The organism is Paenibacillus sp. RC73, from assembly GCF_044908085.1.
Lineage (GTDB): Bacteria > Bacillota > Bacilli > Paenibacillales > Paenibacillaceae > Paenibacillus > Paenibacillus terrae_A.
Map to the genome: position 1 here is coordinate 1 of NZ_JBIYCV010000016.1, position 57,142 is coordinate 57,142.

61 protein-coding genes, 1 rRNA gene, 1 pseudogene and 1 riboswitch (1 of these 64 cut by a window edge) are annotated in these 57,142 nt (G+C 48.4%); of the genes and pseudogenes, 52 read left to right on the plus strand and 11 right to left on the minus strand.

Features of this window, described 5'->3' with window-relative positions:
• From rrf to ABH897_RS24945, 4 genes are all read left to right on the plus strand, one after another.
• A 5S ribosomal RNA gene (gene rrf / locus ABH897_RS24930) occupies window positions 1-90 on the plus strand; the annotation flags it as partial.
• Between the two features lie 200 nt (window positions 91-290).
• Entirely contained in the window at window positions 291-1,283 is a 993-nt protein-coding gene (locus tag ABH897_RS24935; RefSeq protein ID WP_404521023.1) for a ketoacyl-ACP synthase III, read from the plus strand.
• 122 nt (window positions 1,284-1,405) lie between these two features.
• Window positions 1,406-3,538: a DNA topoisomerase III gene (locus tag ABH897_RS24940; protein ID WP_404521024.1), complete on the plus strand. Its 2,133-nt coding sequence runs from the start codon at window positions 1,406-1,408 to the stop codon at window positions 3,536-3,538.
• Between the two features lie 114 nt (window positions 3,539-3,652).
• A complete protein-coding gene (locus ABH897_RS24945) occupies window positions 3,653-3,790 on the plus strand; it encodes a hypothetical protein (RefSeq protein WP_167518699.1) in 138 nt (45 codons plus the stop codon).
• Between the two features lie 287 nt (window positions 3,791-4,077).
• Here ABH897_RS24945 and ABH897_RS24950 read toward each other — a convergent pair whose 3' ends face one another.
• Entirely contained in the window at window positions 4,078-5,238 is a 1,161-nt protein-coding gene (locus ABH897_RS24950; protein WP_404521025.1) for a type II asparaginase, read from the minus strand.
• A 303-nt stretch (window positions 5,239-5,541) separates the two neighbouring features.
• Here ABH897_RS24950 and ABH897_RS24955 point away from each other — a divergent pair, with 303 nt between their 5' ends.
• Both ABH897_RS24955 and ABH897_RS24960 read left to right on the plus strand, forming a co-directional pair.
• Entirely contained in the window at window positions 5,542-5,721 is a 180-nt protein-coding gene (locus ABH897_RS24955; RefSeq protein ID WP_404521026.1) for a glycoside hydrolase family 36 N-terminal domain-containing protein, read from the plus strand.
• Window positions 5,722-5,972: pseudogene (locus ABH897_RS24960) on the plus strand (alpha-galactosidase); the annotation flags it as partial.
• A 221-nt stretch (window positions 5,973-6,193) separates the two neighbouring features.
• Here the strand turns inward: ABH897_RS24960 and ABH897_RS24965 are convergent.
• Window positions 6,194-6,322 carry a DUF4023 family protein gene (locus ABH897_RS24965; protein WP_023987044.1) on the minus strand — a complete coding sequence of 43 codons (129 nt, stop codon included), beginning with the start codon at window positions 6,320-6,322 and terminating at the stop codon, window positions 6,194-6,196.
• 179 nt (window positions 6,323-6,501) lie between these two features.
• On the opposite strand from ABH897_RS24965, the gene ABH897_RS24970 reads away from it, so the two are divergent.
• The 5 genes from ABH897_RS24970 (at window position 6,502) to purB (ending at window position 10,905) form a co-directional block, all read left to right on the plus strand.
• Window positions 6,502-6,765, plus strand: a complete 264-nt coding sequence (locus ABH897_RS24970) for a DUF1294 domain-containing protein (protein WP_044647005.1) — start codon at window positions 6,502-6,504, stop codon at window positions 6,763-6,765.
• Window positions 6,766-6,911: 146 nt separating this feature from the next.
• Window positions 6,912-7,346, plus strand: coding sequence for a universal stress protein (locus ABH897_RS24975; protein ID WP_404521027.1), 435 nt, complete (start codon window positions 6,912-6,914; stop codon window positions 7,344-7,346).
• A gap of 351 nt (window positions 7,347-7,697) precedes the next feature.
• A riboswitch (purine riboswitch) is annotated at window positions 7,698-7,799 on the plus strand.
• Between the two features lie 147 nt (window positions 7,800-7,946).
• A complete protein-coding gene (purE, locus tag ABH897_RS24980; protein ID WP_404521028.1) occupies window positions 7,947-8,432 on the plus strand; it encodes a 5-(carboxyamino)imidazole ribonucleotide mutase in 486 nt (161 codons plus the stop codon).
• A complete protein-coding gene (gene purK / locus ABH897_RS24985; protein WP_404592849.1) occupies window positions 8,429-9,604 on the plus strand; it encodes a 5-(carboxyamino)imidazole ribonucleotide synthase in 1,176 nt (391 codons plus the stop codon). Before purE ends, purK begins: the two co-directional genes overlap by 4 nt.
• Before the next feature lie 2 nt (window positions 9,605-9,606).
• Window positions 9,607-10,905: an adenylosuccinate lyase gene (gene purB, locus ABH897_RS24990; protein ID WP_283654685.1), complete on the plus strand. Its 1,299-nt coding sequence runs from the start codon at window positions 9,607-9,609 to the stop codon at window positions 10,903-10,905.
• Here purB and ABH897_RS24995 read toward each other — a convergent pair.
• Both ABH897_RS24995 and ABH897_RS25000 read right to left on the minus strand, forming a co-directional pair.
• Window positions 10,880-11,125: a hypothetical protein gene (locus ABH897_RS24995; protein ID WP_283654686.1), complete on the minus strand. Its 246-nt coding sequence runs from the start codon at window positions 11,123-11,125 to the stop codon at window positions 10,880-10,882. The two genes, purB and ABH897_RS24995, sit on opposite strands and share 26 nt — an antisense overlap.
• A 196-nt stretch (window positions 11,126-11,321) precedes the next feature.
• Window positions 11,322-11,522 (minus strand): hypothetical protein, encoded by a 201-nt coding sequence (locus ABH897_RS25000; protein WP_404521030.1) that lies wholly within the window; start codon window positions 11,520-11,522, stop codon window positions 11,322-11,324.
• Window positions 11,523-11,729: 207 nt separating this feature from the next.
• On the opposite strand from ABH897_RS25000, the gene ABH897_RS25005 reads away from it, so the two are divergent.
• From ABH897_RS25005 to purF, 5 genes are read left to right on the plus strand one after another with little or no spacing between them, the layout of a single operon-like run.
• Entirely contained in the window at window positions 11,730-12,611 is an 882-nt protein-coding gene (locus tag ABH897_RS25005; RefSeq protein ID WP_404592850.1) for a phosphoribosylaminoimidazolesuccinocarboxamide synthase, read from the plus strand.
• A 58-nt stretch (window positions 12,612-12,669) separates the two neighbouring features.
• Complete coding sequence (gene purS, locus ABH897_RS25010; protein WP_014279841.1) at window positions 12,670-12,915, plus strand: phosphoribosylformylglycinamidine synthase subunit PurS; 246 nt, start codon at window positions 12,670-12,672, stop codon at window positions 12,913-12,915.
• Between the two features lie 4 nt (window positions 12,916-12,919).
• On the plus strand, window positions 12,920-13,609 hold the full coding sequence (purQ, locus tag ABH897_RS25015; RefSeq protein WP_404521032.1) for a phosphoribosylformylglycinamidine synthase subunit PurQ: 690 nt from the start codon (window positions 12,920-12,922) through the stop codon (window positions 13,607-13,609).
• Window positions 13,587-15,830, plus strand: a complete 2,244-nt coding sequence (purL, locus tag ABH897_RS25020) for a phosphoribosylformylglycinamidine synthase subunit PurL (RefSeq protein ID WP_404580658.1) — start codon at window positions 13,587-13,589, stop codon at window positions 15,828-15,830. The genes purQ and purL overlap by 23 nt, the downstream gene beginning before the upstream one ends.
• Window positions 15,815-17,296 carry an amidophosphoribosyltransferase gene (gene purF / locus ABH897_RS25025; protein WP_192512948.1) on the plus strand — a complete coding sequence of 494 codons (1,482 nt, stop codon included), beginning with the start codon at window positions 15,815-15,817 and terminating at the stop codon, window positions 17,294-17,296. Before purL ends, purF begins: the two co-directional genes overlap by 16 nt.
• Window positions 17,297-17,727: 431 nt before the next feature.
• Here purF and ABH897_RS25030 read toward each other — a convergent pair whose 3' ends face one another.
• Complete coding sequence (locus tag ABH897_RS25030) at window positions 17,728-17,901, minus strand: hypothetical protein (RefSeq protein ID WP_404521033.1); 174 nt, start codon at window positions 17,899-17,901, stop codon at window positions 17,728-17,730.
• A gap of 137 nt (window positions 17,902-18,038) precedes the next feature.
• On the opposite strand from ABH897_RS25030, the gene purM reads away from it, so the two are divergent.
• The 12 genes from purM (at window position 18,039) to ABH897_RS25090 (ending at window position 29,429) form a co-directional block, all read left to right on the plus strand.
• A complete protein-coding gene (purM, locus tag ABH897_RS25035; RefSeq protein ID WP_283654692.1) occupies window positions 18,039-19,079 on the plus strand; it encodes a phosphoribosylformylglycinamidine cyclo-ligase in 1,041 nt (346 codons plus the stop codon).
• Complete coding sequence (purN, locus tag ABH897_RS25040; protein ID WP_404592851.1) at window positions 19,079-19,693, plus strand: phosphoribosylglycinamide formyltransferase; 615 nt, start codon at window positions 19,079-19,081, stop codon at window positions 19,691-19,693. The genes purM and purN overlap by 1 nt, the downstream gene beginning before the upstream one ends.
• 129 nt (window positions 19,694-19,822) lie before the next feature.
• Entirely contained in the window at window positions 19,823-21,370 is a 1,548-nt protein-coding gene (gene purH / locus ABH897_RS25045; protein WP_404592852.1) for a bifunctional phosphoribosylaminoimidazolecarboxamide formyltransferase/IMP cyclohydrolase, read from the plus strand.
• Between the two features lie 89 nt (window positions 21,371-21,459).
• Window positions 21,460-22,725, plus strand: a complete 1,266-nt coding sequence (purD, locus tag ABH897_RS25050; protein WP_404592853.1) for a phosphoribosylamine--glycine ligase — start codon at window positions 21,460-21,462, stop codon at window positions 22,723-22,725.
• Window positions 22,726-22,853: 128 nt separating this feature from the next.
• Complete coding sequence (locus ABH897_RS25055; protein ID WP_404592854.1) at window positions 22,854-23,540, plus strand: TetR/AcrR family transcriptional regulator; 687 nt, start codon at window positions 22,854-22,856, stop codon at window positions 23,538-23,540.
• A gap of 106 nt (window positions 23,541-23,646) precedes the next feature.
• On the plus strand, window positions 23,647-24,507 hold the full coding sequence (locus ABH897_RS25060) for a substrate-binding periplasmic protein (RefSeq protein ID WP_283654696.1): 861 nt from the start codon (window positions 23,647-23,649) through the stop codon (window positions 24,505-24,507).
• An 85-nt stretch (window positions 24,508-24,592) separates the two neighbouring features.
• Window positions 24,593-25,240, plus strand: coding sequence for an amino acid ABC transporter permease (locus ABH897_RS25065; RefSeq protein ID WP_283654697.1), 648 nt, complete (start codon window positions 24,593-24,595; stop codon window positions 25,238-25,240).
• A gap of 17 nt (window positions 25,241-25,257) precedes the next feature.
• Window positions 25,258-26,004, plus strand: coding sequence for an amino acid ABC transporter ATP-binding protein (locus ABH897_RS25070; RefSeq protein ID WP_283654698.1), 747 nt, complete (start codon window positions 25,258-25,260; stop codon window positions 26,002-26,004).
• Between the two features lie 54 nt (window positions 26,005-26,058).
• Window positions 26,059-26,484 (plus strand): OsmC family protein, encoded by a 426-nt coding sequence (locus tag ABH897_RS25075; protein ID WP_134911173.1) that lies wholly within the window; start codon window positions 26,059-26,061, stop codon window positions 26,482-26,484.
• A gap of 186 nt (window positions 26,485-26,670) precedes the next feature.
• Window positions 26,671-27,906: a serine hydrolase gene (locus tag ABH897_RS25080; protein ID WP_404592855.1), complete on the plus strand. Its 1,236-nt coding sequence runs from the start codon at window positions 26,671-26,673 to the stop codon at window positions 27,904-27,906.
• 359 nt (window positions 27,907-28,265) lie between these two features.
• Window positions 28,266-28,559 (plus strand): putative quinol monooxygenase, encoded by a 294-nt coding sequence (locus ABH897_RS25085; protein WP_044647023.1) that lies wholly within the window; start codon window positions 28,266-28,268, stop codon window positions 28,557-28,559.
• 45 nt (window positions 28,560-28,604) lie between these two features.
• Window positions 28,605-29,429, plus strand: coding sequence for an aldo/keto reductase (locus ABH897_RS25090; protein ID WP_404592856.1), 825 nt, complete (start codon window positions 28,605-28,607; stop codon window positions 29,427-29,429).
• Between the two features lie 127 nt (window positions 29,430-29,556).
• On the opposite strand, the gene ABH897_RS25095 is transcribed toward ABH897_RS25090, so the two are convergent.
• Complete coding sequence (locus tag ABH897_RS25095) at window positions 29,557-30,213, minus strand: SdpI family protein (RefSeq protein WP_283654701.1); 657 nt, start codon at window positions 30,211-30,213, stop codon at window positions 29,557-29,559.
• Window positions 30,210-30,521, minus strand: a complete 312-nt coding sequence (locus ABH897_RS25100) for an autorepressor SdpR family transcription factor (RefSeq protein ID WP_283654702.1) — start codon at window positions 30,519-30,521, stop codon at window positions 30,210-30,212. Before ABH897_RS25100 ends, ABH897_RS25095 begins: the two co-directional genes overlap by 4 nt.
• Window positions 30,522-30,743: 222 nt before the next feature.
• On the opposite strand from ABH897_RS25100, the gene ABH897_RS25105 reads away from it, so the two are divergent.
• The 10 genes from ABH897_RS25105 to ABH897_RS25150 all read left to right on the plus strand — a co-directional run bounded on the left by ABH897_RS25105 (window position 30,744) and on the right by ABH897_RS25150 (window position 41,084).
• A complete protein-coding gene (locus ABH897_RS25105; RefSeq protein ID WP_283654703.1) occupies window positions 30,744-31,355 on the plus strand; it encodes an alpha/beta hydrolase in 612 nt (203 codons plus the stop codon).
• Between the two features lie 74 nt (window positions 31,356-31,429).
• Entirely contained in the window at window positions 31,430-31,654 is a 225-nt protein-coding gene (gene tlp, locus ABH897_RS25110; protein ID WP_044647028.1) for a small acid-soluble spore protein Tlp, read from the plus strand.
• A gap of 241 nt (window positions 31,655-31,895) precedes the next feature.
• Window positions 31,896-33,188 (plus strand): ABC transporter substrate-binding protein, encoded by a 1,293-nt coding sequence (locus ABH897_RS25115; protein WP_404592857.1) that lies wholly within the window; start codon window positions 31,896-31,898, stop codon window positions 33,186-33,188.
• 27 nt (window positions 33,189-33,215) lie between these two features.
• Window positions 33,216-34,178: a carbohydrate ABC transporter permease gene (locus ABH897_RS25120; RefSeq protein ID WP_283654705.1), complete on the plus strand. Its 963-nt coding sequence runs from the start codon at window positions 33,216-33,218 to the stop codon at window positions 34,176-34,178.
• A 3-nt stretch (window positions 34,179-34,181) separates the two neighbouring features.
• Complete coding sequence (locus ABH897_RS25125) at window positions 34,182-35,021, plus strand: carbohydrate ABC transporter permease (protein ID WP_342416658.1); 840 nt, start codon at window positions 34,182-34,184, stop codon at window positions 35,019-35,021.
• 214 nt (window positions 35,022-35,235) lie between these two features.
• The gene (ilvA, locus tag ABH897_RS25130; protein ID WP_283654707.1) at window positions 35,236-36,525 is read left to right on the plus strand and encodes a threonine ammonia-lyase IlvA; all 1,290 of its coding nucleotides are present in this window, start codon (window positions 35,236-35,238) and stop codon (window positions 36,523-36,525) included.
• 237 nt (window positions 36,526-36,762) lie between these two features.
• Window positions 36,763-37,737, plus strand: coding sequence for an arabinan endo-1,5-alpha-L-arabinosidase AbnA (gene abnA / locus ABH897_RS25135; RefSeq protein WP_283654708.1), 975 nt, complete (start codon window positions 36,763-36,765; stop codon window positions 37,735-37,737).
• A 200-nt stretch (window positions 37,738-37,937) separates the two neighbouring features.
• A complete protein-coding gene (locus ABH897_RS25140; RefSeq protein ID WP_283656192.1) occupies window positions 37,938-39,023 on the plus strand; it encodes a FecCD family ABC transporter permease in 1,086 nt (361 codons plus the stop codon).
• On the plus strand, window positions 39,023-40,048 hold the full coding sequence (locus tag ABH897_RS25145; RefSeq protein ID WP_283654709.1) for a FecCD family ABC transporter permease: 1,026 nt from the start codon (window positions 39,023-39,025) through the stop codon (window positions 40,046-40,048). Before ABH897_RS25140 ends, ABH897_RS25145 begins: the two co-directional genes overlap by 1 nt.
• A gap of 88 nt (window positions 40,049-40,136) precedes the next feature.
• On the plus strand, window positions 40,137-41,084 hold the full coding sequence (locus tag ABH897_RS25150; RefSeq protein WP_283654710.1) for an ABC transporter substrate-binding protein: 948 nt from the start codon (window positions 40,137-40,139) through the stop codon (window positions 41,082-41,084).
• Between the two features lie 227 nt (window positions 41,085-41,311).
• Here ABH897_RS25150 and ABH897_RS25155 read toward each other — a convergent pair whose 3' ends face one another.
• Window positions 41,312-41,740, minus strand: a complete 429-nt coding sequence (locus ABH897_RS25155) for a hypothetical protein (RefSeq protein ID WP_283654711.1) — start codon at window positions 41,738-41,740, stop codon at window positions 41,312-41,314.
• Window positions 41,741-41,937: 197 nt separating this feature from the next.
• Between ABH897_RS25155 and ABH897_RS25160 the strand changes: the two genes are divergently transcribed.
• The 3 genes from ABH897_RS25160 to ABH897_RS25170 all read left to right on the plus strand — a co-directional run bounded on the left by ABH897_RS25160 (window position 41,938) and on the right by ABH897_RS25170 (window position 44,292).
• Window positions 41,938-42,237, plus strand: coding sequence for a hypothetical protein (locus tag ABH897_RS25160; RefSeq protein WP_404521043.1), 300 nt, complete (start codon window positions 41,938-41,940; stop codon window positions 42,235-42,237).
• Between the two features lie 346 nt (window positions 42,238-42,583).
• Window positions 42,584-43,408 (plus strand): alpha/beta hydrolase, encoded by an 825-nt coding sequence (locus ABH897_RS25165; protein ID WP_283656193.1) that lies wholly within the window; start codon window positions 42,584-42,586, stop codon window positions 43,406-43,408.
• Window positions 43,409-43,500: 92 nt separating this feature from the next.
• Window positions 43,501-44,292 (plus strand): dioxygenase family protein, encoded by a 792-nt coding sequence (locus ABH897_RS25170; RefSeq protein ID WP_404521044.1) that lies wholly within the window; start codon window positions 43,501-43,503, stop codon window positions 44,290-44,292.
• 101 nt (window positions 44,293-44,393) lie between these two features.
• Here the strand turns inward: ABH897_RS25170 and ABH897_RS25175 are convergent, their stop codons facing one another.
• Together ABH897_RS25175 and ABH897_RS25180 are read right to left on the minus strand one after the other, a co-directional pair.
• On the minus strand, window positions 44,394-45,320 hold the full coding sequence (locus tag ABH897_RS25175) for a hypothetical protein (RefSeq protein ID WP_404592858.1): 927 nt from the start codon (window positions 45,318-45,320) through the stop codon (window positions 44,394-44,396).
• A 191-nt stretch (window positions 45,321-45,511) separates the two neighbouring features.
• Window positions 45,512-46,030, minus strand: a complete 519-nt coding sequence (locus ABH897_RS25180) for a DoxX family membrane protein (protein ID WP_044647040.1) — start codon at window positions 46,028-46,030, stop codon at window positions 45,512-45,514.
• A 243-nt stretch (window positions 46,031-46,273) separates the two neighbouring features.
• On the opposite strand from ABH897_RS25180, the gene ABH897_RS25185 reads away from it, so the two are divergent.
• The 7 genes from ABH897_RS25185 (at window position 46,274) to corA (ending at window position 53,674) form a co-directional block, all read left to right on the plus strand.
• A complete protein-coding gene (locus ABH897_RS25185) occupies window positions 46,274-47,374 on the plus strand; it encodes a DUF3048 domain-containing protein (protein ID WP_404580664.1) in 1,101 nt (366 codons plus the stop codon).
• Window positions 47,375-47,566: 192 nt separating this feature from the next.
• The gene (locus tag ABH897_RS25190) at window positions 47,567-48,181 is read left to right on the plus strand and encodes a DUF47 domain-containing protein (protein ID WP_014279877.1); all 615 of its coding nucleotides are present in this window, start codon (window positions 47,567-47,569) and stop codon (window positions 48,179-48,181) included.
• A 14-nt stretch (window positions 48,182-48,195) separates the two neighbouring features.
• A complete protein-coding gene (locus ABH897_RS25195) occupies window positions 48,196-49,185 on the plus strand; it encodes an inorganic phosphate transporter (protein WP_283654716.1) in 990 nt (329 codons plus the stop codon).
• Between the two features lie 243 nt (window positions 49,186-49,428).
• Window positions 49,429-50,877, plus strand: a complete 1,449-nt coding sequence (locus tag ABH897_RS25200) for an amino acid ABC transporter substrate-binding protein/permease (protein ID WP_404521048.1) — start codon at window positions 49,429-49,431, stop codon at window positions 50,875-50,877.
• A complete protein-coding gene (locus ABH897_RS25205) occupies window positions 50,870-51,598 on the plus strand; it encodes an amino acid ABC transporter ATP-binding protein (RefSeq protein WP_014279880.1) in 729 nt (242 codons plus the stop codon). Before ABH897_RS25200 ends, ABH897_RS25205 begins: the two co-directional genes overlap by 8 nt.
• 425 nt (window positions 51,599-52,023) lie before the next feature.
• A complete protein-coding gene (locus ABH897_RS25210; RefSeq protein WP_283654717.1) occupies window positions 52,024-52,458 on the plus strand; it encodes a GNAT family N-acetyltransferase in 435 nt (144 codons plus the stop codon).
• Between the two features lie 256 nt (window positions 52,459-52,714).
• A complete protein-coding gene (gene corA / locus ABH897_RS25215) occupies window positions 52,715-53,674 on the plus strand; it encodes a magnesium/cobalt transporter CorA (protein ID WP_044647044.1) in 960 nt (319 codons plus the stop codon).
• Between the two features lie 6 nt (window positions 53,675-53,680).
• On the opposite strand, the gene ABH897_RS25220 is transcribed toward corA, so the two are convergent.
• Window positions 53,681-54,208 carry a tyrosine protein kinase gene (locus ABH897_RS25220; RefSeq protein WP_283654718.1) on the minus strand — a complete coding sequence of 176 codons (528 nt, stop codon included), beginning with the start codon at window positions 54,206-54,208 and terminating at the stop codon, window positions 53,681-53,683.
• A 229-nt stretch (window positions 54,209-54,437) separates the two neighbouring features.
• Here ABH897_RS25220 and ABH897_RS25225 point away from each other — a divergent pair, with 229 nt between their 5' ends.
• The 4 genes from ABH897_RS25225 to rlmD form a co-directional block, all read left to right on the plus strand.
• Window positions 54,438-54,728: a YerC/YecD family TrpR-related protein gene (locus tag ABH897_RS25225; RefSeq protein WP_014279885.1), complete on the plus strand. Its 291-nt coding sequence runs from the start codon at window positions 54,438-54,440 to the stop codon at window positions 54,726-54,728.
• Window positions 54,728-55,501: a sirohydrochlorin chelatase gene (locus tag ABH897_RS25230; RefSeq protein ID WP_283654719.1), complete on the plus strand. Its 774-nt coding sequence runs from the start codon at window positions 54,728-54,730 to the stop codon at window positions 55,499-55,501. Before ABH897_RS25225 ends, ABH897_RS25230 begins: the two co-directional genes overlap by 1 nt.
• Window positions 55,502-55,686: 185 nt before the next feature.
• On the plus strand, window positions 55,687-56,568 hold the full coding sequence (locus tag ABH897_RS25235; RefSeq protein ID WP_043922646.1) for a diacylglycerol kinase: 882 nt from the start codon (window positions 55,687-55,689) through the stop codon (window positions 56,566-56,568).
• 241 nt (window positions 56,569-56,809) lie between these two features.
• A protein-coding gene (gene rlmD, locus ABH897_RS25240) for a 23S rRNA (uracil(1939)-C(5))-methyltransferase RlmD (protein ID WP_404592859.1) crosses the window boundary here: on the plus strand, window positions 56,810-57,142 show its start. Its footprint extends 1,338 nt past the window's final position; only the first 333 of its 1,671 coding nucleotides appear in the window; the start codon lies at window positions 56,810-56,812; the stop codon falls past the right edge of the window.

Below are 57,142 nucleotides of genomic sequence, written 5' to 3' on the forward strand. Positions count from 1 at the left end.
CACGTACCCATCCCGAACACGACCGTTAAGCCCTCCAGCGCCGATGGTACTTGGACCGCAGGGTCCTGGGAGAGTAGGACGTCGCCAAGCAAAAGTAAGAAGAACCATGATCCCTTGAGATTGTGGTTCTTTTTTTGTGTTGAAAAGGTAAGACATATATACTTAACTTAATGGAAAGGTACAAATTGAGACTAACTCATATCAATTGAAGCTAATTTGAAATAAATTAGTACCAGGTATTAGTATCAGGTGTTATAATAGGGCAAGGATTATAAAGGAGAGTGATCAGATTGTTGAATTCTAAAGCAAAGCTTACGGCCCTGGGTACTTATGTACCTGAACGGATTTTGACGAATGCTGACTTGGAGAAGCTTGTGGATACTAGTGACGAGTGGATTGTGCAACGAACGGGTATGCGTGAACGGCGAATTGCGGCTGAAGATCAATATGTATCTGATTTATGTATTCAGGCCGTTACACGTATGATTAACCTCTATAACGTAAATATAAACGAAGTTGATATGATCATTGTAGCAACAAGTACACCTGATTACTACTTTCCAAGTACAGCTTCACGGATTCAGGCGCATTTTAATATTCCAGATACGGGATCCATGGATGTAAGTGCAGCATGTGCAGGGTTCACCTATGGACTTCACCTGGCTAATGGCCTTATTACGGGTGGTCTACACCGTAAGGTGTTAGTGGTGGGAGCGGAAACGTTGTCTAAAATTACAGATTATACGGACCGGACGACTTGTATACTTTTTGGAGACGGCGCAGGGGCTGCTCTTGTTGAATATGACGAGGATGAAGGATCATTTTTAACCGCAGATATCGGAACTTATGGACAAGGGGGAGTACATCTATATCGTGCAGGTTTATCTGATTATTTAGATGGAGAAAAGCTGCAAACTAATGGATTTCTTGTTCAAAATGGACGTGAGGTTTATAAATGGGCTGTTCGCTCTGTCCCAGCGGGAGTAGAACGGTTATTGGAGCAGGCTGGAATGAAGAATGAGGATCTTGACTGGTTTGTACCGCATAGCGCCAATCTGAGAATGATCGAATCCATATGTGAACGAGGGACAATACCTTTGGAAAAGACGCTGACAAGTGTAGAGTTTTATGGCAATACATCGGCGGCATCTATTCCTTTGGCTTTACAGTGCGGTTTGGATGATGGGCGTTTACGGTATGGGCAGCGGGTATTGTTATATGGGTTCGGAGGGGGCCTGACTTATGCAGGTCTGCTGTTAAAATGGAGCGTGCCTGATTTGTAAGCTGTCCTATAAAATGTAGAAGTAATAGTATGTACAATCACGTCTTTGAGAGCCGTTGGCATTTGATTTATCGTAAGATGGGAGGATGGTATAATTAACAATATAAGAGAAAGGGGCGTAACATGAAGGTATTAGTATTAGCAGAAAAACCATCCGTAGCCAGAGAGATTGCACGTGTGATGGGAAGCCGTGAGAAGCATAAAAGCTATATAGAGGGGCCTAAGTATGTTGTGACGTGGGCGTTAGGACATTTGGTTGGACTGGCAGAGCCGGAGGATTATGATTCTAAGTATGCGACCTGGAATTTGGAGGACCTGCCGATCCTTCCAAAGAGTACCAAGCTGAAGGTACTGCGGGAAAGCAATCATCAGTTCAAGGCTGTACAGCAGCTCATGAAGCGGCAGGACATTGGAGAGCTTATTGTGGCAACGGATGCTGCTCGTGAAGGGGAGCTGTTGGCACGTTGGATTATACAAATGGCGAACTGGAAAAAGCCTTTCCACCGCTTGTGGATTTCATCACAGACGGACAAGGCGATTAAGGAAGGTTTCGCGAAGCTGTTGCCTGGACAGCAGTTTGATCGTTTGTATGAATCGGCTCGTTGTCGGGCTGAAGCAGACTGGATGATTGGTCTGAATGTGACTCGCGCATTGACCTGTCGCTATAACGCTCAGCTTTCGGCGGGAAGAGTACAGACACCGACGCTGGGGATGATTATGGAACGTGAGAAGGAAATTACTCAGTTTCGTTCTCAGGAATATGATACATTGACGGCGGACTTTGGTGATTTTCAGGCAACTTGGCGTGCGGAAAATGGCGATTCACGCATGTTTGACCGTACTCAAGCAGAGGCTTTGCGCCGCAAATTGGAAGGCGTCAAAGGCATGGTTGCCAGTGTCAAAAAAAGTGAAAAGAATGAGCCACACCCGTTGGCTTATGATTTAACCGAGCTGCAAAGGGATGCCAACCAGCGCTACGGCTTTTCGGCCAAGCAGACGTCTAATGTGCTTCAACGTCTGTATGAGCAGCATAAGCTGGTCACGTATCCACGTACAGACAGCCGTTATCTGACATCCGATATGGTGGATACCCTTAAGGAACGGCTTAATAGTGTGGCTGTAGGCCCGTATGCTTCCTTGGCACGTCCGTTACTGCGCAAGAGCTTGACGGTCTCGAAGCGAATTGTGGATGACAGCAAAGTAACAGATCACCATGCGATCATCCCTACAGAGCAGACGTTGTTGCTTAATCAGCTAAGCCCGGAGGAACGTAAGCTGTATGATCTGATTGCGCGGCGATTTATCAGTCTTTTCTATCCACCTGCTCGTTATGATGCTGTAGCGGTTGCAGTAACGGTAGAGCAGGAAACGTTTCAAGTCAAAGGCACGACAATAAAAGATAGTGGCTGGCGTGCTGTATATGACGGAAGTCTCTATGATACGGACGACGAAGCAGAGGAACGTGAGGACAACGGAAGTGGTGTTATTTTACCTGAACTGAAAAAAGGGGATTCCGTCCGGGTTCAGCGTTGCCTTGTGCGTGCTGGACGAACGATGCCGCCGAAGCGGTATACGGAAGCGGCACTACTTGCTCAGATGGAGAAGCATGGTCTGGGTACTCCTGCTACTCGCGCGGATCTGATTGAGAAGCTGGTTAGCTCGGATACAATTGAGCGTCAGGGAAATGTAATGCATCCAACGGGGAAAGGCAAGCAACTGATTGAGCTGGCAGCTCCACAGCTAAGAACACCGGAGCTGACGGCACGTTGGGAAGCGGAGCTGGAACGAATCGCGCGTGGTCAAGGGCAACCAGGACCGTTCCTGGACTCCATTCGTGCGATGGCGAAAGAGCTGGTTTCCACTGTGAAAAATAGCAGTGCCGAATACAAGCCCCATAACGTGACGAACAGCCATTGCCCGGATTGTGGTGCAAAGCTTTTGGAGAAGAAGGGCAAACAGGGCAAGTTCCTCGTATGTCCAAGTGTGGATTGCGGCTATCGCCGTTCGGGAGAAAAACGTTTGTCGAATCGTCGTTGTCCGCAGTGCCATAAAAAAATGGAAATGAAAGAGGGCAAGGCGGGGTTGTATGTAAGATGTCTGTCTTGTGGCATTACCGAGACGCTGGACAAGGACAAGCAACGGGTAAACAAACGTGAACAGCAGAAGCTGGTAAGACAATATGAAAAGCAGGAGCCTCTTGGCTCCAGTCTGGGTGATCTACTGAAAGCAGCCTTGGAACAAAAGCAGGGGAAATAACTGAAAGCTAACAGTAGACCAATACTAAGGCAGCAGTAATGACAAGAAGCAAGCAGCAAAATCGGTATAAAAGCTCTCTCTCTTTGGCATGGTAAGCCTAGGAGGTGAGTAGTTATGCCCAAGCATAAACCGCTTAAAATCAACAATCAGCAAAATAAATCAAGTATATTGGAGGAAGAAATCGCTCCACATCCAGAGAAGCAAGCGAAATATCCTCCAAGCCTGAATGGAATTCCTAAACAGCAGTCTTGATACGAAGTGGCAGGAGCCATGGATTGTATCAAAATGGAATCAGTTATCCATTGAATGGTATGGATTTAACCATCTGACAGGCAAACTTAAACTTGAAGCTATATCAAGGCTGAGACAATTGGGCTCCGTGTGGAATTGTAGGTTGTCATTGTCTTGCGAAAAAGGAGCAACAGTTACGGTATATCACCGTTACTGCTGCTCCATTTTTTTTGTGAGCTGGCTTTTATATCTTATTGTTCATTGAGAATGCTTATTTGGATTTTCACAAATCCTCATTTACTCATTTATTAGTATTCATTAAAGAAGGACTGAATTTCTTTAACATCATGCGTTTGAGTCAAAGCAAGCATGAGCAAGATCCGTGCTTTTTGCGGATTGAGCGAGTCAGTGGAAACAAAGTTGGACGCTGCGTCTTTCGTTGACGGAGAGACGATCCCGCTCCCTACACGGCTGGAACGTGCGATGATGACTCCTTTTTTACCTGCTGCCTCAGCACCTTCTGTAGAGGTCTTGGACAAGGAACCATTGCCGGAGCCTGCCACGACGATCCCTTTGGCACCTGCCGCTACGGCTGCATCATACAGATAGCGCCCGTTATTTTGATATTCGTATAAAATATCTACCTGAGGCAGTTGGGTCAGAATGGAAATATCGAACATAGAAGCAGTTGTATGCTTGTGTGTAGATTTGTTGTAGTAGTACACTTGATCTCCCACAACAGCTCCCAGGTATCCCTGCTCCACAGACTTGAACGTATCGACTGCTGTCGTGTTCGTTTTGGTAATGTATCTCGCTGCACCGATACGGTCATTTAGCAGTACGAGTACGCCTTGACCTTTGGAGGCTGAAGCCCCGGCGACTTTGACAGCATTATAAAGGTTAAAAGGACCATCGGCGCTGATTGCTGTAGCTGGACGCATGGAGCCAACGACAACCACAGGCTTATCGCTATTGACGACCAGATTGAGGAAATAAGCGGTTTCTTCCAGCGTATCTGTACCATGAGTAATAACGATTCCGTCTACATCATCTCTGGCGAGCAGTTCATTCGTACGTTTGGCGAGTTTTAAAAGGATATCATTATTAATGTCAGGACTGCCCACGTTGACAACCTGTTCACCGCTGACGTTTGCAATACTTTTCATTTCAGGAACGGCGTTAATCAGAGTCTCGACACCCAACGCGCCTGCTTTGTAGTCGGTTGTATCGGTGTTGACGGCAGATGACCCTGCGATGGTTCCCCCAGTAGCAAGTATTTTAATGTTGGGTAGATTATTCGTTTGTGGTTTCTCAGATTTATCGGTGATGGTAGTGGCAGATGGAGGTACAGTCGTGCTGGTGGTAGCTGCTGCCGCAGCGTTAGCGGTAAAACCACCACTCCATAAGGTACTTCCGAGAATAAAGCTGGCCAGCAGGGGAACCATTGTCATTTTTTTCATGTTAGTCATATAAAGCTCCTCTCCAATGTGAAAAACATAGATATGAATGATAGATTAACTGACAAATATTTTGTCGAATTACGTTAATATCACGAATTATAGAGGCTGAAATTGTTTTTAGTCAATATATATGTCATATAATATGACGTAATAACTTATTTTTTATGAATGTAATCGTTTTATTGTTTGTATAAGGTGTTTTGTAAGGTGATAGCAATTACTTTTTATATGATTTTGTATAGAGTTCATTAGTAGGATGATAGGGGGAGCTAACTTTATGTAAGTCATACGATTACACAGGGTAAACCGAAATTGACCGGTCTTCCGGCCGTTCTACAATATACAGTATTCAATGAATTAGATGCTATCACTCGTTCTGTACGTTTTGAAAATATAGGCAGTTCAAATGTAACGCTTCGACGGGCTTTGAGCTGTAATGTGGATTTCGTGACGGTGATTATGATATGTGCAATTGTCTGGTTCATGAGGTAGGGAGAGTCATTCCAGACGCCGGAAGCTGTACTGGTTCGTTCCTGGGAAGAATTGTATGATATGTCGCGCACCTATCATCGCTTATATTGAACAAGACTGTCAAGAGGAGGATTTCGTGATCAGGTCGTCCGGTGCTGATTAAAAACTGTGGGAAAGCCACGTATTTTAATTTTAATGGGGATCGGATTAAAGAAATTGCTTCGGCTGGTCAGGAACTTGGAATTGAGCTGTTTGTACTGGACGATGGTTGGTTGTCTGTCTGGGTAGACTGGGAGAAGAGATTACTGCGACAGGATAGAAGTGAACATCGAAATTACAATAAGCAGACACCTCAAAGGGAGCCTGCTTGTTGTTTTTGCAGAAGCTAAAAGAAGGTAATGTATCTGGTTTTTGCAACATCTAAAGTAAATACATTGCAATCCAAACTGACATTATACGTGAATAACATGGTTTTACAGCAGGGTACCTGCAATTAAGGATTGTTGGTATGCTGTTTGGTTGGCAAGCTGGCGCTGGGAGTTCCTTTTCCTCTTTTACGGTTGCGTTCTGCCTTTTTTGCATTTTCCCGCAGCTTTTCGACGTATTCATGGGTGCTTTCCATCGTAGTCCCTCCTTTAATTCAAGGATATCCGTCATACAACGTTACTATATCCGCAAAAGCGGTATTTCAGTCAGGAGAAGGCGTTGTTTCTGCAAAAGGGGTGGAGTTATAATGAAGGGGAGAGGGCTTAGAGGGGCTAATGCCTGGACTCGGTACGGTGTGTAAAAGGAGGGGAGACATTGCAGACAGGCTTGTTGGTGTGGCTGCTGTTTATAAATGCAGTAGGCTATCTGGTAATGTCGGAAGACAAAAAGAGGGCGCGTAAGCACCGTGATCGGGTACCCGAACGGACGCTATTTTTGCTGGCCCTGATTGGGGGAGCGTTGGGCGTGCTGATTGCGATGTACCGCAAACGCCACAAAACGCGGCATATGAGCTTCAGACTCGGTATTCCTGCGTTGCTGTTCGTTAATGCATTGCTATACGGATATTTTTTACGGTAAAGCCGTGGTTTAGGCTCTCATGGGGATGTTTAATGATGAGTAGGGCGGCTATGCCAGCGTTTGGCAATGTGAATGTACGAACGCCCAAAGGAATACATATTTCAGGCTTTGTTCTAACAAACTGAATTAGGAAGAGGTGCATATGTATGTTATTTTCGAAAATATTGCTTGCTTATGACGGTTCCGAGGCGTCCAATAAGGCTTTGTTGAAGGCGGCTGAATTAACCAAGGCTTCACCATCCTCAAAGCTTGAGGTCGTAACGGCGTTTGATTTTCCGCGTATTTTCATGGGTGAAGGTTTGGCCCCGATTCCAGCTTCGGTGAATAAAGAATATTACGATTTGGCGGAGCAAACCACGGATGAGGTCAAAAAACGGCTTGCCGACCAGGGCATTGACGCCAAGGTGGAGCTGATTCAGGGCTCGCCGGCTGAAGTTATTTTGGATTATGCGAATGAAAATGGCTTTGATATGATTGTGATCGGCAGCCGTGGTTTGGGCGGTATTCGAGAATTTGTATTAGGCAGCGTCAGTCATAATGTGGTGCAGCATGCGCGCATTCCTGTGCTGGTCGTGAAGTAACAGAATAGAAGGAATAAAAGTCGGATTACTGCCTGCACAGGAAGTACCGGCTTTTATTTTTTTGTGGAGTATAGAGCCAGTCTATGATGGCAGTCTGAGGCAAAGAGTCGGCTAAATGTATAGCTATTGTCCCGGCTTGCGGGTAGAAAAGGGCTAGTGTTTTGTTAAACACGAACATTCAATTGGATGATTTTAATAATGTTCGTTTTCAAGTTGACATAAGGTGTAGGGAATTGTTAAACTATGAAGTGTATTGTCGATAAAAAAAGAACTTTAGGTAAAATTTAATAAGGTACACATGTTTGAGCCGAAACAGACCACGATCATGTTTGTTAGAATATCGTTTGGGGTCGCTTGGGCACAATGCTGACTCGTATAATGCCGGGGATATGGCCCGGAAGTTTCTACCTGGAAACCTTAAATTTCCGGACTACGGGAGACATACGGCTGAAGCCGCATTTGTTGCGGTGAAACAGGCTTGCTTTTGGCATGCCTTTGTGAGGCTTTGTCGTTTGTTTTTCGTAGTCCGGTGTCTTGAAAATAACGTTATTTTCGAGTGCCGGATTTTTGGCGCTTATTGATAAACAGGGAGTGAAGGACATGTCAGTGCAGGTCGCTGTCATTATGGGCAGCACATCGGACTGGGACACCATGCAGCATGCATGTGCAGTGCTGGACGAGCTTGAAATCGGATATGAGAAAAAGGTGGTCTCAGCCCATCGAACGCCGGATCTGATGTTTCGTTTTGCAGAGGAAGCCGTTGGGCGCGGGCTGAAGGTTATTATTGCTGGAGCGGGTGGCGCGGCGCATTTGCCGGGTATGGTGGCGGCCAAGACGACATTGCCAGTCATCGGTGTGCCTGTCCAGTCGAAGGCGCTGAACGGTCTGGATTCCTTGCTCTCCATTGTGCAGATGCCGGGAGGCATTCCGGTCGCTACTGTAGCAATTGGTAAAGCAGGCGCTACGAATGCAGGGCTGCTGGCAGCACAAATATTGGCTGCTTTTGATGAAAAAGTGCGCCAGCGGGTCGAAGCAAGACGCGACCGTATCCGTGATGAGGTGCTGGAAGGCAGTGACTCGCTATGAATGAGGCATGTAAACCCGCAGGCTGTGTTCGACCTCCCGGTACAACGATTGGACTTTTGGGAGGCGGACAGCTGGGGAGAATGCTGGTACTGGCGGGAGCAAAGATGGGGTACCGTTTTGTGACGCTGGACCCGACACCGGATAGTCCGTGCGGGCAGGTGTCAGAGCAGATTTTCGCTGCCTATGATGATGAACATGCGGCCAGAAAGTTGGCCGGGCGATGCGATGTGATCACGTATGAGTTTGAAAATGTGGATGCGGGTGTAGCCGCGCTTTTGGAACAGGAATCAAGTGTGCCGCAGGGCAGCAGTTTGTTGTACACAACACAGCATCGCTTACGGGAAAAACGCTCCATTGAAGCCGCTGGCGTTCCCGTCGCTCCGTATCGTGAAATCGGCAGCGCTGTCGATATGGTTCAAGCGGTAGCTGAGCTGGGCTTGCCATGTGTGCTCAAGACAGCCGTCGGCGGTTATGATGGCAAGGGACAGGCGGTCATTCGCCAAACTGGGGAAGCCGTAGCTGCCTACGAACGGCTGGCTGGTAGCGGTGTGGAACTGGTGCTGGAACAGTTCATTCGTTTTCGCTGCGAAATCTCGGTAATCGTCGCACGCAGCACGAACGGCGAAGCCAAAGCCTTCCCACCTGCGGAAAACATTCATGTGAACAACATTTTGCACACGTCGATTGTACCCGCGCGCGTGCCACAATCGGTGCAGGAGGAAGCACGCAAGCTGGCTTTGGCTGTGGCGGAGTCGTTAGGTGCGGTGGGGCTGCTCGCTGTAGAGATGTTCGTTACCGAAGACGGACAATTGTACGTCAATGAGCTGGCACCGAGGCCGCATAACTCCGGTCATTACACGATGGAGGGATGCGCAACGTCGCAATTTGAGCAGCATATACGTGCCATTTGCGGCTTGCCGCTGGGAAGCACAAAGCTGCTGACTCCAGTCGTTATGGTCAATGTGTTAGGTGAGCATTTGGAGGACGTGATTCAGCGGTTCGTGCAGGCGGATGCCGAAGCTGAAAGATTGGATGTTGTACCCAAGCTGCATTTGTATGGAAAAAGCGAAGCCAAACCAGGCCGAAAGATGGGACATATGAATCTACTGTGCCAGGATGCGGAACAAGCGCTGGAATGGATCGAACAAACCAATATTTGGGGGAATAAATAGTTATGATCGAACGCTATAGCAGACCGGAAATGAGAGCCATTTGGACGGAAGAAAATAAATTTAAAGCATGGCTGGAAGTAGAATTGTGTGCCTGTGAAGCTTGGGCAGAATTGGGCGTTATTCCGAAAGAGGACACTGTGGCGCTGCGTAAGAACGCAAGCTTTGATATTGACCGGATCTATGAAATCGAACAGGAAACAAGACATGATGTCATTGCTTTTACCCGCACGGTGTCCGAAAGCCTTGGCGATGAGCGCAAATGGGTGCATTACGGCCTGACCTCCACGGATGTGGTAGATACCGCACTGGGCTACCTGTTGAAGCAGGCGAATGAAATTCTAGAGCGCGATATCTTGAATTTTATTGAAATTTTGAAAGAAAAAGCACTGGCTTATAAGCATACGCCGATGATGGGCCGTACACACGGGGTACACGCTGAACCGACGACGTTTGGCCTGAAAATGGCTCTGTGGTACGAGGAAATGAAGCGCAATCTGGAGCGTTTCCACTTTGCGGCTGACCAGGTAGAGTACGGTAAAATGTCTGGCGCAGTCGGAACGTACGCTAACATTGATCCAGCGGTAGAAGAGTTTGTATGCCGCAAGCTGGGCACCAAGCCTGCGCCAATCTCCACGCAAACGCTCCAGCGTGACCGTCATGCCGAATACATGGCGACATTGGCACTGGTAGCCACATCGTTGGATAAATTTGCAACCGAAGTCCGCGCCCTGCAAAAGAGTGAATTCCGTGAGGTGGAAGAAGCCTTCGCGAAGGGTCAAAAAGGTTCCTCTGCGATGCCGCATAAACGCAATCCAATCGGTAGCGAAAATATTTCCGGTCTGGCGCGTGTGATTCGCGGGCATATGGTATCCGCGTATGAGAACGTAACACTGTGGCATGAACGAGACATTTCGCATTCTTCCGTGGAACGTATCATTTTGCCGGATGCAACGATGCTGTTGAACTACATGCTGAACCGTTTTGGCAATATCGTGAAGAACCTGACGGTATTCCCTGAAAATATGAAGCGCAATATGGCGCGTACGTATGGTGTACCGTTCTCCGGTCGTATTATGACGAAGCTGATCGACAAGGGCTTTAGCCGTGAAAAAGCCTACGATACCGTACAGCCGCGTGCTATGCAGGCATGGGAAGAGCAACGTCAATTCCGTGAAATCGTCGAGGCGACTCCGGAAATTACCGCTGTACTCAGCCCGGATGAAATCGAGGATGCGTTCAACCCGGCATGGCATCTGAAAAACGTAGATACGATCTTTAAAAAGCTGGGATTAGGGGAGTAGGAGCGAAGGTTGGCGCTTGGTGAGGCCGCTGCGCGAACGGATCATTCTTCCGATTGCTGTTGCCCCTGGATTCCTGGATTGAAATAAACCCGTAAAGGTTGGAATCCATGGGCAAAGGCAAGCGCTGACGCTTCTCCAGAACGATTCCGTTCGCTTCGCTGCAATCCAGCACCAACCCTCGTGTGGGAGCAGGAATAGGGGGAGGTGCGGTGTATAACATGCCGCACACCCCAAAGAGTGATAGAAAAGCGTGTTCCACTGCTTTTCTGTCGCGAAGCAACGTTCTTGGGAGGGCTGCCGAATTTGCGTAGCAAACAGCCTGCAGCCCTCCCAAGAACGCGCAAGGCTCAAGGAGCGAAGCCTTGAGCCAACGTATAAGTGCGTATGCGTAGCATATGCGCACGACAGGCAAAGCCTTAATGCTCGGCCGCATGGCATGCCGAGCCACGGCCACGGGCCGAATGGTAGGCGACATGTAATACGCCGAGCCATGGTACAACCGTAAGCTGCATATAAAATTGCAGCTTAGAGCTTTCAAAGTTGATACGAAGCAAACGCTCGTAAAAACGTCGATCTGAGCCAACGTAAAAGCGTTGCTGGATTAAAGCTTGTGCCAACAAGCCTTAATCCAGCGGAACGCGCTCGTCCCACCCAAATTCCAATAACCCGCACCATCCGCTGCTCACTACGCCAACCCTTGCGGGAGTCCCGAGGGCAGCAGCCCTGGGGGTCCTCCCCGAGGGGAGGATTTAGGAGGGGCAAGGTTCGATTTAGGAGGGGCACAAGGTTTGAGGGCCATACTCTTTTGAAAGAGGTGTAATGAAATGTCATTGTCTACCGCCGAGGGTCTGATCCATGCGCCGCTCTTGTACAAAGGCAAGGTGCGTGAGCTGTATGATCTCGGAGAGCATTTTCTGATTGTCGTGACGGATCGGATTTCGGCCTTTGATTATGTGCTGGAGCCACCCGTGCCCGAAAAGGGGAATGTGCTGAATAAGCTCAGCGCTTTCTGGTTTGAACAGACGAAGGACTTGTTGGAAAACCATGTCGTGCATACCGATGTGAACAAGCTCGGACATGTGATCGACGAACAGAATAAAGAATTGCTGAAAGATCGGATCATGGTCACGCTGAAGGCTGAACGTATCGACATTGAGTGTGTGGTGCGCGGATATATTACTGGAGGCGGCTGGCGTCAGTATGAGCAGAACGGTGAGGTGAACGGCATTCCATTGCCGAAGGGGCTACGTAAAAATGAACGTTTTCCCAAGCCTTTATTTACACCTGCTGCGAAAAATGATGTTGGACACGACGAGGACATTTCCCTTCATCAGATGAAAGAACTGGTCGGGGCTGAACTGACAGGCGAGCTTGAGGAAAAAAGCTTGGCATTGTACGAATTTGCGCGTGCTTTCTGTGAGAAGCGTGGAATTATTTTAGCTGATTGCAAGTTTGAGTTTGGTCTTGTTAACGGAAAGGTTATTTTGATTGACGAAATTTTCACCCCGGATTCATCCCGTTTTTGGGCACAGGAAAAGTATGAGCTGGATGTCGAGATTGACAGCATGGACAAGGAACCGGTGCGAAGCTATTTAGCTGCATCCGGTTGGGACAAGAACAGCAAGCCCGATCCGTTGCCTGCTGAGGTCGTAGAAGAAACGACTGCAAGATATACGGATATTTGGCGGCGTCTGACGGCACAGTAAATAGTAATCATAATTCAACCAATAGGATTCATCCATTCGGAGGAGGAACTGAAGGAACATGATTAAAGCAACGGTCTATGTCACAATTAAGCAAAGCGTTTTGGACCCGCAGGGGGTTGCGGTGCAAGGCGCACTGCATTCTATGGGCTTCGGAGAAGTGGACAGCGTCAGAATTGGTAAGTATATGGAATTGAATCTGGATACAACAGACCGCGAGAGTGCAGAAAAGCGCGTCATCGAGATGTGCGAAAAGCTGTTGGCCAACACGGTCATTGAAGACTACCGCTACGAACTGGAGGGCTGATTCCATGAAATTTGCAGTTCTGGTTTTTCCGGGCTCCAACTGTGATATTGACTGCTATAAGGCGGTAGAGGACACGGTCGGTGAACCTGTCGATTATGTTTGGCATACTGCGACGGATCTGTCGCCTTATGATTGTATTCTTGTTCCAGGAGGCTTCTCCTACGGGGATTACCTGCGTTGCGGCGCGATTTCCCGGTTTGCCCCGGTGATGAAGGAAGTAGCCAAAGCGGCTGCCGAGGGCAAATACATTTTGGGTATTTGCAACGGTTTTCAAATTTTGACCGAGGCCGGGCTGTTGCCTGGTGCTTTACGCCGCAATCTGTCGATGAAGTTCCGTTGCCACGATACGGTGTTGAAGGTTGCGAATAACGAAACGCCTTTTACAAAAGATTATGCTGCCGGTGAAGAGATCGTCATTCCGATCGCCCACGGTGAAGGCAACTATTACTGTGATGATGAGACGCTGGCTCGCTTGCAGGCGAATAACCAGATCGTATTTACGTATAAAGATAATCCTAACGGTTCCGTAACGGATATCGCAGGGATTTGTAATGAGCAAGGAAACGTACTGGGCATGATGCCTCACCCGGAACGCGCGGTGGACGCATTGCTTGGAACGGATGACGGCAAACGTATGTTTACATCTATTTTGAACGCTTGGAGGGATCGTCATGGCGCAGCAAGTGTCCGCTAAGGAACCAACGGCAGAGCAGGTTGCCGAGCATAAACTGTATCAACAGATGGGTGTGTCGGACAGCGAATATGCGTTGATCTGTGAATTCATGGGACGTCAGCCGAACTATACAGAGATTGGCGTATTTAGTGTCATGTGGTCAGAGCATTGTGCTTACAAAAACTCCAAGCCGTTGCTGCGTCGTTTTCCAACGAGTGGTCCGCGAGTTCTGATGGGACCGGGTGAAGGCGCAGGGATTGTAGATATCGGTGATAACCAGGCGGTTGTTTTTAAAATCGAAAGTCATAACCATCCGTCGGCTGTAGAACCTTTTCAGGGGGCAGCGACAGGGGTCGGCGGCATCATCCGTGATATTTTCTCGATGGGTGCAAGACCTGTGGCGGTGCTGAACTCCCTGCGTTTTGGCAAGCTGGAGAGCGACCGTGTGAAATATTTGTTCGAGCATGTGGTATCCGGTATTGCGGGATATGGGAACTGTATCGGTATTCCGACGGTAGGCGGCGAGGTTGTATTTGATGAAAGCTACGAAGGCAATCCACTCGTCAATGCGATGTGTGTCGGACTGATTGACCATGATAAAATCCAGCGCGGTGTTGCTAAAGGGGTCGGTAACCCGGTGTTTTATGTGGGACCGCCGACAGGCCGTGACGGGATTCACGGAGCGACATTCGCATCGGTTGAGCTGACCGAGGAATCCGAAGCGAATCGCACGGCGGTTCAGGTAGGCGATCCATTCATGGAGAAGCTGGTCATGGAATCATGTCTGGAGCTGATCGACAGCGGTATTGTACTGGGTATTCAGGATATGGGCGCGGCAGGGCTTACCTGCTCCAGTGCGGAGATGGCGAGTAAGGCTGGCAACGGCCTTGAGCTGTATCTGGATCAGGTACCGCAGCGTGAAGAGGGCATGACACCTTATGAAATGATGCTTTCTGAATCACAGGAACGCATGCTGTTCGTAGTAGAACCGAAGGATGAAGCACAGGCGCTGGAAATTTTCGAGCGTTGGGGTGTCATTTGTGCCAAGGTCGGCAAGGTGACGGATGACGGGCGTCTGCGTTTGTTCCACCACGATGAAGTGGTGGGTGACATGCCAGTGACAGCGCTGGTGGACGAGTGTCCGATTTACGATAAGCCATCTGAGGTTCCTGCTTATTATGAGCAAAACGCTGCCATTGACACACTGCGTTATGCAGAAGTGACGGATTTGAACGATGCGCTGAAAAAGGTATTGTCTTCGCCAAGTGTAGCCAGCAAGAAATGGGTATATGAGCAGTATGATTACATGGTTCGCACTAGCACGGCCGTTCGTCCGGGCTCAGATGCAGCCGTAGTGACGGTGCGCGGAACCCGCAAGGGACTCGCCATGACGACGGATTGTAACGGACGTTACGTATACCTTGATCCAGAGGTAGGCGGACGGATTGCGGTCAGCGAAGCAGCACGTAATATTGTATGCTCCGGCGGCGAGCCACTGGCGATCACGGACAACCTGAACTTCGGCAACCCTGAGAAACCGGATATTTTCTGGCAAATGGAAAAAGCTGTAGACGGGATGGCAGAAGCTTGCCGCGTACTGGATACCCCCGTTATCGGGGGCAATGTCAGCTTGTACAACGAAAATGCCAAAGGCTCCATCTATCCGACGCCTGTTGTGGGCATGGTAGGTCTGGTGCATGATACGGATCATATTACGACACAAGGCTTTAAAGCCGAAGGTGACGTGATTTTCCTGGTGGGAGAAACGAAGGCCGAGCTGGGAGGCAGTGAGTTCCAGGCTGTCGTACACGGTGTATCTGAGGGACGCCCGCCTGAGCTGGATTTGAACGTAGAGAAAAAACTGCTGACTGCGGTGCTTAGCGCCATCCAATCAGGCTTGGTACAATCCGCGCATGATCTGGCAGAGGGCGGATTGGCTGTAGCGCTTGCCGAATCCGGGATTAGCGGCGGATTGGGAGCACAGGTCAACGTAGAAACAACCTTGCGTCCTGACCATGCTTTGTTTAGCGAAAGTCAGTCCCGCATTTTGTTATCTGCATCGCCGGATCAAGCGTCTGCGCTGGAAGCACATCTGCGTGGTTTAGAAGTGCCAGTTACCGTATTAGGAAAAGTTGAAGGATCACAATTGACAGTTGAGGTGAACGGACAACCCGCTTTGAACGAGGCAGTCGCCAGTTTGAAGCAAATCTGGGAGGATGTCATTCCATGTCTGATGAAATAACAGCACGGACGTTGTGGACTGGAGATTATTATAATGAAGGCTCTGGTAAAGAGGGGCTGTTTGATAAATTAAAAGAGGAGTGCGGCGTATTCGGGGTGTACAGACACTCCGATGCTGCTTCTCTAGCATATTACGGATTGCATGCGCTCCAGCATCGTGGGGAGGAAAGCGCGGGCATCTGTGTGAGCAGTGGCGACGAGTTCCATTATCATCGTGGAATGGGCCTTGTTAAAGAAGTGTTCAATAAAGATTTGATGGCTTCGCTGACAGGCGACATTGCCATAGGACATGTGCGCTACTCGACAAGTGGAGACAGTAAGCTGACGAATGCACAGCCATTGGTTTTCAAATACCGTGATGGTGATCTGGCGGTAGCGACGAACGGGAATATCGTGAATGCTTTGCAAATCCGGCATGAGCTGGAGCAGGGCGGGTCTATTTTTCAAACGACAAGCGATACAGAAGTAGTAGCGCATTTGATAGCTCGGTCGTCCAAGGATTTGGTGGAGGCCGCCAAAGATGCATTGAAACGTATCGTCGGCGGGTTTGCTTTCCTCATTATGACCAACGATAAACTGCTAGTTGCTTCTGATCCCAACGGCTTGCGTCCGTTGACGATGGGCAGATTGGGTGATGCATATTTGTTTGCTTCTGAATCCTGTGCTTTGGAAACGATTGGAGCAGAGCTGTTGCGCGATATCGAGCCGGGTGAACTGTTGGTGTTGGACAAAAATGGATTGCACGAAGACCGTTACAGTGAAGGCAAGCATCGTAAAGCACTGTGCGCGATGGAATATATTTATTTTGCTCGTCCTGACAGTGACTTGAATGGTTCTAATCTTCATGCTGCACGTAAAAGAATGGGCAGCCAAATGGCGTTGGAAGCTTTTGTCGATGCTGATTTGGTTACCGGGGTACCGGATTCCAGTATTTCTGCGGCAATTGGTTATGCAGAGCAGACAGGTATTCCTTATGAATTGGGCATGATTAAAAATAAATACACCGGACGTACCTTCATTCAACCGAGTCAGGAGCTACGCGAGCAAGGTGTGAAAATGAAGCTGAGCGCCGTACGCCGTGTTGTCGAAGGTAAACGGGTGATCATGATCGACGACTCCATTGTGCGGGGCACCACATCCCGCCGAATCGTGAATATGCTACGGGATGCGGGGGCGCTAGAGGTACATGTACGTATCACCTCGCCGCCTTTCAAAAACCCGTGCTTCTACGGCATCGACACGCCGGATCGCCGGGAACTGATCGCGTCGTCCAAAACAGTCGAGGAAATCCGCCAGGAGATTAACGCCGATTCGCTCTATTTTATGAGCGCTGAGGGCTTGATCGCCGCTGTAGGCGGATATAACGAAGAGGATTACAAAGGTGGTTTGTGCCTGGCCTGCTTCGATAATGATTATCCCACTCAAGTGGATTTCAAAGGCGAAGAAAAGCTCGGATGTAGTTGTTGAGAAAAAGGGAACAAAAGAGGTACAACGGTGCATGGTGGGGATGGGAATGGCGGTTCTGAGGGGGGCACTCCGCGAGTGGAAGGTTCTTACGATCGCTGTTGCCGCTGGATTCTTGGATCTAAATAACCCTTACAGGGTTGGAATCCAGCGGCAAAGGCGAACGCTTCGCTTCTTCAGAATCCTTCCACTCGCTCCGTTCCTCAGATGTGCATCCTTTTGCAGCAGTGCAGGTCCCTCCTTTGTCCCCACGGGGAAGAGGATAGGTAAGGTAGTTAAAAACTCATGGCATAACTATTTCATGCCATGAGTTTTTAAAGGGGCAGGTGGCTCAAGAAAGCCACCTGTTCACTTAGCAGTTTAGCAGCCAGTGCGCGCTAAGCGACTAAGCCATACAGCAGGCTGGGCTAAGCTGCCTGCCTCAAACCTGAGGGCTAGGAAGTAAGCCAGCCATTGGCGCTGCTCACTTCTTTGCCCGGCACATCCCCGCCTTTGCGAAGCAAACAGCCCGGGAGTGCCCTGCCGCCGCATAGGCGGCCACGCTCTAAAGCGTGTCCTTGTGGTTGGTGGGAAAATCCCGCAAACCACAAGGACAACACGCGACTCATAGCACGAACCAACCACCAAGCAACACCCAACCCTACGCATCTGACCGACTCTTGAGGGGTCCAGGGGGAGCAGCCCCTGGAATCCTCCCTATTAGGGAGGACTTAGGAGGGTCAATCATTTGAAGGAGTGTTCATGAATGTCCGAAGCATACAAAAACGCAGGGGTAGATATCGCTGCCGGTAATGAAGCAGTAGAACGGATGAAAAAGCACGTCAAACGTACCTTCCGTCCCGAAGTGCTGACGGATTTGGGCGGATTCGGTGCGTTGTTCGGCCTGAATAAGGATAAGTACGAGGAGCCTGTACTCGTTTCCGGTACGGATGGAGTCGGCACAAAGCTGAAGCTTGCTTTCGCGATGGATCGTCATGACACCATTGGTATTGATGCGGTTGCGATGTGTGTGAACGACATTGTCGTCGGGGGCGCGGAGCCGCTCTTTTTTCTCGACTACCTCGCTTGTGACAAGGTTATACCTGAGAAAATCGAGGCTATTGTTGCCGGAATCGCAGAGGGCTGCCGTCAGTCGGGTTGTGCGCTGGTCGGCGGTGAAACAGCAGAAATGCCGGGGATGTACAGCGAAGGTGAATATGATATTGCCGGATTTACAGTCGGAATTGTAGATAAAAGCAAGATCATTAACGGCAGCTCCATTGCCCCCGGAAATACGGTTATCGGACTGGCCTCCAGCGGAGTACACAGTAATGGCTTCTCACTGGTTCGCAAGCTGTTATTGGAACAGCAAGGATACAGTCTGCATGATGAAATCGAAGGCTTGAACGGCAAACTGGGCGATGTACTGCTGGAGCCAACGAAAATTTACGTGAAATCCGTTTTGGCTTTGCTGGACAAGGTAAAGGTAAAAGGCATGGCGCATATCACGGGCGGCGGTTTTATCGAAAATATCCCTAGAGTGCTGCCGGATCACGTTAATGTGGATATAGAATACGGCGCTTGGCCGATTCTGCCGATCTTCCAGCTCATGCAGGAAAAAGGCGCAATCTCCAACAAAGACATGTTCACAACCTTTAACATGGGAATTGGAATGGTTATCGTTGTAGGCGAAGAGCATGCACAGACTGCACTGGAAGTTCTGAAAGAACAGGGCGAAGCCGCTTATGTGATCGGAAAAGTAACGGAAGGCAGTTCTATCGTGACCTTTACGGGAGCCGAGGTGTAATGAACGAGTACCGAGTTGCTGTTTTTGCATCAGGTGAAGGAACGAATTTTCAGTCATTGGTGGATGCGGCTGTGCGGGAAGAACTGGGCGGGGCAACGGTAGAACTGCTGATCTGTGACAAGCCTGCGGCTCCTGCCGTAGCCAGAGCACAGAAAGCCGGAATTGCGTGTCACACTTTTCGACCCAAGGAATATGCTTTCCGCGAAGATTATGAGCGTGAACTGGTTGCTTTGCTGGAGCAGAAATCCATTGATCTCATCGTGTTAGCAGGCTACATGCGTTTGCTATCCAGTGTTATGGTAGATGCCTACGCCGGAAAAATCATCAATATTCATCCGTCGCTACTTCCTGCATTTCCAGGGAAAGATGCTGTTGGACAGGCATTGGCCTATGGGGTCAAGGTCAGTGGGGTCACCGTTCATTTTGTGGATGGGGGGATGGATACGGGAGCAATTATTGCCCAGCGTGTCGTAGAAGTACACGACCATGATACAGCAGAATCCTTATCCGCAGCTATTCAATCCGTGGAACGTCAGTTATATCCAGAGGTGGTTGGCAGACTGGCTCAAGGCAAAATCCAATTGGATGGCCGCAAAGTGATTTCACTTCTCTAAAGATGATTGTAATTTGTCATATCATTGTCATATCAAGGATGCCGTATAGGCATTTTCCGATATTTCTCGGGAAATAAATTGATAAAAGTGAATTTTGCAAAATCCTGAAGAGCTAAAGGAGGAGAAATGGTGAGTATTAAAAGAGCGCTCGTCAGCGTATCAGATAAACGGGGGATCGTGGAATTTTGCCGCGAGTTGTCCAAATTGGGTGTGGAGATCGTTTCGACAGGGGGAACGAGCAGCTTGTTGGCGAAGGAGGGCATTCCTGTCATCGGCATTTCAGAGGTAACAGGATTTCCTGAAATTATGGACGGGCGTGTTAAAACACTTCATCCTGCGGTACACAGCGGCCTGCTGGCTGTTCGGGATAATGAGGAGCATCAGCGTCAGATGAAGGAGCTTGGACTGGATTATATTGATCTGGTCGTTGTGAATCTGTATCCTTTTGCGGAAACGATCGCCAAACCTGGTGTAACCTATGAGGATGCGATTGAAAATATTGATATCGGCGGTCCAACCATGCTGCGTTCTGCGGCAAAAAACCATGCATTCGTAAGTGTGGTAGTAGATGCGGATGATTACAGTACAGTGCTGGACGAAATCCGCAAGGATGGCGATACCGAGCTGAATACGCGTAAGCGTTTGGCAGCAAAGGTTTTCCGTCATACAGCCTCATACGACGCGCTCATTTCTGATTATTTGTCGAATGTGACAGGCGAGCCTTTGCCTGAGCGTTACACGGTAACCTATGAAAAAATTCAGGATTTGCGCTATGGCGAAAATCCGCATCAACAGGCGGCATTTTACCGTCAGCCGTTGGCGGCAAAGGGTACACTGACGACAGCGAAGCAGCTTCACGGCAAGGAACTGTCCTACAATAATATCAACGATGCTAACGCGGCTCTGCAAATTGTTAAAGAATTCAGCGAGCCAGCAGTGGTAGCTGTTAAGCATATGAATCCTTGCGGCGTGGGAATCGGCGGCAGCATTTATGAAGCGTACAGCAAGGCGTACGCGGCTGATCCAACTTCCATTTTTGGCGGCATCGTAGCGGCTAATCGGATTATTGACGGCGATACAGCGAAGAAGCTGAGCGAAATCTTTTTGGAAATTGTACAGGCACCGGGCTTTACGGAAGAAGCACTGGAGATTTTGACGAAAAAGAAAAACATCCGTTTGCTCGATCTGGGCGAGTTGTCCACATCTGAACAGGCTGAAAGTCGCTTCGTCGTTACTTCCATTGAAGGCGGCATGGTTGTTCAGCAGAACGACATTCACGCTGTAGACCCGGACGCGCTTACCGTAGTGACGGAGCGTGCGCCATCCGAGGAAGAATTGAAACAGCTTTTGTTTAGCTGGAAAGTTGTTAAGCATGTGAAGTCCAATGCGATCGTACTGGCGGCAGACAACATGACCATTGGCGTGGGTGCGGGACAAATGAACCGTGTCGGAGCGGCTAAAATCGCTATCGAGCAGGCTGGAGACAAAGCAAAAGGCGCTGTGCTGGCATCTGACGCATTTTTCCCGATGGGCGATACGCTGGAACTGGCAGCCCAAGCTGGCATTACGGCAATTATTCAGCCGGGCGGCTCCATCAAGGACGAAGAATCCATCAAGGTTGCTAACGAACACGGCATTGCGATGGTCTTCACAGGCGTGCGTCATTTCAAGCACTAGCTTGTATTAGCTGAGGATGCAGAGCATTCTCTCACACGAGGATTTTGCAAAATCTTGACACCATAACGGGAGCGGGAGGAATCACCTGAATGGATATTTTGGTTATCGGTGGGGGCGGCCGTGAGCATGCGATTGTGTGGGCACTGAAAAAAAGCCCCAAGGCCGGACAAATCTACTGCGCGCCGGGCAATGCTGGCATCGGGCAGTTGGCGGAGTGCGTGCCGATTCCGGTGAGTGATTTTGATGCGTTGACAGAGCTGGCGGAATCCAAAAAGGTCGGACTTGTCGTGGTTGGCCCCGATGATCCGTTGGCAGAAGGTATTGTGGATGCTTTTGAAGCGAAAGGCATTCCGGTATTCGGACCGCGTAAAAATGCAGCGGAAATTGAAGGCAGCAAAATCTTCATGAAGGATCTGCTGCACAAATACCATATTCCGACAGCAACCTATCGGAAGTTTTATACCTATGAGGAGGCACATGCCTGTTTGAAGGAGCAGCCCATTCCTGTGGTCATTAAGGCGGATGGACTGGCAGCGGGCAAAGGGGTCACAGTCGCTTACTCTATGGAGGAAGCGGAAAAGGCTTTATCCGATATTATGGTAGCGAAGGTGTTCGGAGAAGCCGGGGCGCAGGTTGTGATCGAGGAGTTTCTGGCCGGACAGGAAATGTCGATTCTTTCCTTTGTGGATGGTGAAACGGTTCGTCCGATGGCAGCGGCGCAAGATCATAAGCCTATTTTTGATGGTGACAAAGGGCCGAATACGGGGGGGATGGGCACGTATTCCCCATTACCGCATATAGCGGATTCGATTATTGAGGAAGCCATTGAGACCATCATTAAGCCGACGGCAAAAGCGATGGTGGCTGAGGGTCGTCCGTTCCGGGGTGTTTTATTCGCCGGATTGATGATTTCGCCGGATGGCAAGCCGAAGACAATTGAGTTTAACGCACGCTTCGGTGATCCGGAAACTCAGGTTGTGCTGCCCCGCCTAAAATCTGATCTGCTCGATATTTTCCTCGCTGCGGTGAACAGTACGCTGGATCAGGTGGAGATTGAGTGGAAGGATGAAGCGGCGGTATGTGTGGTGTTGGCTTCCGGGGGCTATCCCGGAACGTACGCCAAAGGTGTTCCAATCCACGGACTGGATCAGGCGGACGAAGCTATTGTGTTCCATGCCGGTACAGGCATCAGCGAACAGGGTGAGTGGGTCACAAATGGCGGACGCGTGTTGGGCGTAGTCGGTTTGGGACATGATATTGCCGAAGCGCGGGACAAGGCGTATGAACAGGCAGCGCGTATTACCTTTGAAGGCAAGCAAAACCGTACGGATATTGCGGCAAAAGCACTGCTATAGAAGCGTTCTTACAAGATAGAGAGGACCTCTTCGGAGGTTCTCTTTTTTTCGTTTGACAAAAGTATACTTATCCTATAGGATTAAAAAATACAAAGCTGACTGACTGATCAATCGGGAGGAGGAAACCCATGCAGCCAAGGAAGGCGAAGCAGTCCGAGACAGCCGCGAATGGACCATTGGTTGATCACGCGGGAGAAGAAACAGCCGAAACCGATCGCAGAACACAGCTTCTTCATATTGCATTGAAGCGATTCGCCGAGCAAGGGTACCATCAAACGAAGATTTCAGATATCGTGGTGGAGGCCGGAGTGGCCCAAGGCACGTTTTATTGGCATTTTAAAAGTAAAGAAGCGCTGGCACTGGAGATTATCGCTACAGGCCGTGAACAACTGCTGGCAGCGATAGGACAAGGATATCGCCGTGATGCAGGCACGCTGGCTGATATGGTTAAAGCATCCGAAGCGCTGTTTGTCCGCCTGTTTGATTTCGCATTGGAGAACCGCTATCTGATGGGATTACTCCTGATCGGCAGCGGTGTTGATGAACCGGTACGCCAGAGCATTCGGGAGACGAGAATCGCGATGGAACTGGCTTTTCGACGCAATATGGAGCGGGCGATAGAGCTGAACATGCTACCCGCCGGATTGGATATCGAATTACGGGCAGCGCTGCTCATGAGCATGATCGAAGGTGTTATTACACGTTGGCTATTCGGTTCCGAGGGAACACATGACAACATTACACAGGTAACAGCTAAACAATTGGCGGAAGAAGCGGCTAATTTTGAATTTTACGGGCTGTTGGGTCAAGGCTAGGCGGGTGGGAGACCACATCGCATGAATTGGCAGTAAGAGGCGAATAATAGAGCCAAAATACACATATGTACTCAATCATTTACATCCAGACAGGAGAGAACGATTCATGAAAACACGTAAAAGAGGGTTCCTTGTAACTACACTGATGGCTTTGGCCATGTTCAGTCTGGTGCTGAGCGCTTGCGGAACGAAGCCGGAAGCTGCCAACAGCAGCAACGGAGCGGGCAGCAGCAATGAGGCGGCAGCGGGCAATCAGCTCGAAGCAATCAAGAAGGCTGGAGTGATCAAGGTTGGAATGATGGGTACGTACCAGCCTTACAATTTTTTGAACGATAAAAAGGAATTGGACGGGTTTGATGTTGATATCGCGAATGAATTGGCGAAGCGTATCGGGGTCAAAGCGGAGTTCACGGCACAAGAATTTTCGGGACTTATTCCAAGTCTGCAAAAGAAGAAATTTGATGCGGTGATTAGCCAGGTGACGATTACGCCAGACCGTGAAAAGGTCATTGATTTCACAGAGCCGTATATCACAAACAATGTAAAAATCATCGTAAACAACAAAACAAACGATATTACCAAGCTGGAGGATTTTAAAGGTAAAACGATTGGTGTCGGCTTGGGAACAAATGATGAGTCCTATCTGCGTAACGAAGTGCTGCCGAAGGTTGGCGATTTCGAGATTAAAACGTATGATGATGTTATTACTTCCTTGAAGGATCTGAACTCTGGTCGCATTGACGCAACCATCAACAATCTGTATGCGCTCAAGCCCATTGTTGATAAAAACGGCTTCCAGATTAAGGCGGTAGGCGAGCCGATCAAATCCGATCAAGCGGGTGTGGCTATTAACAAGGATACTCCTGAGCTTAAAGCAGCCTTGAACAAGGCTCTGAAAGAAATGAAGGAAGACGGCACCTATAAAACGATTTTCAAAAAATGGTTCGGCGAGGAGCCGAAAGAATAACGTAAGCCTGTTACAGGCGTCTGGCTCCGGTCTTGGCTTTTATGCTGACATGGGGCCACTCGTCTGAAAGAAGGGAATATAACCGATGCTTGAATTAATGTGGGAAAACGTCCCTTTTTTGTTGAAGGGTGCTTATTATACGCTGTATATCACGATTGTTTCCATGCTATTTGGCCTTATGATCGGCTTGGTGGTGGCAGTCGCCCGGTTGAAGGGAAATCGTCCGGTTCGTTGGCTGGCGCGCAGTTATGTATCTATCATTCGGGGAACGCCGGTTTTGGTGCAGATTGCGGTCATTTACTATGGACTGGATGATTACGGAATATCGTTCGGCTCGCTTACTGCTGCTTGTCTTGCACTGAGTATCAATACAGGGGCGTATTTATCGGAGACGTTTCGTGGGGCTATTTTAGCGGTACCAAAGGGTCAAACCGAGGCGGCCTATGCAACCGGAATGTCTCCGGGTCAAACGATGTGGCGCATCATTCTTCCGCAGGCCGTGCGAATTGCGATTCCGCCGATGGGCAATACATTTGTCGGTATGCTTAAGGAAACATCGCTCGTTTCGGTGATTGGAGTAAGTGAGCTGATGCGTCAGGCACAACTTTTACAGGCACAGTATCTGCGCTATATGCCGTTTTTGCTCGAAATTGGCATCATGTACTGGATCATGAGCATTGGGTTCTCCGCTATACTGGAGCGGGTGGAAAAGCGTCTGGCCCGAGCTTATTAAGGTGGAGATGATAGAGGATGATAACAACAAGCGGTTTGGGTAAACGCTTCGGTCAGATGGAAGTGTTAAAAAGCATTGATTTTCAGGTGGCCGCGCGTGAAATCGTCGTGTTGCTCGGCCCGAGTGGTTCGGGTAAAAGCACCTTGCTACGCTGCCTGAACGGTCTGGAGGAATTGTCTTCCGGCAAGTTTGAGGTGAACGGGATCGAGGTAAATGCTACGGCTCCTCTCCGTACCCGGCAAGCTGCCATTCGTGATATTCGCAGGCAGACGGGGATGGTATTTCAGCAATTCAATCTGTATCCGCACAAAACAGCAATCGGCAATGTCATTGAAGGGCTGCTGACAGTGAAAAAAATGCCGCGTGACAAGGCTATGTCCATCGGACAGCGGTTGCTGGAGCGTGTGGGTTTGTCGGACAAGCAGGATGCTCATCCTGCGCGTTTGTCCGGTGGACAGCAGCAGCGGGTAGCGATTGCGCGTGCGCTCGCGATGGACCCGGCGATTATGCTGTTCGACGAGCCGACATCGGCGCTCGATCCCGAGCTGGTCGGGGAAGTGCTGAGCGTAATGCGGGAGCTGGCCCAGGACGGGATGACGATGGTTGTCGTCACCCATGAGATGAAATTTGCCCGCGAGGTGGCGGACAAGGTTGTATTTATGGCGGACGGTGTGATTTTGGAGGAGGCTGCGCCACAGGCATTTTTCGAGGCTTCCCAGCATGAGAGAACACAGAAATTTTTACGTCAAATCAGTGAGTTTTGAAGCGAGAATAAGAATAGATCATACATTATGAAGATGGAAAGAAGGCCTTTGAACATGAAAGTATCTACAACTTGGCACGGTAAACGCGCGTTTACTTCGGAGGGACCGTCCGGTTATTCCGTTGGGATGGATGCTACGGCAGCTTATGGCGGCGATGGCAAAGGCATGACACCGATGGAGTTGCTGCTGGCGGGTCTGGCGGGATGTATTGGCATTGATATTACGATGATTCTGGATCGCTTCCTGTCGGACATTACCCGTATTGATATTGACGCAGAAGGTGAGCGTAAGGAAGAAATGCCGAAGGGTTTTACAGCGATTGATCTGACGTTCCATGTAGATGGCGATGTTCCGGATTATCGCGTGTGGAAAGCGATTCAGATGGGTAAGGAAAAATATTGTGCCGTATCCGATTCCTTAAAAGCGGAGATTCGCATGCACCTGATCCTAAACGGAACAGAAGTACCACATCCAGCGTAAGGGTGGAAGGTTAGTGAAGGAGAGTCAACCTGTGTTATATGCAGGGAGGCTCTCCTTTTTGAATTTATTTTCAAATATTACATGTAATGAAACTTTTTATGCTTTGTTTTCGTTTACAATAGAAACTGAAGTATAAAAATGGGAAAATAAACCTGTATGCTGAGTGCATACGGGGGGAGGTATATAGTGAAACGAAAGCAGCTTGTGATCATAGCGGTGGGCTTGGCTGCGGTACTCATCGTGATTGGTATGGCTGTGGGATTGCCATCATCGAAGCAGGACAGAATGGCTAATACCCCGGATACTGTTCGGCCCGCAACTGCCATTGCAGCTGACGCTAAGGAGGAAACGATTGAGCAGGATAGCGCCCATCGCGTGCTGCGCTTTTTAGAGGAACATCCAGAGAAAGCATCCATTACGATTCTGAGGGATGGAAAGAAGCTGGCAGGTCGTGAGGAACACCGGATGATGCCCTTGGCGAGTACGGTCAAGACGGTGATTGCGGTGGAATATGCCAAGCAGGCGGCAGCAGGCACAATCAACCCGGATGAACGGATCAAGCTGACTGCGCTGGAGCGATTCTATCTACCGCGTCTGAATGGTGGCGCACATCCGGCATGGTTGAGGGAGATGGAAGCCAAAGGACAGTTGAAGAACGGAGCCGTGTCTATGCGCGAAGTCGCTAAAGGGATGATTCTGTTTAGCTCCAATGCCAATACCGAGTATTTAATGGACAGACTGGGCTTGGAACAGATTAACCAAACGAAATCTGACCTGGGACTCCAGGATCATGATCCGATTTATCCATTTGTATCTTCCATTCTGATTCCTTATGAATGGATGAGAGAGGCCCAGGGACGGGCATGGGATGGTGCAAGAAATAGCAATTCTGCCAAAGCAGCCGTTCAAGCGATGTCTGATGCGGAGTTTCGCCAACATGCCCAGATGATCCATAACAAGCTGGCTCGTGATACGAGCGGTTCTTATAAGAGAAATGCCGCTATCGCGACATGGTATGATCGGGAATTTGATCGAATGAATACGGAACGTTTTATAGCTTCGACGACGGCGGATTATGCGTCCTTGATGAGTAAGCTGAATAGCCGTCAAGGCTTTTCGAAAGCTGAGCAAAAATTATTGTCTGAGGTCATGGAGCAGCTGATGGATCATCCGAAAAATCAGGAATGGCTGCAACATTCCGGACAAAAGGGCGGATCTACCGAATATGTCCTCACCCTGGCCATGTATGCGACGGACAAGGAAGGACATTCGACGGAGATGGCGGTCTTCTTTAACGACCTGGACCCGTTCACGAATGCCTCCTTGCAAAATATGATGAATGAATTTAAAGAACGGCTATTGCGTGATGAATCGTTCAGAAAAGAAATCAATCAGCGCATTGGTGTACAGGTGGAAATGTAACCCCTACCCGTTGCCTTTTTGCTTGCGTTCCCGTAACAGAAATACAGAAAATACGGTGCGCCAATGATAGCTGTCACGATGCCTGCGGGAATTTCATACAGGGCAGAGGTGATCATATAACGAAAGGATAATCCCAACAGCCCGGTGACCACCAGCACTAAAAGGGATATGAAAAGGATTAGTTTTGTCTGAAAACGCATGTGCATTTACCGCCGTCAAGCAAGATATAGGTGCCGATTCGCCTGATTTTTTCTCCAACACGATCCATTTTACTGTATTACAGGAACGCCCGCACTTTTAATCTGTTGAATGAATGGTCTATAATAGAAATAGTTACATAATGTGAGGAGGAAAATATCATGATTATTATTCATGCTGATATGAAAGTTTTACCTGAAAAAAGAGAGGCTTTTCTGCAACAAACCCAAGGATTAATCAGCGCATCACAAGCCGAAGAAGGTAATGTACGCTACACGCTGATGCAGGATCTGAATGATGCCAACGCTTTTACCATGGTTGAAGAGTGGAAGGATGCTGCTGCTGTAGATTTCCATAACAAGTCTGCCCATTTCCAGGCATTTGTTGCCGCAGCTAAAGAATTGCTGGCCGCTCCGCTTCAAGTCAATGCTTTTCAGGATGCAACCAAGCTGTAATTAGCCCGTTTTCTAAATCATAATCAGGAACAGGAGGAGATAGACATGGGGAACATTGCGGATACAACTGTACTGAATAATGGAGTTCAGATGCCTTGGCTGGGTTTTGGTACGTACAAGGCGGAAGGCAATGAGGTCTACGAAGCAGTTAAAACGGCCGTCGAGGTGGGCTATCGTCACATTGATACGGCGGCGATCTACGGCAATGAGGAACTGGTTGGACAAGCTATTCGTGACAGCGGGGCGGACAGAGAAAAACTGTTCATTACTACCAAGCTGTGGAATGAAGATCAGGGCTTTGATTCAACACTGCGTGCCTTCGAGGAAAACCGCAAGCGACTGGGTCTGGACATCATTGATCTGTATCTCATTCATTGGCCTGGCAAGGACAAGTACAAGGAAACCTGGAAGGCATTTGAGCGCCTGTATGAAGAAGGAAGCGTACGCGCCATCGGAGTAAGCAACTTCCAAGTTCACCACCTCGAAAACCTCCTGAAAGACAGCAATATCGTACCTGCAATCAACCAAGTGGAGCTTCACCCGCGTCTGACACAGCAAGAGCTGCATCAATACTGCCGGGAGCACCAGATTCAGCTTGAATCCTGGAGTCCACTGATGAAGGGTAAATTGACCGAGCAAGCGGATATCGTTGAGATTGCTGCAAAATACGGCAAAACCTCGTCGCAGGTTATTTTGCGCTGGCATCTGGATCGGGGTATCGTGACGATTCCCAAATCTGTAACCGCACATCGTATCCGCGAAAATGCCGACTTGTTCGATTTTGAACTGACGGAAGAGGATATTAACCGAATCAACGCACTTCATCTTGATGAGCGTGTGGGCACTCATCCCGATAAGCTGTTGTTCTAGTTTTAGAATGAAATAGAACCTTCAATTCCACGTGCATCGTGGTTTTGGAGGTTCTTTGTTTATTTATGCATTGGGATCGTCTCATACGCTTTTGTCCGTCTGGACAGAGTTACTACGTCCTGCATGCCTACTTTTGGTTTAATTTGCGATAAAGGAGGAAGGAATAGAGTATGGGGGCGACGACGGATATAGCCAGTCCAGTAAGAAAAATGACCGTTCCCGCCACTCCATCGACCCATGCTGCCACCAAGCCCGAAGCACCCCCGAGCATCATCATAGGGCCGCCGAAACGGTGCGTTTTACGCCAAACCTCAGGATTGGACAGGGTCCAGGGTGTACGGATACCGAAGGTATAGTTTGGCTGTACCTGAGTCAAATAATTACCGAGCATCAGCAGCATCAGGCCTACCAACCCGCAAATTATAGTATTCATTTGCAGCAGTATGTTCAGGCTATACAGAAGCATGCCCCAACCGGCTACAGCGAGTACAACGGCAAGACCTGCACGTGTTACTTCGTAGGCTTTAGAAAATTTTTCGTAATTCGCTCGATTCGGGTCCATGTAGCGGGCTAACCGGAACAATAGCGGTATCAGGCCCATCAGCACCAGCATGACGATAGCGCCCGTTTTACCCATATATCTGTCAGCCGTATTGTCAAAGCTAAAATGGGAAGCCATCATGGCAGGAAGGCGGTCATACAGCAGCAAAGCCCCTATAGCGGGTGATAGGGCAATCAAAGTCGTCAAAACATCCGTAAAGCTCCATTTCATTCGAGATTTCATTCAGATTCCTCCGTATCCTTGATGTCATTCGCATTTTGTTTCGCAGGGGCATCGGAGTGGGCAATGCTGAACATCCAACCGATGACATCCGCGACAACCGTTGTATGCAGGGTGTAAATAATGTTTTGCCCTTGTCGCTCATCCAGCACCAGCGCGGCCTGCTTCAGGATATTCAGATGGTGGGAGATGCTGGGCTTGCTGATTTGAAAATGCTCAGCCACTTCGCCTGCGCTCATGCTTTTCTCTTTCAAGAGCTGTAATATTTTACGCCGGGTCGGATCAGCTAAAGCTTTGAAGGCATCATTCAAAATCCATTTCCTCCTTTAGATATTTAGATAATATTCTAAATATCTAAAGCAATAGTAAAATAGAGCTATGATACTTGTCAACGGATAAATACATCATTTTAGAAAAAGGTTTAGAGCAGGTTTGCTGATTTCGATTGTAAAAGGTCGGGAAGTTCGCTATAATTCATTTATATCAAAAATAAGAATCTTAATTTAAAATAAAAAAATTAGAGGAGGATATATATGAAACACGTATTCCGTAAAGGAAGTCATCCGCAGGCCCCGGTTATTTTGCTGTTGCACGGGACAGGAGGGAATGAACAAGACCTGATCCCTTTGGCTGATTTGGTAGCACCGGGAGCGTCTGTGTTAGGCGTAAGGGGAAATGTGTTGGAAAATGGGATGCCGCGTTTCTTCCGCCGTTTGGCAGAAGGGGTGTTCGACTTCGAGGATCTCGTATTCCGTACCAAGGAACTGAGTGAATTTGTGGATACGGCTGCGGAGCAATACGATTTTGACCGCAACAACGTTGTGGCTCTTGGGTACTCCAACGGGGCGAACATAGCGGCCAGCATGCTCTTTCACGATGCTAAGGCGCTGCGCGGAGCTATTCTGCACCATGCGATGGTGCCGCTGCGTGGGCTGAATCTGCCAGATTTGAACGGTGTCCCTGTATTTATGTCTTCCGGTGAGAACGACCCGATTGTTCCGGTTGCGGAATCCCGTGAGCTGCAAACCTTGCTGGAAGGCGCAGGCGCGCAGGTAGATGCACACTGGGAACGCAACGGTCACCAATTGACCCGTACCGAGGCCGAAGCCGCAGGCAAGTGGTTTGGTGAGCATTTTAATGCATAAAATGATCCGATAGCGTTCAAGCTACAGATTAGCGCTCCAGTGAGCGATTCCATGATTAGGAGGCGACAAACGAAATGGCAAAACCAGATAATCGAGCCGATAATGTTGAACATTTGCAACAAAGTATTCAGAATACACAGCAGAACCTGTATGAAGCTGAAGGGTATCTGAACGAATTTTCCTCTGAAATCAGTGACGAGGAGCGTAAGCAAATCGAAGAAAAAAATAATCGCCGTAAAGAAAGTATTAGATCGTTTCGAGAAGAAGTGAAGGACGAAGCAGCACATTCTCAAGAGTAGTTAAAAAAACGCGACCCAGCTCCGAGTTTCAATTCGAGTTGGGTCGTTTTTTATGCAAAAATCATCATAACCCCATTCAATTCATTTTCCCCCTATAATGCAATGTAGGCGCTAGTGTTGCGCTAAAAATGAATTTCTTATAAATAATGTTCTTGTAAACTAATTTGGCTTGATGTTAAATAGAAAAGAAAGCGCAATCATTTTAAGGAATCATCTTTTCATCATGCGAAGGGGGAAGGATATGCTGCTGCGAAGAAAAAGCATGGCGTTGATGCTCATGGCGGTGGTTCTGCTGGCTGGACTGTTGCAAGGCTGTTCTGGCAAGGCCGACGAACAGGATGGGCCGGGAACTGAACTGGTATTGTGGACGTTTAATGAATTGCATGAGAAGTTTTTTCTGCAAATGGCCGACCAATGGAACCAACTGCACCCTGATGAACCGATTATTTTGAAAGCGAATACATTTCCGTATGATAACCACCACAGCAAGCTGTCGATTGCGTTGCAATCAGGGGTGGGGGCACCGGATATTGCGGATATCGAGGTGAACAAGATCGGTAATTTCCTCAAAGGGATACCGCAACTGGTTCCGCTCAATCCGGTGATTGACCCGGAGCTGAAAAACATTGTGCCTTCCAGAGTACAGATTTACGGTAAGGACGGTAAGTATTACGGTATTGATTTTCATGTCGGAGCCGAAGTGATGTATTACAATAAAGAAATTTTGGATCAGGCGGGGGTAAACCCGGATTCCATTGTGACATGGGCAGATTATGCTGCGTCGGGCAAGCAAGTGCTGGCGAAGACAGGCAAGCCGATGGCGACCGTGGAGACGAATGACCTGTGGAATTACTGGCCGATGATCTCCCAGCAAAAATCGGATTTCCTGGATGACAAGGGCCAGCTGACACTGGATAACGAAACGAATATTAAAACACTTGAATTTCTCCAGCAAATGGTGAAGGACAAAATCGCCATTCCCGCGCCGGGCGGCGGACACCATATGGAGGAATACTACGGGTTTATGAACAAAGGAGGGGCCGCTTCGGTGTGGATGCCGATGTGGTATATGGGACGTTTTACGGATTACATGCCTGACCTGAAAGGGAAAATCATCATCCGACCGTTGCCAGCGTGGGAAAAAGGCGGCTCTCGTTCAGCGGGGATGGGCGGAACCGGTACGGTGGTCACGAACCAATCGAAGCACCAGGATCTGGCGATGCGTTTTCTGGCTTTTGCCAAGCTGTCCAAGCAAGGGAATGTAGAGATTTGGAAGCAGCTCGGCTTTGATCCGATCCGCAGTGAAGTATGGACGATGCCGGAAGTCAAAGTGAAGAATAAGTTTACGGATTATTTCGGAACGAATATTTTTGATACGCTCATTGAGGTAAAAGATGAGATCAATGCGGTGCATATCGGACCGAAAACGCCTGATATCGCCAGTGCAGTTCGCAATAAAATACTTTACCGAACACTGCTGAATGGCGAAGATCCGGCCACGGTGCTGCATGAGCTGGCAGATGAATTGAGATAGACCCTAATAGGAAAGGGAGTGAGATTCATGGCAACGCCCGTTCATACGAACGCAAATGTACCGACAGGTCAGCCGCCGAAGCCTCAGCGTCCGACCAGAAGCAGATGGAGCCGCTTTATTCATTCCAGCCGCACGGCGCCGTATGTGTTTGTCCTTCCGTTTCTACTGTCTTTTGCGCTGTTTTTTGCGTACCCGGTCATCTCGACAGTCATTATGAGCTTTCAGGAAGTGCTGCCTGGCATAACGACTTATGTCGGATTGGAAAATTATAAAGATTTGATCAATCCCACGTTTGGAAAAGCGATTCTGAACAGCGTCCTGTATACCTTGCTTACGTTGGTGGTGCTGATTCCGCTGCCGCTGGTGCTGGCGGTATTGCTGAATTCTCCTAAAATGCCGGGCAGAGGTCTGTTTCGCTCGGTGATGTTTATACCTGCACTGACCTCGGTGGTGGTCGCGGGAACGATTTTCCGGCTCATGTTCGGGGAATTGGACGGCTCGCTGATGAATTCCTTACTGGGTGCGTTCGGTCTGGAGCCGTACAAATGGCTGATGAACGCCAACACCGGATTTTTAGCGTTGATCGTACTGGCCTTGTGGAGATGGCTGGGCGTGAACATGTTGTATTACATGTCGGGACTGCAAAACATTCCCCCCGAGCTGTATGAAGCCGCACAGATTGATGGAGCCAGTCGCTTTGATTCCTTTTGGCGGATTACGATTCCGATGCTAAAACCAGTGACGATCTACGTATTTACGATTAGTATCTATGCGGGGTTGTCCATGTTTACGGAGAGCTACATGCTGTGGAACGGGAACAACTCTCCGAATGATATCGGCTTAACGATTGTCGGTTATCTGTACCGTCAAGGTCTGGAGCAAAACAGTATGGGCTTCGGAGCCGCAGTAGGCATTGTATTGCTCGTATTTACGCTGCTGCTGAACCTGGTCCAGCTCAAATTTTTTGGCTTGTTTCGGAAGGAGGACTAAGCGATGGTTCAGAAGCAAAAAGGCCCGTTATCCGCACTGCTCGTTGTTCTGTTCATCCTGTTTGCCGGGTTTGCCCTGTTTCCGTTATTTGCCGTGACGCTGGCCTCGTTCAAGCCATCGACGGAGCTGCTGCGGTACGGCTTGAATCTCAAGCTGGAGTGGAGCATCATGTCCTTGAAAAATTACGCGTTCATCTTTCAGGGGACGACGGATTATTTTCAATGGTACTGGAACAGTATTGTCATAACCGTTTTATTCACGGTGTTATGTCTGATATTGTCCGCGATGGTGGGCTATGGACTGGAGATGTATCGGTTCAAGCTGAAAAATGTGATTTTTACGCTAGTGCTGGTCGTGATGATGATTCCAGTAGAAATTATTATGCTTCCACTCTATAAGCTGATGATCGGCATGAAGCTGATTAACACGGTATGGGGCGTCATTCTGCCATTTGTCGTTGCGCCGATTCCGATCTTTTTCTTCCGTCAATATTTGAGTGGGGTCCCGAAGGATTTTATGGATGCTGCACGGGTTGACGGCTGTTCGGAGTATGGCATTTTCGTGCGGATTATGATGCCTCTGATGGCGCCCGCATTCGCGGCAATGGCTATTTTGCAGGCGATGAACAGTTGGAATAACTTCCTATGGCCGATGATCGTACTTCGCACCAACGACATGCTGACGCTACCGATTGGTCTGTCCAGTCTGCTTACGCCGTATGGTAATAATTATGATGTGCTGATCGCCGGGTCGGTGCTGGCTATTTTGCCAATTCTCGTCGTGTTCCTGTTCTTCCAGCGTTACTTTATTGAGGGAATGACCGCAGGCGGGGTAAAAGGATAATCGTTGCGGTAATATGAATTGAGAGATTGAATAAAAGAAGCGTGTAACGTCAGGAAAAGCAGGTCGGGATTCACCCCGGTCTGCTTTTTTTTGAATATAATTGATTTTCATTCTCATTTTCATGCTCTATGACCTGCACAAGCTATAGGTAAACGTGGTATGATATTTGAAAGATTTCAAATACAGACATATTCAGGCGGAGCGTGGAGAACCTATGGAACCAACAGAAACCCAGAAAACCGATCCGGCCCCGATGGCGTCAACCGTCAGCATGGAGGATATTGTACGGGCGCATCATATGCTGCGTGAGGTCATTGTACGTACACCTTTGCAGCGGGATGCCGTCCTGTCGGCCAAATATAACTGTAACGTGTATCTGAAAAGAGAGGATCTCCAGGTCGTGCGGTCCTTTAAAATCCGTGGAGCCTACAACATGATTCGCAGCCTGACTCCCGAGCAGATGGAAAAGGGCATCGTGTGTGCGAGTGCGGGGAATCATGCGCAGGGTGTGGCTTTTTCATGTAATGCGCTGGGCATTCACGGGAAAATATTCATGCCGAGCACAACACCTAATCAGAAGGTGAAGCAGGTTCGGCGCTTTGGCGGCAACAGTGTGGAGGTCATTTTGACCGGGGATACGTTCGACGATGCATACGATGAGGCCATAAAGGTGTGCAGCGAGCAGGAGATGACCTTTATCCATCCGTTTGATCAGCCGAAGATTATAGCAGGCAACGGTACGATTGCGATGGAAGTGATGGAAAGTTTGGATACGCCAGCAGACTATGTGTTCGTGACCATCGGCGGTGGCGGTTTGGCGGCAGGCGTAGGCACGTATTTCAAAACGGTCAGTCCATCCACCAAGGTAATTGGCGTAGAACCGCTTGGCGCGGCGTCGATGACGGAGGCGATGCGTTTGAACAAGGTGGTTACGCTGGAGCAAATAGACAAGTTCGTTGACGGAGCCGCTGTTAAGCGTGTCGGTCAGTTAACGTATGACATTTGTACACGTACCCTGGACGATATTGTGAAGGTGCCGGAAGGTAAGGCGTGTACTGCGATTTTGGAATTGTATAATGAAAATGCGATTGTAGTGGAGCCTGCGGGCTCGTTGCCTGTAGCAGCATTGGATATGTATCGTGAACAGATTCAGGGCAAAACGGTTGTCTGCATCGTCAGTGGTGGCAACAACGATATTGACCGTATGCAGGAGATTAAGGAACGGTCCCTGATTTACGAAGGACTGAAGCATTATTTTATGGTAAAGTTCCCGCAAAGAGCAGGAGCGCTGCGTGAGTTTCTTCAGGATGTGCTTGGACCGGACGATGACATCACAAGGTTTGAGTATACGAAAAAGAACGACAAGGAGAACGGCCCGGCGCTGGTCGGCATTGAGCTGTTTCACAAGGAAGACTACCTTCCTTTGATTGAACGAATGAACCGCAAGGGGCTCGAATATACGGAACTGAACAAAAACGAAAATCTGTTTAATATGCTGATTTAACAAGGGAGGAGCCTAGGGGCTCCTTTTTTGTACCAGGATTTTGCAAAATTCGATTCCAGTCGCTCCAGGATACATAACGTTATGCGTAGTTTATGAATTTCTTTTTATTTGAAATAAAGCGTTTACAAAACTGGAGTTGATAGGTTAATATATATGTAACTTCATAAGTATAAACACTAATGTAATAGTGTATTACCTGATTCTCATCATATAAAACGAATTTGGAGGTGCGTAAGAGTGTTGAAATCCTGGAAAAAATCAGTACAGGGTAAATTGGCTCGAACTGCGTTTGCTGCCGTAACCTCGGCTGCATTATTGCTATCAGTGGTGCCTTCGGCATCGGCAGAGCATTGGGCATTAACTGGTGATGTCGCGGTACATGATCCATCTATCACGAAGGAAGGCAATGCGTGGTATATTTTCTCTACGGGTCAGGGAATACAGGTACAAAGGTCGGATGATGGACGCAATTTTTACAGATTGCCGCAAATATTCCTGTCACCGCCATCATGGTGGAAATCGTATGTACCTAAGCAGAAGACTAATGATGTATGGGCACCGGATGCTCAAAAGTACAATGGACGTGTGTGGGTTTACTATTCCATTTCTACTTTCGGGTCACGCATTTCGGCCATTGGATTGACTTCAGCAACGAGCATTGGCGCGGGAAGCTGGAGAGATGATGGACTAGTGCTGCGTACGACGGATTCTAACGATTATAATGCCATTGATCCGAATTTGGTCATTGACGCTTCCGGTAACCCGTGGCTTTCCTTCGGTTCCTGGAACACAGGCCTGAAAATTACCCGTTTGGACAAAAATACGATGAAGCCTACGGGGCAGATTTATTCCATCGCGAAGCGTACCGCTGGTGGTCTGGAAGCTCCACATGTTACATACCGAGACGGTTATTATTATCTGTTTGCTTCTATTGATAACTGTTGCCAGGGTGTAAACAGTAATTACAAAATTATTTATGGTCGCTCCACCAGTATCACTGGACCTTATGTGGACAAGAGTGGTAAAAACCTGATGGATGGCGGTGGAACCGTATTGGATGCGGGGAATGACCGTTGGAAGGGACCGGGCGGTCAGTCTATTTATAACAATAGTGTGATTGCGCGTCATGCCTATGATGCGACTGATAACGGAAATCCAAAGCTGCTGATTAGTGATCTGAAATGGGACTCCGCAGGTTGGCCTACGTACTAAAAAATGTGGGCTACATGGAGTCATCCATATAGCGATCTCACATAGGTATATCCAAAAACTGTTCCTCCATAGGAGGAGCAGTTTTTGGCTTGCAATGTCATAGAAACATGCTATTATAAATCAAGTTGATAATAATTATCATTATCGCCATCGTCATGAGCGTTATGGTGGTTTCAGGTATGGAGGGAGTGACCTCACGAATGCAGTTTAAAGGCAGAGCAGATAAACATGCGGCTCGGACAGAAGGCACAGCTCCCGAAGTAGCCTTGGTAGCCCGTCCTTTACTCCGGGCGGGCCGGATTCGGCAGGCGCTGCTATTCATAGGTTCTGCTGTGTTGCTGGCCTTGGCTATGTTTGCCGCGATTTCCCTTGGAGCCAAGGACTTGACCTTAGGCACGGTATGGGCGGCGATATTTCACTATGATCGTTCATTGATGACACATCAGATCATTCATGAGCTAAGATTACCGCGTGTGCTGGGGGCGGCTGTCATCGGAGCTGCACTGGCGGTAGCAGGCTCTCTGATTCAAGGTATTACGCGCAATCCGCTGGGAGATACAGGTGTGCTGGGCATTAACGCAGGAGCGATGTTCGTGGTCGCTGTAAGTTTTGCCTTTTTCCCCAACCTTCCTTATGGGACGTTAATCGTATTGTCGTTCCTCGGGGCGCTGATGAGCACCTTGCTGGTATTTGGTCTGGGAGCTTCCGCGCCCGGGGGATTGACGCCGATGAGACTGACCGTATCCGGAGCAGTGACGGCTGCTCTGCTAGGCTCTATGACTTCGGGAATTGCGATTTATTTTAATCTGAGTCAGGATTTAGCCTTTTGGTATGCGGGCGGTGTCGCAGGAATCAAATGGTCACAGCTTGAGATTCTTGCGCCGATTTTGCTGATTGTGATCGCCTGGTCTATGGGGCTGGCACGCTCTATTTCCCTGATTTCGATGGGCGATGAGGTGGCGCTGAATCTTGGATTAAATCTCAAGCGTATCCGGCTGCTGGGTCTGCTGACCGTGGTGGTACTGGCCGGGTTGTCCGTGTCCGCAGCCGGGGCCATTGGCTTTGTAGGGCTGGTTATTCCGCATATTGCCCGCAAGCTGATCGGTGTGGATTATCGCCAGATCGTACCGCTGTCTGCGTTATTGGGAGCTGTGCTGCTGGTGTTGGCTGATTTGGGGGCGAGAATGGCGAATCCGCCCGAGGAGCTCGCTATTGGAATTATGGTGTCCTTTATCGGAGTGCCTTTTTTCCTCTTTCTTGCCCGTAAGGAAAGGAGGGATTTGTAATGAGTCGCTCTTTAGGAACCGGGGATGCAAGAAGGGCAAAGGCTTTGATCGTCTGCTTGGCTTTGGCGGCGATCAGCTTTGCCGTCATTGTATTGAGTTTGAATACCGGAACGATTCGTATTCCACCGCTGCGTGTGCTGGATACACTGTTTGGTGGTGGCAGCGGGCGTGATCATATCGTCCTGTTCGAATACCGTCTGCCGCGTATCGTTGTAACGGTACTGGCTGGGGCCGGATTAGGAGCAGCCGGAGCTGTTATGCAGGGCTTGTCGCGGAACGCACTCGCTGACCCGGGGGTGCTGGGGCTTCACGCGGGGGCTGCGTTGGGACTGGTGATGTTCGTCAGTTTCTTTCGCGATCTTGAAGGATCGGCAGCCGTGCTGATCCCCCTGTTTACTTTTGCAGGAGGTGTCGTGGCGGCGGTGCTGATTGTGCTGTTGTCCTATAATCGGAACAGAGGAATCGTGCCTGTGCGTCTGATCCTGTCCGGCATCGGTGTAGCCTCGGGCCTCAGCGCTATAACGCTGTATTGGTCCTTGCGACTCGATGAGGATACTTACGCGTTCACCGCACGTTGGTTGGCTGGCAGCGTATGGGGTCGGGACTGGATACATGCGGCGGCTTTGCTGCCGTGGATAGTTATTGTGTTGCCTTACGTTCTGTCACAGACGCGCAGCCTGAACAATCTGTCGCTGGGCGACGAGACGGCCGCTGGAATCGGGACAAGTGTGAAGCGTCAGCGTCTGTTGCTGCTGGGTGCAGCCGTGGCCCTATCCAGCGCCAGTGTGTCTATGGCTGGAGGTATTGGCTTCATTGGGCTGATTGCGCCTCATCTGGCTCGCCGTCTGGTTGGGCCAATGTACCAGCATTTGCTGCCAGTGGCCTGCTTTGTCGGAATCGTCATTTTGGTCACTGCGGATACGATTGGACGCTCTGTGTTCCAGCCGAATGCGATTCCGGCGGGTGTGGTGGTTGCTGTGGTAGGGGCTCCGTATTTTTTATTTTTGCTGTCCCGTACGAAATGACAGATGGAATAGGTACATAAACCAACAAGCTGAAGCTTTCTATATAGATCATTTTATATGGAGCTTTTATGACATAGGAGGAATAGTAATGACAAAAAATGGTTCAAATCATTCAGGAATCAAGCGTTCATGGGTGGGCATGGTTCTTATTTTATGTATGGTGGTGCTGTCCGCTTGTGGACAAGCAGCAGACAACAAAGCTGCCGATACGAAAGCGGCGGACAACGGTAAGAAAACGGTCAGCGCGGATTCGCGTATTGCTTCTATGTCCATTCATTTAACGAACAATTTGCTGGCGCTGGGCATTACTCCGGCTGGTTCGGTCATTGGCGGAGATGTTAAGGACTTTTTGCCACATGTAAAAGATCGTCTCCAAAATACCCGCAAGCTGGGTGTTGTCACAGACCCGGATATGGAAGCCGTGCTGGAGCTGCAACCTGACCATATTTTTCTCGACAAAAAATATTCGGGAGCCGATGTAGCCAAGTATGAAAAAATCGCGCCGACCGAGGTCTTTGATCTGGACGAGGGCACATGGAAGGACCAACTGAAAAAAATAGCTGTTATGGTCAAGCATGAAGCGCAGGCGGACGCTTTCCTGAAAGATTACGACGCCCAACAGGAACGGGTTAAAAAGCTGATCCACCAAAAAATCGGCGACGGAACCGTTATGGCTATTCGTGTTACGGCGAAGGAAGTCCGCGTAATGGGTATGAAGCGCCCGGTAGGACCGCTGTTGTATCAGGATTTGGGCTTGAAGCCAGCCAAGGGTGTGGAAAAGATCAACAAGGCATATCAGGTCGTATCCCAGGAGGTTTTGCCGGATTATGATGCCGATGCGATCTTTGTCATTATTAGTAAAGGCGCGGATGCCCAAAAGGTGTACACACAACTGGAAGGAAACGCGGTATGGCAAGGACTCAAAGCAGTGAAGCAGGGTCATGTCTACATGCTGGACGGACAGCCTTGGCTGGATTATTCGGCAATGGGACACAAAATCGCTCTGGATAATGCAGAGCAACTCTTTTCCAAATAAACTTTAGCATATATCAGAGCCGTATTCCCTTATGCACTTATTGCAGGCGGGGAATACGGCTTTTTGGCGAACACCTAAGCTGCAAGTCGGATGCCAGATCATTCTCAGGTCAGCCGACAGCCGCTTTCTTTTCTAATATTATGTACGTAATTGGGAGTTGTAAAATAACCAAAAGAGCCGCCGCGAACAAAAATCGGGCAGCTCCAAGTACAGATGAGGATTGCGTCTTATGAACGTTTTTTGCGTAAAAAAATCGGCTTGAGACCGATGAAGCCGATGGCAGCAAGGATCAGATTCACCCAGGGTGAAATGCTGAACACGGGTAGTACGCGGCGCAGGGCCAGCCCGGCGACGAGAATCACCACGACTAATACAACATACCGCAAGATGGACTTGAGGTCTATGCGGGGCTTCACGGGCGTATAGTCCTGCTGTGCTTCCTCTCCTTCTTCCGGGCGGTCCATAAAATTCATCAGCGCTTCAACCAGCAGGATGGCTCCTGCGGCGATGATGATCAGGGTGGACAGGTTAACTTTTTCAAAAGGAGCAACATCTCCGCCTGTAAACGTTACAAACCATCCGATGATCGCCTGTGTCAAAAAAAACATGGACAAGGCAATCCATGCAATAAGTGTATAATTTTTGGCTTTATTCATTGCTTCCTCCTGCTTTGCGGGCGTATTCCGATCTGGCGGAACCGCCAATACGTAACAAAAACAGTATACGTGAGTAAGCTGCGGATGGCAAAAGGCTTTATCTGCGAAATGTATATTACCGCTGCATTCTCCTCAAACTGGATAAAGGGTGAGCAGGCGGAGCATCCTGAATGTAAATGTGGAGAGGATGTGGCATCATGAAGCTGGATAAGCAGGCGGGTTATACGGTTAATAAACGGCTGGAAGCCGCTCCAGTTAGAAACAGCGTGGAGGCCATACCTGTGAACGTGAGTCATCGGAGCGTTCAGGGAACATCCCCGACGTACCGTATTCTGAACGATGCTGAATGGGCTCAGGATACCGAGTTTGCAGGTGATCTGGGCGAAGAGAGCTACCGCAGCTTATGGCATGAGGATCAGAATAGCGGTGTCTCTTGCAGACTGGAATGGGAGGGGCGTACGGAGACGCACGAAATGTTCAGGAACAGCTACGAATAGTCTGCGGGATGAAAGTAATTTTCCCCGCCAAGTAATGCAATATGGCGCTCTCCGTTATTCGTTGCGGGGAGCGCCATTTGTTCCCTTTTTCTCCGTTATAACTGACAGGTTGACAAGGAAGCAGGGCAATGATAGACTGACTTTACTATAAAACTTATTAAACTTATCGGAATTAAAGTAAATAGATATTTTGCTGAGCATCCATGTTACAATATACGTTTGACATATTCGCTTTAAATCATTAATTACCAATCATTAATCATCACAAGAAGCTTCGCAAGATAGGGTTGCCAATACAGCATACCAGGTTGGTGACGGTGAAGCTTGAAACAGGGGGACAATCATGATGGAACGGCAAATTGGAATTCGCTTTGAAAATGAGGAGCTGGCCGCAACAATTCATTATCCAAGCAATCCGAATGAAGGAGACCGTCAGAGACGGGTACCGCTTGTAGTGATATGCCACGGATTTGTGGGCAATCGTATCGGGGTAGATCGGTTATTCGTAAAGACTGCCCGTGAGCTTGCAGAAGGGGGATATTTTGTCCTGCGCTTTGATTTTGCAGGTTGCGGGGAAAGTACGGGTGAATACGGCAAGCAAGGGCTGGAGTCGATGATTAATCAGACACGTACCGTGCTTGATTATGCCGTGAATTGTGCAGATATCGACCCGACCAAGGTGACGCTGATCGGTCACAGTCTGGGTGGCGCGGTCGCTCTTCTCACAGCAGTACGGGACAAGAGAGTACAAAATCTGGTGCTTTGGTCTGCGGTCGGCTACCCGTTCAATGACATTGTTAAAATTACGGAGCGGAGCGTGTACGATGAGTCTGTGAAAAGCGGTCAGGCCGACTATTTGGGCTATAAGTTCACACCTTCATATTTTGAGTCGCTTGCCCAGTTCCAGCCGTTTCAGGAGGCCGTCAAGTTTAACGGCGATGTGCTCGTTATTCACGGAACCTCGGATGATATCATTCCTGTGGACTATGCATTCCTGTTCCAAAAGGTATTTTGGATGCGTCCAGAGGGACGCTGCGACAAAGAGATTATTTTTCAGGGAGACCACACCTTCTCTTCCGGTAAAGAGCGGCAGCGGTTGATCGACCGGACGCTGGAATGGCTGGATGAGCAGGAGAATATTCAGCGGGATTGGCAGCACTGGATGATCTGATTTCAGGCTGTAACGGATTGTATTGGAAATTGCGCCTCCACCGGAGTAAAATGGAAGAGTAACACTATACTGGCGTGTGGAGGTTGGCAGCGATGACATTACCCTCAATTTTTGTTGCGCACGGTTCACCAACACTAGCTTTAGAAAACAACGCATACACCAGCTTTCTTGCAGAGCTGGGCGCGAGCCTGCCCCGACCCAAAGGAATAGTCATTTTTTCCGCGCATTGGGATAGTGCTGATCAATGCATAGGCGCGGATGACCAGCATGCAGCGTTGCACGATTTCTATGGCTTTCCTGAACAAATGTACACACTTGATTACCCTGCACCAGGCGATCCGAAGCTGTATGAGGAGATAGAGCATCTGTTCAGTCAGCATAACCTGTTCCACCAGCCGGTACGGAACCGGGGACTGGACCATGGAGCATGGGTGGTTTTGCGGCATATATATCCTGATGCGGACATCCCGGTCGTCCCGCTCTCCATTGATTCCAGGCGCGCTCCGCAGGAGCAATACGAGATTGGGCGGATGCTGGCACCGTTGCGTGAACAGGGCATTTTGATCATCGGTAGCGGCGGATTGGTCCACAACTTGCGAACACTCAAGCAGACGAATGAGCCAGCAGATTGGGCGGTTCAATATGATAACTGGATCGGTCAGCAGCTTCAGGAATGGAATTTACGTCATTTGTTCCAATATGATAAAAAGGCTCCTTATGCCAAACAGGCGGTTCCCTCTTATGGGATAGAGCATTTTTCGCCGCTGTTTTACGCGATGGGGGCTGCGGATGACCAGCGCTCGGCGCAGAAGCTTTTTCAGTCCTATGTCCTGGGCTCACTGAGTCTCAATTGTTGGGCTTTCGGTCAAGAACGTGATATGTAAATGTGAAAAAAGAACTTCCTAATCCACATGGCAAGTGGGAATGGAAGTTCTTTTGTGTATATAACATGAGTTCCTGTATGGTGTGTTCCTGTAAAACTTGATCAGGAAGTAGGTACGTTCTTTTTCAGCCAGTCGGATACCTGTGCAGTGTGTTTATCTCCGTTTTGATCCAGTAGAGCCACGAAGGCTTTTAGTTTTTGTATATAAGGACTAGCTGAGCCGCTGTTGCGTTGAATTACCAGTTGATATCCTTTTTTAGCGTTAGGAAGAATCTTCTTGGTATCGTAATCGAATAATGGCGTATTGTTCGTGCCGTAGAAGGTATGGAAATAGTACAGATCATGCAATTCTTTGACAGCTAGTGTACGGTTGGAATGTGGATATTTGTTTAAAAAGTCTTCCTGTGCCAGCACCCGTCCAGACAACTGCTGATATCCGATATGCAGTGCGGCATCCTTGGTAGCCGCCTGTCCAGATTCCACTGCCATGATGTCAATATAGCTGCGGATATCTGCCGTGGTGTGCTTTCCGAAAACTTTATATTTTTCATAGTTTATGACAGGATAATACATACCTTCTGCGGTTTCCAGTTTGTATCCGGCATCTCTGGTTTGGGTCAGTAATTTCTTCAGGTTCGTATCTTTGGTGCGGCTAATTACATTTGTGAACGAATCGCCGGGTTTATAAATAGTATTGATTTTGGTCTGAACAGAAGCTGGGTATAAGGCTTGTGAATAAGAATCCAATTGCTTGGTCTGTGCATTTTCCAGATGAAGCGTCATGATGGTGGCTTGAGAGGCTGGAATGGATTGAATGTGTTTTTGCAAATAAGCGAATGCCTGAGGAAGTTTGCCGGGTTGACGTAGCAGTTGCTCGAAGGTGTTGGAGATATTTTGCACACTTTCCGATTGAGACGTTGTCGTAGTCGATACTGCCGCTTCGGCTTGTGATGGATATCCCAGTCCCATAGTCTGTACTGTGAAAGTTACTGTCGCGAGCATGAGGTAGGCTTTGGTGATTTTTTTCATGATATAACCCTCCATGGCTTTCTTTGATGTAACTTTAGTGTATAGGGGGAATGTATCGTGAGCATTCCGGGTTGTATCCAACTTGTAAACGTTTGGGGAAATGATGAATCGGATATAAAAGAAAGTCAGCAGCATAGCTGCACAAAAAAACAACCATTAGCCCGGAGGGTAACGGTTGTTTTTTTGGTAGCTTAAGCTATTTTTCGAGCGGGGTCTGCTGGAAAGGTATCTTTATTTTTACGGAACAGTCCACGCAGGAAGGGAAGTACCCAACGATCCAAGCCAATCCGTCCAGCGTTTGCGCCAGCAACTACAAGGAAGATTTCAAACAGCAGGTAGATTGCATTGGTGCTTACTGTGCCCGAGAATAGGAACGAGAAGTTCATGACCATTGCCATCAAGGCAGCTAATGTAGTCAGTGTACCAAGAAGCAGGCCAACTCCGACCAGGAACTCACCCAGTGGGATCAGGACGTTGAACAGACCGACATTAGGTAGGGCAAAGGCTTCAAGGAACGATCCCCACCAGCCTTGTACAGCGGGATGTTCTCCGCCTGTCTTAGCAATGGCCCCCGAGATAAATCCGCCTGCATCGAATCCGCCAGTCAGCTTCTCAAGTCCATGGGTCATCCATTCATATCCCAGATAAACCCGTACTACAGTCAGCAGCCACATTGCTACTTTATTTTCACGCAACCAGTTGTTAAACATTCAAACCACTCCTCTTTCTTATCTTATAATGTTGGTTGTATTTCATTTGGTTTGGGATGATCATCTCTGCTACACCCTTATTGTATTAGGTTCAGTTACAGTTATTTGTGATAAAAATCACAAAGTCTGAATATTTTTTAAATTTTAATGTCTTCAGATAAGTATTCTATAGTGATGATGAGTTTCAATCAAGACAAAAACAGGAAATAACGCTTATAATGAGAAAAATGTCTAACTGGAGGGATGAATTTGTCCGGGCCCATTTTCAATCGAAGCCAATGGTTGTGTGTGATGACCTCGGTTTTGCTATGTATGACCATGATGTCCTGTTCTGCTATGTCCAAATCGGGTGAATCAGAACCCGCGCCCCAACCGGTTAAGCAAGAAACACAGCCGGAGGCGCTTGAGCCGCCCAAGGAACCGACTATTCCGGCATTTACAGCTCCGCTTACCGGCCTTCCGGTGGAGCAGCCTGTTCTGGAACGACCGCTTGCAATTATGATTAATAATGCTCCAGCCGCACGACCTCAGGCGGGACTTAGCGAGGCTGACATGGTATATGAAGTTCTCGCAGAAGGTGGAATTACACGTTTGGTAGCTTTTTTCCAAAGTCATGGCGGTGATGTGAAAATAGGCCCGGTCCGCAGCATCCGGCCGTATCTGATTGAGCTGGGCGAAACTTACGGGGCGTTGCCGATACACGCCGGGGGAAGTACAGATGCCTATGCGATTTTACAGCAGCAACGAAAAGAGCATCTGGATGAGATTTCGAATGGGGGAGCTTACTTCTGGAGAAGCAAGGATCGCCGTCCACCACACAATCTGTACACAGATGTGAACAGACTTCGCCAAGGAAGCGAAAGTAAAGGCTACGCCAAGCAGACGGTGGTTCCGGTATATAAATATCTTAAATCCGGTGAAGCTTCGATCATGGGAGACGGGGAGGCAGTATCTTTGCAAATCCGCTTTTTGCTTAAAAGCTACAAGGTATCTTACACCTACGATCCGTCAGATCAGCAATATAAGCGTTTTGTGAACGAAAAGTCACATGTGGATCAAAACAATAACAAGCAGCTCTCTGCGGCCAATGTCATTGTGATGAGCACCAGGCACCAAACGCTGGATGATGTAGGTCGATTGAGCGTTGAGCTTAAAGGCGGTGGAGAGGCTATGTTGTTTCAACAAGGGAAGTTGATACACGCCGAGTGGCAGCATACGCCCGGTGATGCTATTCGTTTTATGAAAAATGGAGTTGAAATTCCGTTGGTACCGGGTACATCCTATATACATGTGGTTCCGGCGGACGTTTCGCTGAACGAGCATGTAAGTGTAGAAGCAAAGTGAGGAATCCATAATCCACCTTTTTAGATATAATTTGTCGGATAATGAACTTCCTTGTCGGGCAATGTATACTTAATATTGTGAAATTTGCCTTTACAAACTTTACAAAAACATTGATGAGTGTGATAAGATAGCAAAGGTTGTCTAATGCAGTCGAAACAGGTTGCGGATATTTTCGTAAAGGGGTAATCGTTAATGAGATTGAAGAAAAAGGATATATTCTTCGAGACGTTGGAAAATATGGCAGATACAATCGTGCAAGCAGCTGATTATTTTGCCCAACATACTTCAAATCTTCAAGATGTGGTTCTGTTTACTAATGAAATGAAGAAGTATGAAAATAAGTGTGATGATTACACACACACGATTATTACTGAGCTGAACAAGACCTTCATTACGCCGCTGGAACGCGACGATATCATGGAACTGACAACGACCATGGATGATGTGCTGGACGGTCTGGAAGCGACAGCCTCTCGTTTTTATATGTACAACATTACGGAGCCGGACGAGTATATTGTGCAGTTCGCTGATATTTTGCGTCAGTCGGCTTATGAAATTCAGAAGGCTGTACATTTGCTTTCACAGAAGAAGCTGCTGGCCATCCGTGAATACACCATTCGCCTGAATGATTTGGAAAATCAGGGGGATGAGCTGTTGCGTATTTGCATCAAAAACCTGTTTGCAACTGTAACTGATCCCATTGAACTGATTAAACGCAAAGAATTGTACGAACGCCTTGAAACGACAACGGATTCATGCGAGGATGTTGCAAATATGCTGGAATCCATCATTATGCGTAACTCGTAAGGGAGTCCTTTTACATGGATACAAGTTTACTGGTATTGGGTATTGTTATTTTTCTTGCTCTGGCATTTGATTTTATTAACGGTTTTCATGATACGGCGAACGCTATCGCAACCTCGGTATCTACCCGTGCGTTGACGCCGCGTCGTGCGATTATTATGGCTGCGGTCATGAACTTTCTGGGAGCCATATTGTTTACAGGGGTTGCCAAGACGATTGGTGGCAGTGTCGCTGACCCTACCAAGCTTACGAACGGGATTGATATCGTCATTGCGACACTGATCGCAGCGATTATCTGGAATCTGCTCACATGGTGGTTCGGTATTCCTTCATCCTCTTCCCACGCCTTGATTGGTGCGCTGGCCGGGGCTGTGTATGTAGGTGCGGGATCAGAGAAATTGAACTGGAGCGGCTTCATCGGGATTGTTGAGGGACTTATTTTCTCCCCGCTGATTGCTTTTGTAATTGGTTATATTGTAATGATGATTTTAAAATACATCTTCGCTCGTCGCAGTCCGCATACGGTGAACAAAGGTTTTCGCACGATGCAGGTCATTACAGCAGCGCTTCAATCGTTCACGCACGGTACGAATGATGCCCAAAAGGCAATGGGGATTATCACATTTGCACTCGTTTCGGCGGGTTATCAGGATCATCTTGAAGTGCCGATGTGGGTTAAAATTTCGGCCGCAACAGCAATGGCGCTCGGTACGTCCATTGGGGGCTGGAAGATCATCAAGACGATGGGCACCAAGATTTTTAAAATCGAGCCGATCAATGGCTTCGCCGCTGATATTTCCGGAGCTTCGGTTATTTTCACAGCCACACTGCTTCATTTACCAGTAAGTACTACTCATGCCATTACTTCGGCTATTTTGGGTGTTGGTTCTGCGAAGCGTTTTTCCGCTGTGCGTTGGTCGCTGGCTGGTCGCATTGTCATTACTTGGGTTATTACTATCCCAATTTCTGCTTTACTAGCAGGTTTGATTTTCAAAATTCTTTTCTAGTTCATCATTATTTCTCAGAAAATAAGTACACACTATAGGATACACAATAAGCTTCCTTCCGCTTTTTGCGGCAGGGGCTTATTGGCATTACAGGGGCAAAAAACAGGTCCTTTAAACCTTACCCGATCAGACAGGTCCATGAAACATCTTTCAAAAAATATCTGACATCAAAGTAGTCAATTTTTAATAACTCCTGTAGAATAAACAGAAAACTTTGAACCGTTCAACTGACTGGAGGAACTTATGCAAAAATCTGGAAAACTAACAGCACTCATGATTTGTCTGTTTTTTGTGGTTGCCCTGGCCGGTAATTTTGGCGTAGTGGCACATGCAGAAAACAAAACAAAATATGATATCGGCACGGATACAACGTTCGCGCCTTTTGAGTTTGAAGATGTAGATGGTAAATTTGTCGGAATCGACATGGATCTGCTGGCTGCTATTGCCAGGGATCAGAATTTTGACTATACCATCAAGCCTCTTGGCTTTAATGCGGCAGTGCAGGCACTTGAAACGAATCAAGTGGACGGCGTTATTGCCGGGATGAGTATTACAGATGAACGTAAGCAAAAATTTGATTTTTCTGAACCGTATTTTGATTCAGGTGTCGTCATGGCGGTCCGTAAGGATAATGATACGATTAAGCGCTATGAGGACCTGAAAGGGCAGCGTGTCGCTGTCAAAACGGGAACAGAAGGGTACACGTTCGCGGAGTCCATTAAGGCCAAATATGGCTTTACTACGGTTCCGTTCGATGATTCCTCTCAAATGTACGATGAGGTTAAGACTGGAAACTCAGTTGCATGTTTTGATGATTATCCGGTGCTGGCATACGGAGTGACACAGAATAATGGACTCAAGCTTGTGACGGATAAGGAAAAAGGTGGTTCATACGGTTTCGCTGTCAATAAAGGCAAAAACCAGGAACTGGTGGAGAAATTTAATGCAGGGCTTGTGAATCTTCGCAACAGCGGGGAATATGACAAAATCATGTCCAAGTATCTGGGCGAATCCGGTAAAGGTGCGGCACCTGTTGAACGTGGGCGCTGGGAACTCATTTCCGCTTCCCTGCCTTCGCTGATCAAAGGAATGGGAAATACGCTGCTGTATACACTTGTATCCCTGCTGGTAGCTTTTGTGCTGGGTCTGGTGTTCGGCTTTATGAAGGTGAGTCACAATAAACTGTTCCGTGGTATTGCAACAGTTTTTGTCGATGTATTCCGTGGTATTCCGCTGATCGTACTTGCTTTCTTTATTTACTTTGGGATTCCGCAGGCACTGGATTTTAAAATGCCGCTCTTTGTCGCGGCTGTACTGACGTTGTCTCTCAATGCGGGAGCTTATGTGACGGAGATCATCCGTGGCGGTATTCAGTCCATTGATCCGGGACAAATGGAAGCGGCTCGTTCTCTTGGGTTGCCATACCGGACGGCTATGCTCAAAATCATTTTGCCGCAGGCTGTGAAAATCATGATCCCGTCGTTTATCAATCAGTTGGTTATTACGTTGAAGGATACTTCGATTTTGTCTGTTATTGGCCTGGTCGAATTGACCCAATCGGGTAAGATTATTATTGCGCGGACGTTCCAATCCTTTGATATTTGGCTGGTGGTTGCGGTGATGTATCTTATCGTCATTACAGTCCTGACCAAAATTTCCAACCGCCTTGAAGGGAGAGTTCGCCGTGGGTAAAATTATCGTCAAGAACCTGAAAAAAAGCTATGGCAGTAACGAGGTGCTGAAAGGCATTGATATGCAAGTGCAGGAAGGTGAGGTTGTCTGCGTCATTGGCCCCTCGGGTTCAGGGAAAAGCACGTTTTTGCGTTGTATGAATATGCTGGAGGAAATTACAGCAGGCGAGGTCATCGTGGATGACTACAACTTGAGTGACAAGAGCGTGGACATTAACAAGGTCCGTGAAAATATAGGCATGGTGTTTCAGCATTTCAACCTGTTTCCGCATATGACGGTGCTCAAGAACATTATGTTTGCGCCAACAGAATTGGGTAAACAGTCCAAGGCAGAGGCCCGGGAGACGGCCATGAAGCTGCTGGAGCGTGTGGGCTTGTCCGATAAGGCAGATGCCTTGCCAGGACAGTTGTCCGGCGGTCAAAAGCAGCGCGTGGCGATTGCACGCGCGCTGGCAATGAACCCGGATATTATGCTGTTCGACGAGCCGACCTCGGCGCTTGATCCTGAAATGGTCGGAGAAGTGCTCGGCGTCATGAATGATCTGGCCCGTGAAGGTATGACGATGATGATCGTGACGCATGAGATGGGTTTTGCACGCGAAGTAAGCGACCGTGTCGTGTTCATGGACGGAGGCTACATCGTCGAGGAAGGAACGCCACAAGAGGTATTCGGTAATCCGCAAAATGAGCGGACGATTAGTTTCTTGGAGAAAGTATTGTAAGTGGGGCAGGGTTTGCGTTGAATGTGTGAGATGTGCTCGTTGTGAAACGCTCCGCGGTCCATTTGATCTTATGATCGCTGTTGCCCCTGAATTTTTGGATTGTATAAGACATGAAAAGGTGAAAATTTAGGGGCAAAGGCGAACGCTCCGCTTTTTCAGATTCAAATGTACCGCTGCGCTACTACTCGCTGATCGCCCCCTTTCGTCAAAAGCCTGCCTCACTTTTGAATGAGTGGATGCAGTGGAAGGGAAGGGGCGCCGCGCGGTGCTTGCTGCGCCGATAGTAGGCTGGGAGTGAATGGGCTCGGTTAAAGTGTGGTTTAGTGAGTAGGTACATGGCTAGATGTGATCTCTTGTGATTGTAAGAGAGAGTCTTTATTACCTGATATAAATCCTTATGTATATCCTTCAAAGGAGTGGGTAATTTGAAGATCAGGACTGCTAGACAAGAGGATATTCCGGCGTTGGCTTATTTAATGGAGGAGCTTGGTTATCCTACATCAGTTGAAGATATGAAGCAGAGATATGATCGTATCGCTTCTAATCCTGACTATCATACCCTGGTTGCTGAAATTGAAGGGGAAGTGGTTGGGATGGTTGGGCTACACTATGATATCTTTTATGAAAGAAATGAAGATTATGCGCGTATCGTTGTTTTTGTGATGGATTCGAAACATCGTAATAAAGGCATCGGCAAGGCGCTAAATCAGGAAGTGGAAGCTTGGGCAAAAGAAAAAGGTTTGGTTGCCATTGCTTTGAACAGCGGTAATCGGAGTGAGCGACAGGATGCGCATCAATTTTATCGACGGTTAGGCTATGAAGCGACAAGCACTGGCTTTGTGAAATTAATTGAAGCATAGTTATCATTATAAGTTGAGGATTTTGCAAAATCCTGAAGTTAGCTTCTTATCAGATAGAGAGATGGAACATATCGTTTGAGTTGGATTTATATTTTATAAGGATATCTTGGGGGATTGTGATGGCCCGGAGATATCCTTTTCTTTATTTTGCTGTATGAAGCATGAATATGGGGCTTGAGATTTGTATAACGCTGAATAGCTTATATACAATGTAAATAGAATCAATGACAGTAGTGTTAGGCGAGGGGGACGTACGGTGATACGTACATTGGTTATAGGCCATGATCATCAGGTGACGGTGGGGCTGCCACTGGAGCAGATCGTCATGGAGGATTATATATGGATGTGGGTGGATTTTAGCGAGCCTACCGATCATGAATCAGAGCTTCTGACGAGTTATTTCCATTTTCATCCGTTGGCTGTGGAGGATTGTTTGCATGTTCTGCAACGTCCGAAACTGGACTATTATGAGGATGTGCAGTTTCTGGTGGTACATGCGCTGGATGTAGATACATTGGATGCGGAAGAAGTGGATATGTTCATTAGCAGCCGTTTCTTGGTGACATACCATCATCATGAACTGGAGGAGCTGGATCAGGCTTGGGAACGGATTGTCCAGCATGCCAATGAACGCAAAATTTGGTCGCGTGGGCCGCTGGCTGCGGCTTATACGGTGGTGGACAAGCTGGTGGATAACTATTTCCCGAGTTTGTTCATGATTGAGGATGAGCTGGCAGAGCTGGAGGGCCTGGGCGGGCGTGAATCGGTGGAGGACTTGATGAAGCAGGTATTTGCTCTGCGAGGCAGGCTGCTCAAGCTGCGCCGTACAATTGTGCCGATGCGGGATTTGATGTACAGGGTCCTTAATTCGCAGCATGTGCAGGGAAAAGGGGAGCATATGGCCTATTTTACGGATATTTATGACCATCTGCTGAAGCTGACCGACATGCTGGAGGCCGACCGCGAGATGACAGCCGACCTGAGAGACAGTTATATTTCGCTAAATTCCAACCGTATGAATTCAATCATGAAGACACTGACCGTCATTACGACTGTTTTTATGCCCTTGACGCTGATTGCGGGTATCTATGGTATGAATTTTTCGTATATGCCCGAGCTGGGCTGGAAATATGGTTATTTTGGAGTGCTGTTCTTTATGTTCATATTAAGTGCAGCGATGGTAATCTGGTTTATGCGTCGGGGCTGGTTCAAATAAAATAACCTACTTTCTTTTGCGCTTGCGCGGACGTTTGCGCGGGGTCGTAGTGCTTTTGCGCTGTGTCTTTTTCCGGCGTGTGCGCGGTGGTGTGTATTCATCCAATTCCTCGGTGAGTTCCGTTGCAGAATTTTTGCTCGCGGATTTTCCGAATGCTGGGAGCGCGCCCATAATCAGCTTCGCCATTGGCGCAAATTGCTGCACGCTGGACATGACCTTTTGTACCTTGCCGAAAGTAGCGACAATCCCGTCAATACCGCCCATACGGTCAATGATGCCTTTAATTTCGCCGAGATTGGGAAGGTTACCAAGGTTGCCGAGACCGCCGAGCAGTCCTCCTTTGGCCGGGACCGGATCAGGTGTGACCACGACGGCGGATTCTGTAATACTTGATGGTGCCTCATAAGGCACGATTCCGGAGGAATCGACTTGCGGAACATCGCTGTACGTGTCGAGTCCCGGATATGAAGAGGAATTATACGGATCGGAAAGGGAACGCTGTTGCGGCCTCCGATGATAGTAGTTTCCAGGCATGAGATCACATTCCTTTGTAGGTTGATACTCTACTGTATGTTACAAACGCACAGTGGGTTTAGGCGCGTGTCCCGAAATCAGGTATAAAAGCGGATTTGGGCTCTAGCACAGTACGATCCTGCTAAAAAAATAATGCTGTTCTGTGATGCGTGAAATCGTTAACGCTTGAAAAACCAACTATTCCTCGAGTACAATGAGGATAGATTGTAACCTTGGGAGATGATAATCCATGCAGCTCAAAAAGCTTAATGATAAAAGTATTGATCAATTGTTCGAAGCCATCCTAACTCTAAAAAATTTGGAAGAGTGCTATGTATTCTTCGATGATTTGTGCACGATTAATGAAATTCAGTCCCTCTCTCAACGTTTGGAAGTTGCCCGTATGCTGGGTAAAGGTAGTACGTATAACCAGATTGAAGCAGAGACGGGTGCCAGTACAGCTACGATTTCACGTGTTAAACGTTGCCTGAACTACGGTAATGACGGGTATAAATTGACACTTGAGCGTCTGGGGCGCTAATGCGAAGCCCTGGGGTACTGGTCATTAGCCATGGCTCAAGGGAGTCGTATTGGGTGGAACAGGTGGATCAGGCGGCCGCAAAGCTTCATTTGCCGAAGGACATGCCGTTAGAGGTTTCATTTTTGGAAACGGTGAAAGGAAGATTGATCCAGAATGGTATTGACCGTTTGGAGTCCCTAGGTGTGACAGATTTGCTGGTTGTGCCCTTATTTATGTCGTCCGGCAGCACGCATGTAGATGAGATCAGTTATGCGCTGGGAGTCAAGGATACGCCAGACAAAGAAACGGATTTGAAGCCTTTTCGGATCAAGGCGTGTGTGCATTTTGGCAGTCCGGTGGATGACGGAGAAGATGTGGCTCACATGGTTTGGGACAAGGTTAGCCCATTGTCGGTCAACCCTGCGAGAGAGACTATTTTGCTCGTGGGACATGGCAGTGTGCATGATGGCTTTTTTCAGCGCTGGGAGCGAGGGATTTCTTCGTTAGCCCGTACGGTGCAAAGGGTGAGTAGTATCGCTACGGACTACGCCTTGCTGAATCCTGAGAGTGTATATGATAAGGTAGCGTACTGGAAGCAGGAGCGGGGTCATGATGTTATTGTGGCGCCGCTTTTTTTAAGCTCGGGATATTTTACAAGTCATATCATTCCTGGACGATTACAGGGACTTGAATACCGTTATTCGGGAGATCCTCTGCTGCCGCATCCCCTGCTCACAAGCTGGATGAACGGGCAAATTTGTGAACTGCTGCAAAGAATGCAGAAGCAAGATTGAGCAACAGGGCGCTTGGTTCAGCTACAGCTTTATCATAGCCTGAAATTTCCGTATTTAGGTAAGCGTAGGCTTCTTTTATTGTAAAAGAGGCCTTTTTCCAGTATGATGATATTTTGTATAGAGTGAATGTGATGAATGAGAATATAAACATAAATATCATTAAATATACGGGTGGCGTAACGGGAATGAAAAGTGCTAGATTAATCTATAATCCGACCTCCGGACGCGAGGAAATGAAGCGTCGCCTTGCGGACATTTTGCAGCGTCTGGATGAAGGTGGTATTGAAGCCTCTTGCCATGCAACTACGGGAGAAGGGGATGCAACTCGTGAGACGATGGATGCCATTGAGCGCGGGTATGATATGATCATCGCCGCAGGTGGGGATGGTACATTGTACGAAGTTATTAACGGAATGGCTGAAAGGGAAAACCGTCCGCCCTTGGGCGTGTTCCCGTTAGGTACGACGAATGATTTTGCCAGGGCCTTGGGCATTCCCAAGCAATGGGAGGACTATTGCGATCTGGTCATTCGTCAAAATGCGAAGCCGCTGGATATCGGAAAAGCTAATGACCGCTATTTTATTAACATCGCGGGTGGCGGTACTTTGACCGAGCTTACGTATGAAGTTCCCAGTAAGCTGAAAACGATGATTGGACAGTTGGCTTATTATTTTAAGGGTGTGGAGAAAATGGTCAGCCTTGCCCCGCAAGAACTGATTATCAAGGCATCGGGTCAGGAAGTGATACACGACGAGTTCATGCTTTTCCTGATTGCTAATACGAACTCGGTGGGCGGATTTGAAAAGCTGGCGCCCGGTGCGACCATTGATGATGGGCTGCTCGACGTGATCGCTGTGCGCAAATGTAATCTGGCGGAAATGATTCGGTTGGTGACACTCGCGCTGCGTGGTGAGCACTTGCAGGACAAGAAAATCGTTTATTTTAAAACGGATTACATGGAAGTTACCTCGCCCGGCTATGTCCAGCTTAATCTGGATGGCGAACTGGGTGGTACCCTGCCAGCGACTTTCCGTAATTTGCCGCAGCATTTGAATGTTTTTCGGTAAAATGACGATGAGTGTTCTCACTTCTCATTGCAGTACAGTATATGGAATGTAGAGTTGGAAGTTATTTTTCGCTGTGACGATATCGGTTCTTGCCGTTCTCCGTGGGGAGTAACGGCATTTTCGAGTTCACGGTACTGGCGTTAATGAGTGGAGCGATGGCCGCGTGATTATATATGAGGCTGTATGCCGATCATGAGCATAAACAGGTTTAAAAGATTATCAGAAAGAAGTGACATCTATAATGACGAGTAACCGTAGCGGACGTGGAAAAAGCCGCCGGAATGAAGCAGCTCCCAATCAAGGGAAGCCGCAGAAAAAGACCATGTCGATGAACAGTGAAAGAGGACAGGGACAAGGACAGCTTCGAGCTGGAACAGGAAATGGAAGTGAGCAGGAAAGGGAACGGAAGACATTGGAAAAAGGGCGTGGATCGCATCGCGCTTCCCGTGGTGGACGAAGTCAGGATGCATCCAATCGTAACCGAGTTAGTGCAGAGCGTACCGATCTGCCAGTGCAAAAAAACGATGAAGCCGTGATGGACATCATCGGCATGAACCATGACGGCGAAGGTGTG

Coding starts and splice junctions, on each gene's coding strand:
- ABH897_RS25195 (WP_283654716.1), top strand. CDS start 48,196: ATGGATACAAGTTTACTGGTATTGGGTATTGTTATTTTTCTTGCTCTG.
- ABH897_RS25150 (WP_283654710.1), top strand. CDS start 40,137: ATGACAAAAAATGGTTCAAATCATTCAGGAATCAAGCGTTCATGGGTG.
- ABH897_RS25125 (WP_342416658.1), top strand. CDS start 34,182: ATGGTTCAGAAGCAAAAAGGCCCGTTATCCGCACTGCTCGTTGTTCTG.
- ABH897_RS24940 (WP_404521024.1), top strand. CDS start 1,406: ATGAAGGTATTAGTATTAGCAGAAAAACCATCCGTAGCCAGAGAGATT.
- ABH897_RS25185 (WP_404580664.1), top strand. CDS start 46,274: ATGAATTTGTCCGGGCCCATTTTCAATCGAAGCCAATGGTTGTGTGTG.
- ABH897_RS24995 (WP_283654686.1), bottom strand. CDS start 11,125: ATGTTATACACCGCACCTCCCCCTATTCCTGCTCCCACACGAGGGTTG.
- ABH897_RS25140 (WP_283656192.1), top strand. CDS start 37,938: ATGCAGTTTAAAGGCAGAGCAGATAAACATGCGGCTCGGACAGAAGGC.
- ABH897_RS25115 (WP_404592857.1), top strand. CDS start 31,896: ATGCTGCTGCGAAGAAAAAGCATGGCGTTGATGCTCATGGCGGTGGTT.
- ABH897_RS25055 (WP_404592854.1), top strand. CDS start 22,854: ATGCAGCCAAGGAAGGCGAAGCAGTCCGAGACAGCCGCGAATGGACCA.
- ABH897_RS25235 (WP_043922646.1), top strand. CDS start 55,687: ATGAAAAGTGCTAGATTAATCTATAATCCGACCTCCGGACGCGAGGAA.
- purF (WP_192512948.1), top strand. CDS start 15,815: ATGTCTGATGAAATAACAGCACGGACGTTGTGGACTGGAGATTATTAT.
- ABH897_RS25145 (WP_283654709.1), top strand. CDS start 39,023: ATGAGTCGCTCTTTAGGAACCGGGGATGCAAGAAGGGCAAAGGCTTTG.
- purN (WP_404592851.1), top strand. CDS start 19,079: ATGAACGAGTACCGAGTTGCTGTTTTTGCATCAGGTGAAGGAACGAAT.
- ABH897_RS25220 (WP_283654718.1), bottom strand. CDS start 54,208: ATGCCTGGAAACTACTATCATCGGAGGCCGCAACAGCGTTCCCTTTCC.
- ABH897_RS24945 (WP_167518699.1), top strand. CDS start 3,653: ATGCCCAAGCATAAACCGCTTAAAATCAACAATCAGCAAAATAAATCA.
- ABH897_RS25230 (WP_283654719.1), top strand. CDS start 54,728: ATGCGAAGCCCTGGGGTACTGGTCATTAGCCATGGCTCAAGGGAGTCG.
- ABH897_RS25065 (WP_283654697.1), top strand. CDS start 24,593: ATGCTTGAATTAATGTGGGAAAACGTCCCTTTTTTGTTGAAGGGTGCT.
- ABH897_RS24975 (WP_404521027.1), top strand. CDS start 6,912: ATGTTATTTTCGAAAATATTGCTTGCTTATGACGGTTCCGAGGCGTCC.
- ABH897_RS25155 (WP_283654711.1), bottom strand. CDS start 41,740: ATGAATAAAGCCAAAAATTATACACTTATTGCATGGATTGCCTTGTCC.
- ABH897_RS25075 (WP_134911173.1), top strand. CDS start 26,059: ATGAAAGTATCTACAACTTGGCACGGTAAACGCGCGTTTACTTCGGAG.
- ABH897_RS25180 (WP_044647040.1), bottom strand. CDS start 46,030: ATGTTTAACAACTGGTTGCGTGAAAATAAAGTAGCAATGTGGCTGCTG.
- ABH897_RS25120 (WP_283654705.1), top strand. CDS start 33,216: ATGGCAACGCCCGTTCATACGAACGCAAATGTACCGACAGGTCAGCCG.
- ABH897_RS25170 (WP_404521044.1), top strand. CDS start 43,501: ATGACATTACCCTCAATTTTTGTTGCGCACGGTTCACCAACACTAGCT.
- tlp (WP_044647028.1), top strand. CDS start 31,430: ATGGCAAAACCAGATAATCGAGCCGATAATGTTGAACATTTGCAACAA.
- ABH897_RS24950 (WP_404521025.1), bottom strand. CDS start 5,238: ATGACTAACATGAAAAAAATGACAATGGTTCCCCTGCTGGCCAGCTTT.
- ilvA (WP_283654707.1), top strand. CDS start 35,236: ATGGAACCAACAGAAACCCAGAAAACCGATCCGGCCCCGATGGCGTCA.
- purQ (WP_404521032.1), top strand. CDS start 12,920: ATGAAATTTGCAGTTCTGGTTTTTCCGGGCTCCAACTGTGATATTGAC.
- purM (WP_283654692.1), top strand. CDS start 18,039: ATGTCCGAAGCATACAAAAACGCAGGGGTAGATATCGCTGCCGGTAAT.
- ABH897_RS25160 (WP_404521043.1), top strand. CDS start 41,938: ATGAAGCTGGATAAGCAGGCGGGTTATACGGTTAATAAACGGCTGGAA.
- purK (WP_404592849.1), top strand. CDS start 8,429: ATGAATGAGGCATGTAAACCCGCAGGCTGTGTTCGACCTCCCGGTACA.
- ABH897_RS25105 (WP_283654703.1), top strand. CDS start 30,744: ATGAAACACGTATTCCGTAAAGGAAGTCATCCGCAGGCCCCGGTTATT.
- ABH897_RS25225 (WP_014279885.1), top strand. CDS start 54,438: ATGCAGCTCAAAAAGCTTAATGATAAAAGTATTGATCAATTGTTCGAA.
- ABH897_RS25200 (WP_404521048.1), top strand. CDS start 49,429: ATGCAAAAATCTGGAAAACTAACAGCACTCATGATTTGTCTGTTTTTT.
- ABH897_RS25175 (WP_404592858.1), bottom strand. CDS start 45,320: ATGAAAAAAATCACCAAAGCCTACCTCATGCTCGCGACAGTAACTTTC.
- purS (WP_014279841.1), top strand. CDS start 12,670: ATGATTAAAGCAACGGTCTATGTCACAATTAAGCAAAGCGTTTTGGAC.
- ABH897_RS25090 (WP_404592856.1), top strand. CDS start 28,605: ATGGGGAACATTGCGGATACAACTGTACTGAATAATGGAGTTCAGATG.
- ABH897_RS25085 (WP_044647023.1), top strand. CDS start 28,266: ATGATTATTATTCATGCTGATATGAAAGTTTTACCTGAAAAAAGAGAG.
- ABH897_RS25070 (WP_283654698.1), top strand. CDS start 25,258: ATGATAACAACAAGCGGTTTGGGTAAACGCTTCGGTCAGATGGAAGTG.
- ABH897_RS25190 (WP_014279877.1), top strand. CDS start 47,567: ATGAGATTGAAGAAAAAGGATATATTCTTCGAGACGTTGGAAAATATG.
- ABH897_RS25095 (WP_283654701.1), bottom strand. CDS start 30,213: ATGAAATCTCGAATGAAATGGAGCTTTACGGATGTTTTGACGACTTTG.
- ABH897_RS25005 (WP_404592850.1), top strand. CDS start 11,730: ATGTCATTGTCTACCGCCGAGGGTCTGATCCATGCGCCGCTCTTGTAC.
- purD (WP_404592853.1), top strand. CDS start 21,460: ATGGATATTTTGGTTATCGGTGGGGGCGGCCGTGAGCATGCGATTGTG.
- ABH897_RS24965 (WP_023987044.1), bottom strand. CDS start 6,322: ATGGAAAGCACCCATGAATACGTCGAAAAGCTGCGGGAAAATGCAAAA.
- ABH897_RS25030 (WP_404521033.1), bottom strand. CDS start 17,901: ATGAGTCGCGTGTTGTCCTTGTGGTTTGCGGGATTTTCCCACCAACCA.
- purL (WP_404580658.1), top strand. CDS start 13,587: ATGGCGCAGCAAGTGTCCGCTAAGGAACCAACGGCAGAGCAGGTTGCC.
- purB (WP_283654685.1), top strand. CDS start 9,607: ATGATCGAACGCTATAGCAGACCGGAAATGAGAGCCATTTGGACGGAA.
- ABH897_RS25165 (WP_283656193.1), top strand. CDS start 42,584: ATGGAACGGCAAATTGGAATTCGCTTTGAAAATGAGGAGCTGGCCGCA.
- ABH897_RS25060 (WP_283654696.1), top strand. CDS start 23,647: ATGAAAACACGTAAAAGAGGGTTCCTTGTAACTACACTGATGGCTTTG.
- purE (WP_404521028.1), top strand. CDS start 7,947: ATGTCAGTGCAGGTCGCTGTCATTATGGGCAGCACATCGGACTGGGAC.